Source organism: Siccibacter turicensis LMG 23730, from assembly GCF_000463155.2.
GTDB classification, from domain to species: domain Bacteria; phylum Pseudomonadota; class Gammaproteobacteria; order Enterobacterales; family Enterobacteriaceae; genus Siccibacter; species Siccibacter turicensis.
This window is the reverse complement of record NZ_AWFZ01000017.1, coordinates 1-57,671: the sequence shown is the minus strand read 5'-3', so window position 1 is coordinate 57,671 and position 57,671 is coordinate 1. Positions and strand designations below refer to the sequence as shown.

The 57,671-nt window shown below is 58.1% G+C and carries 51 protein-coding genes (1 of these 51 running past the window's edge); 35 read left to right on the top strand and 16 right to left on the bottom strand.

Annotated elements, in window-relative coordinates:
• From mrcB to fhuB, 5 genes are all read left to right on the top strand, one after another.
• On the top strand, positions 1–1,136 hold the final stretch of the coding sequence (gene mrcB, locus DW58_RS02150; RefSeq protein WP_024549829.1) for a bifunctional glycosyl transferase/transpeptidase. The gene continues 1,408 nt to the left of window position 1, outside the view; only the last 1,136 of its 2,544 coding nucleotides appear in the window; its start codon lies beyond the left edge, outside the window; its stop codon occupies positions 1,134–1,136.
• Between the two features lie 257 nt (positions 1,137–1,393).
• Positions 1,394–3,586 (top strand): ferrichrome porin FhuA, encoded by a 2,193-nt coding sequence (gene fhuA / locus DW58_RS02145; RefSeq protein ID WP_035885494.1) that lies wholly within the window; start codon positions 1,394–1,396, stop codon positions 3,584–3,586.
• Between the two features lie 47 nt (positions 3,587–3,633).
• Positions 3,634–4,431 (top strand): Fe3+-hydroxamate ABC transporter ATP-binding protein FhuC, encoded by a 798-nt coding sequence (gene fhuC / locus DW58_RS02140; protein ID WP_024551109.1) that lies wholly within the window; start codon positions 3,634–3,636, stop codon positions 4,429–4,431.
• Positions 4,431–5,327, top strand: coding sequence for a Fe(3+)-hydroxamate ABC transporter substrate-binding protein FhuD (gene fhuD, locus DW58_RS02135; RefSeq protein WP_024551108.1), 897 nt, complete (start codon positions 4,431–4,433; stop codon positions 5,325–5,327). The genes fhuC and fhuD overlap by 1 nt, the downstream gene beginning before the upstream one ends.
• Positions 5,324–7,309 (top strand): Fe(3+)-hydroxamate ABC transporter permease FhuB, encoded by a 1,986-nt coding sequence (gene fhuB / locus DW58_RS02130; RefSeq protein ID WP_024551107.1) that lies wholly within the window; start codon positions 5,324–5,326, stop codon positions 7,307–7,309. Before fhuD ends, fhuB begins: the two co-directional genes overlap by 4 nt.
• Before the next feature lie 73 nt (positions 7,310–7,382).
• Here fhuB and hemL read toward each other — a convergent pair whose 3' ends face one another.
• Positions 7,383–8,663, bottom strand: a complete 1,281-nt coding sequence (hemL, locus tag DW58_RS02125) for a glutamate-1-semialdehyde 2,1-aminomutase (RefSeq protein ID WP_024551106.1) — start codon at positions 8,661–8,663, stop codon at positions 7,383–7,385.
• A gap of 168 nt (positions 8,664–8,831) precedes the next feature.
• Here hemL and clcA point away from each other — a divergent pair, with 168 nt between their 5' ends.
• Together clcA and erpA are read left to right on the top strand one after the other, a co-directional pair.
• The gene (gene clcA, locus DW58_RS02120; RefSeq protein WP_024551105.1) at positions 8,832–10,238 is read left to right on the top strand and encodes a H(+)/Cl(-) exchange transporter ClcA; all 1,407 of its coding nucleotides are present in this window, start codon (positions 8,832–8,834) and stop codon (positions 10,236–10,238) included.
• 80 nt (positions 10,239–10,318) lie between these two features.
• Positions 10,319–10,663: an iron-sulfur cluster insertion protein ErpA gene (gene erpA, locus DW58_RS02115; RefSeq protein ID WP_024551104.1), complete on the top strand. Its 345-nt coding sequence runs from the start codon at positions 10,319–10,321 to the stop codon at positions 10,661–10,663.
• Between the two features lie 47 nt (positions 10,664–10,710).
• Here the strand turns inward: erpA and DW58_RS02110 are convergent, their stop codons facing one another.
• From DW58_RS02110 to mtnN, 3 genes are read right to left on the bottom strand one after another with little or no spacing between them, the layout of a single operon-like run.
• On the bottom strand, positions 10,711–11,331 hold the full coding sequence (locus DW58_RS02110; protein ID WP_024551103.1) for a TRIC cation channel family protein: 621 nt from the start codon (positions 11,329–11,331) through the stop codon (positions 10,711–10,713).
• A 17-nt stretch (positions 11,332–11,348) separates the two neighbouring features.
• Entirely contained in the window at positions 11,349–12,152 is an 804-nt protein-coding gene (gene btuF, locus DW58_RS02105) for a vitamin B12 ABC transporter substrate-binding protein BtuF (RefSeq protein WP_024551102.1), read from the bottom strand.
• Entirely contained in the window at positions 12,145–12,843 is a 699-nt protein-coding gene (gene mtnN, locus DW58_RS02100) for a 5'-methylthioadenosine/S-adenosylhomocysteine nucleosidase (RefSeq protein WP_024551101.1), read from the bottom strand. The genes btuF and mtnN overlap by 8 nt, the downstream gene beginning before the upstream one ends.
• Before the next feature lie 108 nt (positions 12,844–12,951).
• On the opposite strand from mtnN, the gene dgt reads away from it, so the two are divergent.
• The 3 genes from dgt (at position 12,952) to cdaR (ending at position 17,422) form a co-directional block, all read left to right on the top strand.
• A complete protein-coding gene (dgt, locus tag DW58_RS02095; RefSeq protein WP_029592341.1) occupies positions 12,952–14,466 on the top strand; it encodes a dGTPase in 1,515 nt (504 codons plus the stop codon).
• A 216-nt stretch (positions 14,467–14,682) separates the two neighbouring features.
• Positions 14,683–16,110, top strand: a complete 1,428-nt coding sequence (gene degP, locus DW58_RS02090) for a serine endoprotease DegP (RefSeq protein WP_024549704.1) — start codon at positions 14,683–14,685, stop codon at positions 16,108–16,110.
• A gap of 151 nt (positions 16,111–16,261) precedes the next feature.
• Entirely contained in the window at positions 16,262–17,422 is a 1,161-nt protein-coding gene (cdaR, locus tag DW58_RS02085) for a DNA-binding transcriptional regulator CdaR (RefSeq protein WP_029696490.1), read from the top strand.
• An 84-nt stretch (positions 17,423–17,506) separates the two neighbouring features.
• On the opposite strand, the gene DW58_RS02080 is transcribed toward cdaR, so the two are convergent.
• The 4 genes from DW58_RS02080 to map form a co-directional block, all read right to left on the bottom strand.
• Complete coding sequence (locus DW58_RS02080) at positions 17,507–17,896, bottom strand: DUF3461 family protein (protein ID WP_024549703.1); 390 nt, start codon at positions 17,894–17,896, stop codon at positions 17,507–17,509.
• Positions 17,897–18,006: 110 nt separating this feature from the next.
• On the bottom strand, positions 18,007–18,831 hold the full coding sequence (dapD, locus tag DW58_RS02075; RefSeq protein ID WP_024549702.1) for a 2,3,4,5-tetrahydropyridine-2,6-dicarboxylate N-succinyltransferase: 825 nt from the start codon (positions 18,829–18,831) through the stop codon (positions 18,007–18,009).
• A 39-nt stretch (positions 18,832–18,870) separates the two neighbouring features.
• Positions 18,871–21,549 (bottom strand): bifunctional uridylyltransferase/uridylyl-removing protein GlnD, encoded by a 2,679-nt coding sequence (gene glnD, locus DW58_RS02070; protein WP_024562480.1) that lies wholly within the window; start codon positions 21,547–21,549, stop codon positions 18,871–18,873.
• A gap of 44 nt (positions 21,550–21,593) precedes the next feature.
• A complete protein-coding gene (map, locus tag DW58_RS02065; protein WP_024549341.1) occupies positions 21,594–22,388 on the bottom strand; it encodes a type I methionyl aminopeptidase in 795 nt (264 codons plus the stop codon).
• 309 nt (positions 22,389–22,697) lie between these two features.
• Here map and rpsB point away from each other — a divergent pair, with 309 nt between their 5' ends.
• From rpsB to tilS, 21 genes are all read left to right on the top strand, one after another.
• Positions 22,698–23,423, top strand: a complete 726-nt coding sequence (rpsB, locus tag DW58_RS02060) for a 30S ribosomal protein S2 (protein WP_024549340.1) — start codon at positions 22,698–22,700, stop codon at positions 23,421–23,423.
• Positions 23,424–23,636: 213 nt separating this feature from the next.
• A complete protein-coding gene (gene tsf, locus DW58_RS02055; RefSeq protein ID WP_024549339.1) occupies positions 23,637–24,488 on the top strand; it encodes a translation elongation factor Ts in 852 nt (283 codons plus the stop codon).
• Between the two features lie 267 nt (positions 24,489–24,755).
• Positions 24,756–25,481 (top strand): UMP kinase, encoded by a 726-nt coding sequence (pyrH, locus tag DW58_RS02050; RefSeq protein WP_024549338.1) that lies wholly within the window; start codon positions 24,756–24,758, stop codon positions 25,479–25,481.
• 161 nt (positions 25,482–25,642) lie between these two features.
• Positions 25,643–26,200, top strand: coding sequence for a ribosome recycling factor (frr, locus tag DW58_RS02045; RefSeq protein ID WP_024549337.1), 558 nt, complete (start codon positions 25,643–25,645; stop codon positions 26,198–26,200).
• Between the two features lie 114 nt (positions 26,201–26,314).
• Complete coding sequence (gene ispC / locus DW58_RS02040; protein WP_024549336.1) at positions 26,315–27,511, top strand: 1-deoxy-D-xylulose-5-phosphate reductoisomerase; 1,197 nt, start codon at positions 26,315–26,317, stop codon at positions 27,509–27,511.
• Positions 27,512–27,701: 190 nt separating this feature from the next.
• A complete protein-coding gene (gene ispU / locus DW58_RS02035; RefSeq protein ID WP_024549335.1) occupies positions 27,702–28,460 on the top strand; it encodes a (2E,6E)-farnesyl-diphosphate-specific ditrans,polycis-undecaprenyl-diphosphate synthase in 759 nt (252 codons plus the stop codon).
• 12 nt (positions 28,461–28,472) lie between these two features.
• Positions 28,473–29,330, top strand: coding sequence for a phosphatidate cytidylyltransferase (gene cdsA / locus DW58_RS02030; RefSeq protein ID WP_024549334.1), 858 nt, complete (start codon positions 28,473–28,475; stop codon positions 29,328–29,330).
• An 11-nt stretch (positions 29,331–29,341) separates the two neighbouring features.
• Positions 29,342–30,697, top strand: a complete 1,356-nt coding sequence (gene rseP / locus DW58_RS02025) for a sigma E protease regulator RseP (protein ID WP_024549333.1) — start codon at positions 29,342–29,344, stop codon at positions 30,695–30,697.
• A 30-nt stretch (positions 30,698–30,727) separates the two neighbouring features.
• The gene (gene bamA / locus DW58_RS02020; RefSeq protein ID WP_024549332.1) at positions 30,728–33,133 is read left to right on the top strand and encodes an outer membrane protein assembly factor BamA; all 2,406 of its coding nucleotides are present in this window, start codon (positions 30,728–30,730) and stop codon (positions 33,131–33,133) included.
• A 124-nt stretch (positions 33,134–33,257) separates the two neighbouring features.
• On the top strand, positions 33,258–33,752 hold the full coding sequence (gene skp / locus DW58_RS02015) for a molecular chaperone Skp (RefSeq protein ID WP_024549331.1): 495 nt from the start codon (positions 33,258–33,260) through the stop codon (positions 33,750–33,752).
• Between the two features lie 3 nt (positions 33,753–33,755).
• The gene (lpxD, locus tag DW58_RS02010; RefSeq protein ID WP_024549330.1) at positions 33,756–34,781 is read left to right on the top strand and encodes a UDP-3-O-(3-hydroxymyristoyl)glucosamine N-acyltransferase; all 1,026 of its coding nucleotides are present in this window, start codon (positions 33,756–33,758) and stop codon (positions 34,779–34,781) included.
• 118 nt (positions 34,782–34,899) lie between these two features.
• Entirely contained in the window at positions 34,900–35,355 is a 456-nt protein-coding gene (fabZ, locus tag DW58_RS02005; protein WP_024549329.1) for a 3-hydroxyacyl-ACP dehydratase FabZ, read from the top strand.
• A gap of 3 nt (positions 35,356–35,358) precedes the next feature.
• Entirely contained in the window at positions 35,359–36,147 is a 789-nt protein-coding gene (gene lpxA, locus DW58_RS02000; protein WP_024549328.1) for an acyl-ACP--UDP-N-acetylglucosamine O-acyltransferase, read from the top strand.
• Positions 36,148–37,299 (top strand): lipid-A-disaccharide synthase, encoded by a 1,152-nt coding sequence (gene lpxB, locus DW58_RS01995; protein ID WP_024549327.1) that lies wholly within the window; start codon positions 36,148–36,150, stop codon positions 37,297–37,299.
• Entirely contained in the window at positions 37,296–37,892 is a 597-nt protein-coding gene (gene rnhB / locus DW58_RS01990) for a ribonuclease HII (RefSeq protein WP_024549326.1), read from the top strand. Before lpxB ends, rnhB begins: the two co-directional genes overlap by 4 nt.
• Positions 37,893–37,927: 35 nt before the next feature.
• Positions 37,928–41,410: a DNA polymerase III subunit alpha gene (dnaE, locus tag DW58_RS01985; protein ID WP_024549325.1), complete on the top strand. Its 3,483-nt coding sequence runs from the start codon at positions 37,928–37,930 to the stop codon at positions 41,408–41,410.
• Between the two features lie 103 nt (positions 41,411–41,513).
• On the top strand, positions 41,514–42,473 hold the full coding sequence (gene accA / locus DW58_RS01980; RefSeq protein WP_024562481.1) for an acetyl-CoA carboxylase carboxyl transferase subunit alpha: 960 nt from the start codon (positions 41,514–41,516) through the stop codon (positions 42,471–42,473).
• Positions 42,474–42,643: 170 nt separating this feature from the next.
• Complete coding sequence (locus DW58_RS01975; RefSeq protein ID WP_024551043.1) at positions 42,644–44,404, top strand: glycoside hydrolase family 19 protein; 1,761 nt, start codon at positions 42,644–42,646, stop codon at positions 44,402–44,404.
• 131 nt (positions 44,405–44,535) lie between these two features.
• Positions 44,536–46,674, top strand: a complete 2,139-nt coding sequence (locus tag DW58_RS01970; RefSeq protein WP_024551044.1) for a lysine decarboxylase LdcC — start codon at positions 44,536–44,538, stop codon at positions 46,672–46,674.
• 59 nt (positions 46,675–46,733) lie between these two features.
• Complete coding sequence (locus DW58_RS01965; RefSeq protein ID WP_024551045.1) at positions 46,734–47,123, top strand: VOC family protein; 390 nt, start codon at positions 46,734–46,736, stop codon at positions 47,121–47,123.
• Between the two features lie 64 nt (positions 47,124–47,187).
• Positions 47,188–48,489, top strand: coding sequence for a tRNA lysidine(34) synthetase TilS (gene tilS, locus DW58_RS01960; RefSeq protein ID WP_024551046.1), 1,302 nt, complete (start codon positions 47,188–47,190; stop codon positions 48,487–48,489).
• Positions 48,490–48,537: 48 nt separating this feature from the next.
• Here tilS and rof read toward each other — a convergent pair whose 3' ends face one another.
• Together rof and DW58_RS01950 are read right to left on the bottom strand one after the other, a co-directional pair.
• Positions 48,538–48,798: a Rho-binding antiterminator gene (gene rof / locus DW58_RS01955; protein WP_024551047.1), complete on the bottom strand. Its 261-nt coding sequence runs from the start codon at positions 48,796–48,798 to the stop codon at positions 48,538–48,540.
• On the bottom strand, positions 48,785–48,985 hold the full coding sequence (locus DW58_RS01950; protein WP_024551048.1) for a YaeP family protein: 201 nt from the start codon (positions 48,983–48,985) through the stop codon (positions 48,785–48,787). The genes rof and DW58_RS01950 overlap by 14 nt, the downstream gene beginning before the upstream one ends.
• Positions 48,986–49,188: 203 nt before the next feature.
• On the opposite strand from DW58_RS01950, the gene DW58_RS01945 reads away from it, so the two are divergent.
• From DW58_RS01945 to nlpE, 3 genes are read left to right on the top strand one after another with little or no spacing between them, the layout of a single operon-like run.
• A complete protein-coding gene (locus DW58_RS01945; protein ID WP_024551049.1) occupies positions 49,189–49,734 on the top strand; it encodes a YaeQ family protein in 546 nt (181 codons plus the stop codon).
• Entirely contained in the window at positions 49,731–50,147 is a 417-nt protein-coding gene (gene arfB, locus DW58_RS01940) for an alternative ribosome rescue aminoacyl-tRNA hydrolase ArfB (protein ID WP_024551050.1), read from the top strand. The genes DW58_RS01945 and arfB overlap by 4 nt, the downstream gene beginning before the upstream one ends.
• A gap of 27 nt (positions 50,148–50,174) precedes the next feature.
• Positions 50,175–50,894: an envelope stress response activation lipoprotein NlpE gene (gene nlpE, locus DW58_RS01935; RefSeq protein ID WP_029592336.1), complete on the top strand. Its 720-nt coding sequence runs from the start codon at positions 50,175–50,177 to the stop codon at positions 50,892–50,894.
• A gap of 48 nt (positions 50,895–50,942) precedes the next feature.
• Here the strand turns inward: nlpE and proS are convergent, their stop codons facing one another.
• The 6 genes from proS to metN form a co-directional block, all read right to left on the bottom strand.
• Entirely contained in the window at positions 50,943–52,661 is a 1,719-nt protein-coding gene (proS, locus tag DW58_RS01930; protein WP_024551052.1) for a proline--tRNA ligase, read from the bottom strand.
• 106 nt (positions 52,662–52,767) lie between these two features.
• Complete coding sequence (gene tsaA / locus DW58_RS01925) at positions 52,768–53,475, bottom strand: tRNA (N6-threonylcarbamoyladenosine(37)-N6)-methyltransferase TrmO (RefSeq protein ID WP_024551053.1); 708 nt, start codon at positions 53,473–53,475, stop codon at positions 52,768–52,770.
• Entirely contained in the window at positions 53,472–53,876 is a 405-nt protein-coding gene (rcsF, locus tag DW58_RS01920; protein WP_024551054.1) for an Rcs stress response system protein RcsF, read from the bottom strand. Before rcsF ends, tsaA begins: the two co-directional genes overlap by 4 nt.
• Before the next feature lie 291 nt (positions 53,877–54,167).
• Positions 54,168–54,983, bottom strand: coding sequence for a MetQ/NlpA family lipoprotein (locus DW58_RS01915; RefSeq protein WP_024551055.1), 816 nt, complete (start codon positions 54,981–54,983; stop codon positions 54,168–54,170).
• A 42-nt stretch (positions 54,984–55,025) separates the two neighbouring features.
• The gene (locus DW58_RS01910; protein WP_024551056.1) at positions 55,026–55,679 is read right to left on the bottom strand and encodes a methionine ABC transporter permease MetI; all 654 of its coding nucleotides are present in this window, start codon (positions 55,677–55,679) and stop codon (positions 55,026–55,028) included.
• Positions 55,672–56,706 carry a methionine ABC transporter ATP-binding protein MetN gene (gene metN / locus DW58_RS01905; RefSeq protein ID WP_024551057.1) on the bottom strand — a complete coding sequence of 345 codons (1,035 nt, stop codon included), beginning with the start codon at positions 56,704–56,706 and terminating at the stop codon, positions 55,672–55,674. The genes DW58_RS01910 and metN overlap by 8 nt, the downstream gene beginning before the upstream one ends.
• Positions 56,707–56,813: 107 nt before the next feature.
• On the opposite strand from metN, the gene gmhB reads away from it, so the two are divergent.
• A complete protein-coding gene (gmhB, locus tag DW58_RS01900; protein ID WP_328585915.1) occupies positions 56,814–57,467 on the top strand; it encodes a D-glycero-beta-D-manno-heptose 1,7-bisphosphate 7-phosphatase in 654 nt (217 codons plus the stop codon).
• Positions 57,468–57,671: the final 204 nt, after the last annotated feature.

Here is a 57,671-nt window from a genome sequence, read left to right as displayed (position 1 = left end):
AGGATCTGGAAACCGCGATGGTGGTCGTGGACCGCTTTACCGGCGAAGTACGTGCCATGGTCGGCGGGGCGAACCCGCAGTTTGCCGGCTACAACCGCGCCATGCAGGCGCGCCGCTCGATTGGCTCGCTGGCGAAACCGGCGACCTATCTCACGGCGCTGAGCCAGCCTAACCAGTATCGCCTGAACACCTGGATCGCCGATGCGCCGCTGTCGCTGCGTCAGCCGAACGGCCAGGTCTGGTCCCCGCAGAACGACGATCGTCGTTTCAGCGGCCAGGTGATGCTGGTGGATGCGCTGGCCCGCTCCATGAACGTGCCGACCGTTAACCTCGGTCTGGCGCTGGGGCTGCCTGCCGTCACCGACACCTGGGTTAAACTCGGCGTGCCGAAAGAGCAGCTGCGTCCGGTTCCGGCGATGCTGCTTGGGGCGCTTAACCTGACGCCGGTGGAAGTGGCGCAGGCGTTCCAGACCATCGCCAGCGGCGGTAACCGCGCGCCGATGTCGGTGCTGCGTTCGGTAATTGCCGAAGATGGCGCGGTACTGTTCCAGAGCTTCCCGCAGGCGGAGCGTGCGGTACCGGCGCAGGCGGCGTACCTGACGCTCTATACCATGCAGCAGGTGATCCAGCGCGGTACCGGTCGTCAGCTCGGAGCGAAGTTCCCGCAGCTGCATCTGGCCGGGAAAACCGGGACAACCAACAATCAGGTCGATACCTGGTTTGCCGGTATCGACGGGCGTGAAGTGGTGATCACCTGGGTAGGACGCGACAACAACCAGCCGACCAAACTTTATGGGGCGAGCGGGGCGATGTCTATCTACCAGCGTTATCTGACCAACCAGTCGCCGATCCCGCTGGATCTGACCCCGCCGGAAGATATTGTCGATATGTCGGTGGATGACGCCGGGTACTTCCAGTGCATGGGCGGCGGTACCCGCGTCCTGCCGGTGTGGACCAGCAATCCGGATGCGCTGTGCCAGCAGAGCCAGCAGTATCAACAGCAGCAGTCTAACAACCCGTTTGCCGAGACGCCGCAAGAGCAGCAGGCGCCTGCGCAGCAGCAGCAGCAGCCGCAGCAGGAAGAGAAAAGCGACGGCGTGGCTGGCTGGATTAAGGATATGTTCGGCAGCAACTGAGGTTGCATCACGCGACCCGAAAAGGCGGCCTCTGGCCGCCTTTTTTATTTCTGTCCGTCCGGCGCGCCTTGGCGCAAATTCTTTGCGCCCTTATTCTCGATAATTACCCTGCGCGTTGTCTGGTTATTTCTTACGCCCTTAGCGCCATCAGGCCGCGTACTGCTTGCTAAGCGTACAGCGTTTCGAATATTATCCCCCCGCATAATAATAATTCTCGTTTACGTTATCGTTCGTTACTTTCACTCAGAGAAACTACAATGGCACGTTCTGACGCTTCTCAGCCACTCAACACCTCCCTGTGCAAGCTTGCGGTGCTCGTTGCTGCCGCAGCAGGTAGCCTGTCCATGACCGCCTCCGCGGCGCAGACGGCACAAAAAGAAGACACCATCATCGTTTCTGCGGCAGCCCCGCAGGAAAGCGCGTGGGGCCCGGCCCCAACCATCGCCGCGAAGCGCACGGCCACCGCCACCAAAACCGACACCCCGATTGAAAAAACACCGCAGTCGGTGTCGGTAGTGACGCGTGAAGAGCTGGATACCCGACAACCGCAGACGGTGAAAAGCGCACTGGCCTACACGCCGGGCGTATTCTCCACCCGCGGCAGCTCAACGACCCTGGATGTGATTTCGATTCGCGGCTTCTCCGCTTCGACCGGGGCGAATACCAACCAGTATCTGGATGGCATGAAGCTTCAGGGCGATAACTATTCTGAAGTGTCCATGGATCCTTACTTCCTGGAGCGTGTAGAACTGCTGCGCGGCCCGGTCTCCGTCCTGTATGGTAAAAGCCATCCGGGTGGGGTAGTGAGCATGGTCAGCAAGCGCCCGACCACTGAGCCGCTCAAAGAAGTGCAGTTCAAAATGGGCACCAATAATCTGTGGCAGACCGGTTTCGACTTCAGCGATGCGCTGGATGACAACGGTGAGTTTTCCTACCGTCTGACCGGCCTCGGTCGTAGCGAAGACGCACAGCAGAAAATGGCGAAATCCAGCCGTTACGCCATCGCGCCGTCCTTTAGCTGGCGTCCGAGCGATAAAACGGACTTCACGTTCCTGAGCAACTTCCAGAGCGATCCGGATGCGGGCTTCTACGGCTGGCTGCCGCGCGAAGGCACCGTGGTGCCATACATTGACGCCAACGGCAACGCGCATAAGCTCCCGGTCGATTTCAATGAAGGTGAGAAAGACAATAAATATTCTCGTCGTCAGCAGATGGTCGGCTACAGCTTCGCCCACGCGTTCAACGATACCTGGACCGTGCGTCAGAACCTGCGCTATACGCGTATTCACACCCTGTATGACGCCGTTTACGGTAATGGTTATATTGCCCCTGCGCAGATTAGCCGGGCCTATGTCCGCTCTGATGAAGATCTGAATAACTTCAGCGTGGATACCCAGGCGCAAACCACCTTCGCCACTGGCGATGTCGATCACATCCTGCTGACCGGCGTTGACTATATGCGTATGCGTAACGATATTGATGCGGATTATGGTTCTGCCAGCCCGCTGAATATGCAGAATCCGCAGTACGGCAATCCGAACGTGGTGCTCAACGGTTATCCGTATGAAATCGTTAACCGCCAGGAGCAGACTGGCCTGTATGTCCAGGATCAGGCGGAGTGGAATAAGTTTGTCCTGACGCTGGGCGGCCGCTACGACTTCGCGAAGACCTCTACCTTCACGCGCTCAAGCAGCAGCACCGCCGAAATTAACGATGAGCAGTTTACCTGGCGCGGCGGCCTGAACTATCTGTTCGACAACGGTATTTCTCCGTACTTCAGCTACAGCGAGTCCTTCGAGCCGGTTTCCGGTGCGTCACAGCAGGGCAAGCCTTTCGATCCGTCCACCGGCAAGCAGTATGAAGCGGGTGTGAAATACGTACCGAAAGATATGCCGGTTGTGCTGACCGCCGCTGTCTTCCAGCTGACCAAAGATAAAAACCTGACGGCCGATCCGACAAACGCATTGTTTAGCGTCCAGAGCGGCGAAATTCGCTCTCGCGGTGTGGAACTGGAAGCGAAGGCTGCGGTTAACGCCAACATCAACCTGACCGCGGCGTACAGCTACACGGATGCAAAATATACGCATGACACCAACTTTGAAGGTAAGCGTCCTGCCGAAGTGCCGCGCAATATGGCCTCGCTGTGGATGGATTACACCTTCAACGAAACGGCGTTGAGCGGCTTCACCTTCGGTGCAGGCACGCGTTATGTCGGCGATACCTCCAGCTTCTACGCTGCGAACAACGATACCTTTAAGGTTGGCAGCTACACCCTGGTGGATGCGATGGTCAAATATGACCTTGGCCGGGTTGGCTTACCGGACTCCTCAATCGCGGTGAACGTGAACAACCTGTTTGATCGTGAGTATGTCTCAAGCTGCTACCGTGACACGGCGTGTTACTGGGGCGCAGAGCGTCAGGTTGTGGCAACCGCCACCTTCCGTTTCTAATTCGTTTTCGGGCACGGTTCGCCGTGCCCTTTTACAAGTTGGCTTTTATGCAGGATAACAAAACGCATCCCGATTCAACCTTCACGCTGTCTGACGTCTCCTTTCGCGTGCCCGGTCGCACGCTGCTGCACTCTCTCTCCCTGACTTTCCCCGCCGGGCGCGTAACGGGCCTGATTGGTCATAACGGCTCCGGAAAATCGACGCTTATCAAAATGCTGGGTCGCCACCAGAGTCCGAGCGAGGGCACCATTTTGTTAAACGGCACCCCGCTCGACGACTGGAAAAGTAAGGCGTTTGCCCGGGAAGTGGCCTATCTGCCGCAGCAGCTGCCGCAGGCGGAAGGCATGACCGTGCGTGAACTGGTCGCCATTGGCCGCTACCCGTGGCACGGCGCACTGGGACGTTTTGGCGCGGAGGATCGCGAGCGCGTTGATGACGCCATTGCGCAGGTCGGGCTCAAACCCTTTGCCCAGCGGCTGGTGGACAGCCTCTCCGGCGGCGAACGTCAGCGGGCGTGGATTGCGATGCTGGTCGCTCAGAACAGCCGCTGCCTGCTGCTCGACGAGCCCACCTCGGCGCTGGATATCGCGCACCAGATGGACGTGCTCTCCCTGATCCAGCGGCTGAGCGTCTCGCGCGGTCTGACGGTGATTGCCGTCCTGCACGACATCAACATGGCGGCGCGCTTCTGCGATCGGCTGGTGGCGCTGCGCGGCGGGGAGATGATTGCCCAGGGCACCCCGCAGGAGATCATGTGCAGCGAAACGCTGGAGCAGATCTACGGTATTCCGATGGGCATCCTGCCGCATCCGGGCGGTAACGCCCCCGTGAGCTTCGTCTACTGATGCGCGAACCGATCATTCCCTCTCTGACGCGACGCCGGCTGCTCACCGCCATGGCGCTCTCGCCGCTGCTGTGGCATGCCGCGAAAAGCAAGGCGGCAAGCGTCGATCCGCACCGCATCGTGGCCCTTGAATGGCTGCCGGTGGAGTTGCTGCTGGCGCTGGGCGTAACGCCCTACGGCGTTGCCGATGTGCCCAACTATAAGCTGTGGGTCAATGAACCCGTGCTGCCGGACGGCGTAATCGACGTTGGCCTGCGCACCGAGCCGAACCTCGAACTGCTGATCCAGATGAAGCCCTCGATGATTATCTGGTCGACAGGCTATGGTCCGTCAGCGGAAACCCTGGCCCGTATCGCACCGGGACGCGGATTTAATTTCAGTGATGGTAAGCACCCACTAACGCTTGCGAAGCGCTCTCTGGTTGAGCTGGCTGACCTGCTGGATCTGGGGCCGCAGGCGCAGCGCCACCTGGCGCACTTTGATGAGACCCTTGAGCGCTACGCCCCCCGCTTTAAGGCACGCGGCGACCGTCCGGTACTGATGATGTGTACCATGGACGAGCGGCATGTGCTGGTGCTCGGTGACAACAGCCTGTTTCAGCAGGTGTTTGACCACTGGGGCGTGAAAAACGCCTGGCACGGCGAAACCAACTTCTGGGGCAGCATGGTGGTTGGCATCGAACGGCTGGCCACGATCAAAGATGCCGACGTCATCTGCTTTGAACACGGGGACGACGCGCTCTATCAGCGTGTGGCCGCCACCCCGCTGTGGCAGGCGATGCCGTTTATACGTCAGCACCGTTTCCAGCGCGTGCCTGCGGCCTGGTTCTACGGCGGCACGCTCGCGGCTATGCACTTCTGCCGTATCGCTGATCGCGCGCTGGGAGGCAAAGCATGATCCCGCGTCGTATCGTCTTCCCGTCGGTGCTGCTGGCCCTGCTGTTTCTGTTTGCCGCCTGGCTGAGCTGGTTCAACCTCAACGTTCAGCTGGTGCGCAGCCAATGGTGGCAGGCCCTGACGGCCCCGGACGTGAATCTTATCGATCAGATGCTGTTCCACTACAGCGCGCTGCCGCGGCTGGCGGTCTCCCTGCTGGTGGGCGCCGGGCTGGGGCTGGTGGGCGTGCTGTTCCAGCAGGTGTTGCGTAACCCGCTGGCGGAGCCGACCACGCTTGGCGTCGCTACCGGTGCGCAGCTCGGCATTACGGTAAGCACCCTGTGGGCGCTGCCCGATGGGTATCTGATCACGCAGTTCGCGGCCCTGGCCGGGGCCTGCGTGGTCGGGCTGTTGGTGTTTGGCGTGGCGTGGGGCAAGCGCCTCTCGCCGGTGACGCTGATCCTGGCGGGCCTGGTAGTGAGCCTTTACTGCGGCGCGGTGAATCAGCTGTTGGCGCTTTTCCATCACGACCAGCTGCAAAGCATGTTCCTCTGGAGCACCGGGGCGCTCAACCAGACCGACTGGAGCATTGCTCAGCGCCTGTGGCCGCAGCTGCTGGTCGGCGCGGTGCTGACGCTGCTGCTGCTGCGTCCGCTGACCCTGATGGGGCTGGACGACGGCGTCGCGCGTAATCTGGGGCTGGCGCTGTCGCTGGCGCGCTTTGCGGTGCTGACGCTGGCGATTGTCATCAGCGCCCTGCTGGTGAACGCGGTGGGGATCGTCGGCTTTATCGGGCTGTTCGCACCGCTGCTGGCGAAGATGCTGGGGGCGCGTCGGTTACTTTCCCGGCTGCTGCTGTCGGCGCTGCTCGGCGCGCTGATCCTGTGGATGGCAGACCAGCTTGTGGTCTGGCTGACCCGCGTATGGATGGAAGTGTCGACCGGGTCGATAACGGCGCTGATCGGTGCGCCGCTGCTGCTGTGGCTGCTGCCGCGGTTACGCACCATGACCCCGCCGGCGATGAACGCCGGGGATCGCGTCCCTGGCGAGCGCCAGCACCGGCTGGCCTGGAGCCTCGCCGGGCTTATTGTGCTGGCGGTAGTGACCGTTGCGGCGCTGAGCCTCGGGCGCGATGCCCACAGCTGGGTGTGGGCCAGCGGCGATACGCTGGCGCAGCTGATGCCGTGGCGCTGGCCGCGCGTCACGGCGGCGCTGATCGCCGGGGCCATGCTGGCGGTGGCGGGGTGCATTATCCAGCGTCTGACCGGCAACCCGATGGCCAGCCCGGAAGTGCTGGGTATCAGCTCCGGGGCGGCGTTTGGCGTGGTGCTGATGCTGTTCTTCGTGCCGGGCAACGCCTTTGGCTGGCTGCTGCCGGCGGGCAGCCTCGGCGCGGCGGCTACGCTGCTCATCATTATGATTGCCGCCGGACGGGGCGGATTCTCGCCGCACCGCATGCTGCTGGCCGGGATGGCGCTCAGCACGGCGTTTACCATGCTGCTGATGATGCTTCAGGCAAGCGGCGACCCGCGTATGGCGCAGGTGCTGACCTGGATCTCAGGATCGACCTATAACGTCACGGTGCAGCAGGTAGGGTTCGGGGCAGGGGTGATGGTGCTGTTGCTGGCCGCCACCGCGCTGTGCCGTCGCTGGCTGACCGTACTGCCGCTCGGCGGAGAGACGGCGCGCTCGGTGGGCATCGCCCTGACGCCGTCTCGCGCGCTGTTACTGCTGCTGGCCGCAGGCCTCACCGCCTGCGCCACGCTGATTATCGGGCCGCTGAGCTTTATCGGTCTGATGGCGCCGCATATCGCCCGCATGATGGGGTTCCGCCGCACGATGCCGCACATGGTGATGTCCACGCTGACGGGTGCCGTGTTGATGGTGATCGCCGACTGGGCCGGACGTATGGTGCTGTTTCCGTATCAGATCCCGGCCGGGCTGCTGGCATCGTTCATCGGCGCGCCGTACTTTATCTATCTGTTAAGAAAGCAGAGTCGTTAAGCGGGTAGAGGGTAGAGCGTTGAGTCGGTGAGTGCAGGGCGGGTACGCGAAACGTACCCGCCGCTGACGGAGATTACAGTTTGGCAAACACGCGGCGGGCGGCATCGATGGTGTTATCAATATCCGCTTCGCTGTGTGCCACGGACATAAAGCCCGCCTCGAATGCGGACGGCGCGAGATAAACGCCCTCTTCCAGCATCAGATGGAAGAAGCGCTTAAAGCGCGCCACATCGCAACCCAGCACATCCTGATAGCAGGTCACGCTCCCGGCATCGGTAAAGAACAGACCAAACATGCCGCCTACGTGGTTCACCACCAGCGGAATGCCGGTCTCCTCCGCCGCACGCAGCAGGCCGTCTGCCAGACGGGTGGTGAGATCGGTCAGGGTCTCATGGATACCCGGCTGGGCGACTTCGGTCAGACAGGCATAGCCGGCAGCCATGGCAATCGGGTTGCCCGACAGGGTGCCTGCCTGGTAGACCGGCCCGGTCGGCGCCAGCGCCGCCATCACATCGCGACGGCCCCCGAACGCCCCTACCGGCATCCCTCCACCGATGATTTTGCCCAGACAGGTCAGGTCAGGCACCACGTTGTAGTACGCCTGCGCACCCGCCAGCGCCACGCGGAAACCGGTCATCACCTCGTCGATAATCAGCAGCGCGCCAAACTCGTCGCACAGCGCGCGCAGGCCCGGCAGGAAGTCCGGCTGCGGCGGAATACAGTTCATGTTGCCCGCCACCGGCTCGACGATGATGCAGGCGATATCCTGCGGGTACTGCTCGAAGGCGCTACGCACCGACGCCAGATCGTTATAGGTGCAGGTCAGGGTATGCTTCGCGAAATCTGCCGGTACGCCTGGGGAGTTCGGCTGGCCGAGGGTCAGCGCACCGGAGCCAGCTTTCACCAGCAGGCAGTCGGCGTGGCCGTGGTAGCAGCCTTCGAACTTGATGATTTTGTCGCGCCCGGTAAAGCCGCGCGCCAGACGAATGGCGCTCATGGTCGCTTCGGTCCCGGAGTTCACCATGCGCACCATGTCCATCGTCGGCACCAGTTCGGTCACCAGATCCGCCATCTTCACTTCCATTTCGGTCGGCGCGCCGAAGCTCAGACCGCGCGTTGCCGCCTCGATGACCGCGTTGCGGATCGCCGGGTGGTTGTGGCCCAGCACCATCGGACCCCAGGATCCGACGTAATCGATATAGGCTTTGCCATCAACGTCATAGAGGTAAGCTCCATCGGCACGTTCGATAAACAGCGGCGTACCGCCCACGCCGGTAAACGCGCGGACCGGCGAGTTTACACCGCCGGGAATAACGTTCTGCGCAGCGGTATAAAGGGTTTCGGACTTACTCATGAAGCGGCTCCTGATTCGTAGGAAAGATAACTGGGGGCTATTCTAGGGATAATCGCGCCGTTGTTCTACCCGCGCACCCGGATGACGGCGTATTGCTGCATGACGTCGCCGTTTTCCCTCGCTAAAATAGCGCCACCAGTTTGTATGACAAATAAGGTGAGACCTGATATGGAGTCCGTAACGCCGTCAAAGAGTGCGGAACGTATTATTCATAAACGACGCGGCGATCTGATTCGTCAGCTGCTGCAGCGCGATAAAACCCCGCTGGTGATCCTGCTGATGGCCGCCGTGGTCGGTGCCCTTACCGGTCTGATGGGCGTGATGTTCGATCAGGCGGTAGACTGGGTGGTGCAGCACCGGCTCGGCATGCTGGCCCAGGTGGCGGACAGCGCGCTGCTGGTGTGGCCGCTGGCCTTTGTGCTCTCTGCGCTGCTGGCGATGTTGGGTTACTGGCTGGTGCGCCGCTTCGCGCCGGAAGCGGGCGGGTCGGGCATCCCGGAAATTGAGGGCGCGCTGGAGGAGATGCGTCCGGTCCGCTGGTGGCGCGTCCTGCCGGTGAAGTTCTTCGGTGGTATGGGCACCCTCGGCGCCGGAATGGTGCTGGGGCGCGAGGGACCGACGGTCCAGATGGGTGGCAACATCGGACGCATGGTGTTGGATATGTGCCGCCAGCGCGGCGCGGAGGCGCGGCATACGCTGCTGGCCACCGGTGCGGCGGCGGGGCTGGCGGCGGCCTTTAACGCGCCGCTGGCGGGCATCCTGTTTATCATCGAAGAGATGCGCCCGCAGTTTCGCTACAGCCTTATCTCTATCAAAGCGGTGTTTATCGGCGTGATCATGTCGAGCATCGTGTTTCGCGTGTTTAACGGCGACGCCGCGGTGATTGAGGTGGGCCACCTCTCTAATGCGCCGCTGAATACGCTCTGGCTCTACCTGCTGCTGGGGATGATCTTCGGGGCCGTGGGGACGCTGTTTAATAGCCTGGTGCTAATGATGCAGGATGTGTTTCAGCGCCTTCACGGCGGCAATATCACCAAATGGGTGCTGATTGGTGGGGCGATTGGCGGCCTGTGCGGCATCCTCGGGCTGATGGCGCCCGGCGCGGTAGGCGGCGGTTTTAACCTGATCCCCATCGCCACCGCCGGGAATTTCCCGGTGGAGATGCTGCTGTTTATTTTTATCGCCCGGGTTGTCACCACGCTGCTGTGCTTCTCCTCAGGGGCGCCGGGCGGGATCTTTGCCCCGATGCTGGCGCTGGGCACGCTGCTCGGCACGGCGTTTGGCATGGTGTGCGCCGCCTGGATGCCGGCCATGGGGCTGGATGTCGGCACCTTCGCCATCGCCGGCATGGGCGCGCTGTTCGCCGCCTCGGTGCGCGCGCCGCTGACCGGGATCGTGCTGGTGCTGGAGATGACCAATAATTACCAGCTCATTTTGCCGATGATTATTACCTGTCTCGGTGCCACACTGCTGGCGCAATTCCTTGGCGGCAAGCCGCTCTATTCCACCATACTCGCCAGAACGCTGGCGCGTCAGGAAGCGGAACAGCGCGATCGTAGCGGGGGGAACACTTGAACGATTCGACCGCGTAACGGATAATGGCGTAAAGAATTGGGTATTATTTACCCGATTGACGGTTTTAACGGGAGTAAAAAATGAGTGATGACGTAGCGCTGCCCCTTCAGTTTACTGAGGCCGCGGCCATGAAAGTAAAAAGCCTGATTGCCGACGAAGAGAACCCGGAACTGAAACTGCGCGTCTACATCACCGGTGGTGGTTGCAGCGGCTTCCAGTACGGTTTCACCTTTGATGACCAGATCAACGACGGCGACATGACCATTGAGAAACAGGGCGTGGCGCTGGTGGTTGACCCGATGAGCCTGCAATACCTGGTGGGCGGTGCGGTAGACTACACCGAAGGCCTGGAAGGGTCGCGCTTTGTAGTGACCAACCCGAATGCCAAAAGCACCTGCGGGTGCGGTTCCTCCTTCAGCGTCTGACAGCAGATTGCCGATAAAAAAAGCCGTGCTCAGCACGGCTTTTTTGTTTATGACTTTTCGTCGAGCGCGAAGGTGGGCAGCTTCAGGTGCCAGCGAATCGCGGCCAGACGTATCGCCAGCGTCACCACCATCCCCATCATGCTCGCCTGCTCCAGCGGCACCGCAAAGGTGTAATACGCCGTAGCATGGACGATACCGCCGACGATGCAGGCGGTGGCGTAGATTTCCGTACGCAGGATCATCGGGATTTCGCGCGCCAGCACGTCGCGAATAATCCCGCCGCCCACGCCGGTGAGCACGCCCATGCAGATCGCCACCAGCGGCCCGGTGCCGGCCATAAAGGCCTTGTTCACCCCAATCCCTACGAACACTGCCAGCCCGACGGCGTCGAGCACCGGCAGCACCCATTTGGGCATCCGGCGCGGCTGGCGCACCACCAGAATGGTAATCATGCAGGTCACCATCGCGACCACCAGGTCGGTGGGATCTTTTACCCAGAACACCGGCCCGTAAGCCAGCGCCATATCGCGTATTGTTCCGCCGCCGACGGCGGTAACCACGCCGAGTACCAGCACCCCGAAGGGGTCCATGCGCAGTTTACCCGCCAGCAAAACGCCGGATATCGCAAACACCGCCGTACCGATGATATCCAGCCAATAGATAAGCATGCGTTAATTCTCTCCGGTTACCTGACCTGCTTTAGCGCCGCACACAGCTGCTGCGCGGCGAGAATAATACGCGGGCCGGCGCGTTCAAACCAGTCACCGTTGAGGGCGATAACCGGCACCTGAAGCTGGCTGCCCCAGAACTGCTGCACGCGGGCGACGGCGCTGGCATCGCCGGGGATGGTAATCGCATCGGGACGACGGGCCAGCACCTGTTCGCGGCTCACCTGGGGCCAGGGAACGCGGCTGTCGGCAAAGATGTTTTTCCCGCCGCAGGTTTCCAGCAGTTGGTTCTGCAGCGAGCCGGGGCCGGAGGTAAACAGCGGGGCATTGCCGAACTGCATAAAGATCTTTTTCGGCATGGTGGTGGCGTACGCTGTCTGGAGCGCCTGAAAACGTTGCTCCAGCGAGGCGGCGGCGGCCGTGGCCTGCTCCGGCGTCGGGCTCCAGCGGGCCAGCGCGCGCAGGGCATTTGCCACCTCTGCCACCGAGGCGGGGTCGAGCCACATCACCTTTATGCCAAGCCCTTCCAGTTGTTTGACCTGACGCTCGGCGTTGCCTGCGCGCCAGGCCACCACCAGATCCGGCTTGAGCGCCACGATGCGTTCGAGGTTCATGCCCTGCCAGTTGGCGACCTGCTCAAGGTGGCGAGCAGCGGGAGGATAGTCGGACCAGGCGCTGACGGCGACCGGGGTGATACCGGCGGCGAAGGCCAGTTCGGTATTAGCGGGAGAGAGGGTAATGACGCGCGGCGCGGCGAGAAGCCACGCGGGAAGCAGGAGCAGCAGGGCGCAGAGCGCCCTGCCTGAGAAGACCTTAGCCACGAGCCAGATTCTGAACGAGGGTTTCCACCATCAGACTGGACTGCTTCGCCGCCACCGCCAGGAACTCGTCAAAGCTCAGGTGCGAGGTCTGGTCCGCCACGTCGGAGATCGCGCGCACCACCACGAACGGCACGCCGAAGTTATGGCAGACGTGCGCGATAGCGGTTGCTTCCATTTCTACGGCCACCGCCTGCGGGAAGTTGTGACGGATTTTCGCCAGGCCTTCGGCACCGTTGATAAACGCGTCGCCGCTGACGATAAGCCCGCGCACCGCGTGCAGATCCAGCTGACGAATGCAGGCTTCCGCCGCGTTCACCAGCTTTTCATCGGCAACGAAAGCCGCCGGGCAGCCCGCCATCTGACCGATTTCATACCCAAACGCGGTAACGTCGGCGTCGTGATAACGCGTCTCGTCAGAGACCACGATGTCGCCCACGTTCAGCCCCGGCGCAAGCCCGCCCGCGGAACCGGTATTGATGATCAGATCCGGTTTGCAGTGCTCCAGCAGCAGCGCGGCGCCCATCGCGGCGGAGACTTTACCAATGCCCGATTTCAGCAGGGCGACGTCGGTGCCGTTCAGCGTGCCGGTATACATTTCCAGGCCCGCCACGGTGATGGTCTGGCGGTTCTCGATTTTGTCACGCAGCAGCGTAACTTCTTCTTCCATAGCACCAATAATGCCTGCTTTCATAGGTCAACTCGCAATAGTTAGGGGACATAAACGCCTTTTCGCGGCATAGTCTATCATGGCAAGGTAGCAGGGTTTACCCCGCATCTCATTCCACTTCAGGGAGAGCGTATGGCAGAGATAGATTTCACCAAAAAGATCAACTGGCATCGCCGGTATCGCTCCCCCGAAGGGGTGAAAAGCGAACACGATATTCTGCGCATCTTCGAAAGCGATCGCGGGCGCATCATCAACTCCCCGGCGATCCGCCGCCTGCAACAGAAAACCCAGGTCTTTCCGCTGGAGCGCAACGCCGCAGTGCGTACTCGTCTTACCCACTCGATGGAAGTGCAGCAGGTCGGGCGCTACATTGCCAAAGAGGTGCTGAGCCGCCTTAAGCAGCAGAATTTGCTGGAGGCCTACGGGCTGAGCGAGCTGACCGGGCCGTTCGAAAGCGTGGTTGAGATGGCCTGCCTGATGCACGACATCGGCAACCCGCCGTTTGGGCACTTTGGCGAAGCGGCCATTAACGACTGGTTCCGCCAGCGCCTGTTCCCCGGCGATGCCGCCAGCCAGCCGCGCAGCGATGACCGCTGTCACAACGTCGACCTGCGCCTGAAAGAGGGCGAGGAGTCGCTTAACGCGCTGCGCCGCCAGGTGCGACAGGATCTCTGCCAGTTCGAAGGCAACGCTCAGGCGATACGGCTGGTGCATACCCTGCTGCGGATGAACCTCACCTGGGCGCAGGTGGGCTGCATTCTGAAGTACACCCGCCCGGCGTGGCGCATGGAGCCGCCGCCGGCCAGCCACAGCTACCTGATGAAAAAGCCGGGCTACTACCTCTCCGAGGAGGAGTACATCGGACGGCTACGCAACGAGCTGGCGCTCGAACCGTTCAGCCGCTTTCCGCTCACCTGGATCATGGAGGCGGCAGATGATATCTCCTACTGCGTGGCCGATCTCGAAGACGCGGTGGAGAAGCGCATCTTTAGCGTCGACCAGCTCTACCAGCATCTGCACGATGCCTGGGGCTGCCACGCGCCGGGGGACCTGTTTGCCCTGGTGGTGAATAACGCCTGGGAAAAATCGCGCGCCAACGCTATTCGCCGCAGCGCGGAAGATCAGTTCTTTATGTATTTGCGCGTCAATACGCTCAATAAACTGGTGCCCTACGCGGCGCAGCGTTTTATTGAGAACCTGCCCGTTATCTTCGACGGCTCCTTTAATCAGGCTCTGCTGGAAGATGAAAGCGCATTCAGTCGGCTGCTCGACGTTTATAAACGTGTGGCAATCAGCCACGTATTTAGCCACCCGGACGTTGAACAGCTGGAACTTCAGGGATACCGGGTTATTGACGGGCTGCTGAATATTTATCGTCCGCTACTGGAATTACCTCTGGTGGATTTTCAGGAGCTGGCCGAAAAAGAGAGCGTGCGCCGCCTGCCGATCGAGACGCGGCTGTTCCATAAGCTGTCCGGCAAACACCGTCTGGCGTACGTGGAAGCGGTAAGCAAACTGCACCCGGCAGCGCAGGATTACCCGGTATGGGAATATTATTATCGCTGCCGGCTTATCCAGGATTATATCAGCGGCATGACCGACCTCTATGCCTGGGATGAATACCGCAAACTGATGGCCGTGGAATAAATGAATATAAATCGATTCCTTATCCTGCCTTTTTTTGGCGTGTGATAAGGCATCGTTTTTTTATAAAATGGCGTGCGACGGCGTTTCGGAAAGATTTGTAAAGACGCCCAATAAATTTTTACTTTTTACAAAACGGTGTTCCTGGAACTTCGCGCTATAAAATGACTCTTAATCCGGTACACAGCCTTGTCTGAACTGTAATTGAGAATAGAAAAGATGAAAAAAAACGTTTTAGCGATGAGTGCACTTGCACTGAGTCTTAGCCTTGCGCTTTCTCCACTGTCAGTCAGCGCTGCCGAAACGGCTTCTTCTGCCACCACGGCGCAAACCATGCCTAGCCTTGCGCCGATGCTGGAAACGGTAATGCCGTCGGTAGTCAGTATTAACGTGGAAGGGAGTACCAAAGTAAACACCCCGCGTATGTCGCGTGATTTCCAACAGTTCTTCGGTGACAACTCACCGTTCTGCCAGGAGGGTTCGCCCTTCCAGAGCTCACCGTTCTGCCAGGGCGGTGGGGGAGCCGGTCCTGACGGCGGCCAGCAGAAATTTATGGCGCTGGGTTCCGGCGTGGTCATTGATGCCGCCAAAGGCTACGTGGTCACCAATAACCACGTGGTGAACAACGCCACCAGCATTAAGGTTCAGCTCAGCGACGGGCGTCGCTTCGATGCAAAAATGGTCGGCAGCGATCCGCGCTCTGACATCGCGCTGATTCAGATCCAGAACCCGAAAAACCTGACGGCGATTAAGCTTGCCGACTCTGACAAGCTGCGCGTCGGGGACTATACCGTGGCTATCGGTAACCCATTTGGCCTCGGTGAGACCGTCACCTCGGGTATCGTGTCGGCGCTGGGTCGTAGCGGCCTGAACGCCGAAAACTACGAAAACTTTATCCAGACCGATGCGGCGATTAACCGCGGTAACTCCGGCGGTGCGCTGGTTAACCTGAACGGCGAGCTTATCGGTATCAACACCGCGATCCTTGCCCCGGACGGCGGTAACATCGGTATCGGCTTTGCCATCCCGAGCAACATGGTGAAAAACCTCACCAGCCAGATGGTGCAGTACGGTCAGGTGCGTCGCGGTGAGCTGGGCATTATGGGTACCGAGCTGAATTCTGAACTGGCGAAAGCGATGAAGGTCGATGCCCAGCGTGGGGCGTTCGTCAGCCAGGTGATGCCGAACTCCTCCGCGGCGAAAGCGGGTATCAAACCGGGTGACGTGATTGTCTCGCTGAACGATAAGCCGATCAGCAGCTTCGCCGCGCTGCGTGCTGAAGTAGGCACCATGCCGGTTGGCAGCAAGCTGAAACTGGGTCTGCTGCGCGATGGCAAACAGGTTACGGTGAATATCGAACTGCAGCAGAGCAGCCAGAACCAAGTGGACTCCTCCTCGATCTTTAGCGGTATCGAAGGGGCGGAAATCAGCAACCGCGGTGCGGACAAAGGTGTGGTGGTCAACAGCGTGAAGGCCAACTCGCCGGCCGCGGCCATCGGGCTGAAGAAAGGTGACGTGATTGTCGGCGCTAATCAGCAGCCGGTGAAAAACATCGCGGAACTGCGCAAAATCCTTGATGCGAAGCCGTCAGTGCTGGCGCTGAACGTGCAGCGCGGCGACAGCTCGCTCTACCTGCTGATGCAATAAGTTACTGATTCCTTCCCCAAAGGGCCGCGTATGCGGCCCTTTTTTGTGAGCCTTTCCACAACTCCACACTCCATCCCGGCGCTTTGTGCATACGCACAATGGCCGAGGCTAATATCTGGCATATGCTGGGTCACTGCACAGGGGAGGGGTTATGGCGGGCTGGCATCTTGATACCAAAATGGCGCAGGACATCGTGGCGCGCACCATGCGCATTATCGATACCAACATTAACGTCATGGACGCGCGCGGGCGCATTATCGGCAGTGGCGATCGGGAGCGTATTGGCGAGCTGCACGAGGGGGCGCTGCTGGTGCTCTCCCAGGGCCGGGTAGTGGACATTGACGACGCGGTGGCGCGACATCTGCACGGGGTGCGTCAGGGGATCAACCTGCCGCTGCGGCTGGAAGGGGAGATCGTCGGGGTTATCGGCCTGACGGGCGACCCGGAAACGCTGCGTAAATATGGCGAGCTGGTGTGCATGACGGCGGAGATGATGCTCGAACAATCGCGCCTGATGCACCTGCTGGCCCAGGACAGCCGGCTGCGTGAAGAGCTGGTGATGAACCTGATTCAGGCGGATGAGCACACCCCGGCGCTTATCGAGTGGGCGCAGCGGTTGGGCATCGATCTCAATCAGCCGCGCGTGGTGGCGGTAGTGGAGGTGGACAGCGGCCAGCTTGGCGTGGATTCAGCGATGGCCGAGCTGCAGCAGTTGCAAAACGCCCTCACCACTCCGGATCGCAATAACCTGGTGGCGATTGTCTCTCTTACTGAAATGGTGGTGCTCAAACCGGCGCTCAACGCCTTTGGCCGCTGGGACGCGGATGACCACCGTAAACGCGTGGAGCAGCTTATCTCCCGCATGAAGGAGCAGGGCCATCTGCGTTTTCGCGTGGCGCTCGGCAACTACTTTACCGGGCCGGGCAGCATCGCCCGCTCGTGGCGCACGGCGCGTACCACCATGATGGTGGGCAAACAGCGTATGCCGGACAGCCGCAGCTATTTTTATCAGGACCTGATGCTGCCGGTACTGCTCGACAGCCTGCGCGGCGGCTGGCAGGCCAACGAACTGGCGCGCCCGCTGGCGCGGCTTAAGGCGATGGACAACAACGGCTTGCTGCGTCGCACGCTCTCGGCGTGGTTCCGCCATAACGTGCAGCCGCTGGCGACATCAAAGGCGCTGTTTATCCACCGTAATACCCTGGAGTACCGGCTTAATCGTATCTCGGAGCTGACGGGGCTGGATTTAGGAAACTTCGACGACCGGCTGCTGCTTTATATTGCGCTGCAGCTTGATGAGCAGCCCGGCTAAACGTAAAAATGGCAACCTGAGGTTGCCATTGTCGTCTTTGCTGTCGCTCCCGCGGGAGGGAGGCATCAGGGTGCGCCTGACCGCTTATTTATTGCGGGTGAGCTTTTCCAGATCGGATTCAATTTCAGCGATCTTATTTGCCACCACGCTTTCAAGGTGATGCAGATCGTCGAGGATCTTACGTTTCAGATCCACTTCGCTGCGATCGCGCTGGCAGATCTGATCCAGCTCATCAATCACGTAACGCAGGTTGGGGCTGATCTCCTGCACCTCTTTATAGCCCTGGCCCACGCCGTCCGCGACCACGGTTTTACGCTGGCGCGGGTACTTAAACTTCACGCTCTTGGCAAAGAATTCGCCTTTATCCTTCTGAAAGTAGATTTTCAGGATATCGTTGTTGGCTTCCTGCCGGAGGCTGTAACGATCGATTTCATCAGGATTAGTAATGCCCAGACTTTTCAGATTGTCGTACATAGCGGTACCCTTAATCGAATCATAACCTGTGAATAATCAACGAAAACATCCCTTTCCGCCACTGTTGGATATAAAAAAGGCGGGTTACCCCGCCTTTTTTGTGGTTACTCTCAGTCGATGGTGCGGAGCAGCTCGTTAATGCCGACCTTACCGCGGGTCTTGGCGTCGACCTTCTTCACGATAACCGCGCAGTAAAGGCTGTACGCGCCATCTTTCGACGGCAGGTTGCCTGAAACCACCACCGAACCGGCCGGTACGCGACCGTAGAACACTTCACCGGTTTCGCGATCGTAGATTTTGGTGCTCTGGCCGATGTAAACGCCCATGGAGATCACCGACCCCTCTTCAACGATCACCCCTTCAACCACTTCGGAGCGTGCGCCGATGAAGCAGTTGTCTTCGATGATGGTCGGGTTCGCCTGCAGCGGTTCGAGAACGCCGCCGATGCCCACGCCGCCGGACAGGTGCACATTTTTACCGATCTGCGCACAGGAGCCAACGGTGGCCCAGGTATCCACCATGGTGCCTTCATCAACGTAGGCGCCGATGTTGACGTAGGACGGCATCAGCACGGTGTTACGGGCGATAAACGCGCCCTGACGTACGGCCGCCGGCGGCACGACGCGGAAGCCTTCTTTCTGGAAGCGCGCTTCATCGTAGTCGGCAAACTTCATCGGCACTTTGTCGAAGTAGCGGCTCTCGGCACCGTCGATAACCTGGTTATCGTTGATGCGGAAGGAGAGCAGCACCGCTTTTTTCAGCCACTGGTGGGTGACCCACTGACCCTCAATCTTTTCAGCAACGCGCAGCACGCCGCTGTCGAGTAGCGCAATAACCTGATTTACCGCTTCGCGGGTCACGGTATCAACATTCGCCGGGGTGATGTCGGCACGGCGCTCGAAAGCGGACTCAATAACGTTCTGTAACTGCTGCATTGTTAACTCTTTCCTGATGTTTACGTAGGTTCAATAAATTCATTGACCTTTATCGTTTGGATTGAGGGCCGCTGTCAACCGTTGTTGTACTTCCTGCTGGAGCACATTATTAAGGGCACGCCGGTCGGCCGTCGCGATTATAAATAAATCTTCTACTCGCTCGCCAATTGTCGAAATTCTCGCCCCGTGGAGCGAAATGCCGAGGTCGGCAAACACCTGACCGACCCGCGCCAGCAGCCCTGGCTGATCGAGGGCGATAAGCTCGAGGAAGGTGCGGCGATCGGTATGGGTCGGCAGGAAATTGACCTCGGTATCCACATTAAAGTGGCGCAGTTTGGCCGGCTGGCGACGCGGCTGCGGCGGCTGCCAGGTGCGCTGGGAGATCGCCTGCTCCAGCCCGTGGCGAATTGCCTCGTGACGGTCGGCCGAAAGCGGGCTGCCGTCCGGCTCCAGCACGATAAAGGAGTCCATCGCCATGCCGTCGCGGGTAGTAAAGATCTGCGCATCGTGGACGCTGAGGTTACGTCGATCCAGCTCGGCGCACACCGCCGCGAACAGATAGGGGCGATCCGGGCTCCAGATAAAGATCTCGGTGCCGCCGCGCGTGGCCTGGGGGCTGAGCAGGATCAGCGGCTGGTTCAGGTCGTGGTTGAGCAGATTGCGGGCATGCCACGCGAGCTGATGTGGGCTGTGGCGCACGAAATAGTTGGCGCGACAGCGCGCCCAGATGTGGTGCAGCGCCTCTTCATTAATATTGTCCATGCGCAGCAGCGCCAGCGCCTGGACCTGATGATGCCGCACGCGCTCGCGCATATCCGGCGTGTGCTGCATCCCACGACGCAGCTGTTTTTCAGTAGCGAAATAGAGCTCGCGCAGCAGGCTTTGCTTCCAGCTGTTCCACAGCGTTTCATTGGTGGCGCAGATGTCGGCCACCGTCAGGCAGAGCAGGTAGCGCAGCCGATTTTCGGTCTGCATCTCTTCGGCAAACTGCTTGATGACTTCCGGATCCTGTATATCGCGGCGCTGGGCGGTGACGGACATCAACAGGTGCTGGCGTACCAGCCAGGCAATGAGCTGGGTTTCGCGCGAGTTCAGACCGTGCAATTCGGCAAAGGCGAGGACATCCTGCGCGCCGAGAATCGAGTGATCGCCGCCGCGCCCTTTGGCGATATCGTGGAACAGGGCGGCGATAAGAATCAGCTCAGGATGGGACAGCCGCGGCCAGAGATCGACGCACAGCGGGTGTCGGGCGCGGGTCTCCTCGCTGGCGAAGCTCTCCAGCTTCAGCAGCACGCGCAGGGTATGCTCATCCACCGTATAGGCGTGGAACAGATCGAACTGCATCTGACCGACAATGTGCGACCACTGCGGCATATAGGCGCCCAGCACGCTGTGGCGATGCATTGGCAGCAGGCCGCGCTTTACCGCGCCCGGATGGCGCAGCAGCGACATAAACAGCGCCCGCGCTTCCGGGATATAGCACAGCGGTTGGGCCAGATGACGACGCGCATGGCGCAGATGGCGCAGGGTCGCCGAATAGATACCGGTGATGTCGCGGTTGCGCACCATGGTGTAAAACAGGCGCAGGATCGCCTGCGGCTCGCGGATAAACAGCGTTTCGTCGCGCAGGTCGATAAGGCTGCCGCGCAGCTGGAAATCGTCGTCAATCGGCCGCGGTTTTTCATCGGCGGGCAGGGCGAGGATCGCCTCATCAAACAGCTGGAGCAGCATCTGGTTAAGCTCGCCGATACGGCGCGTGACGCGGAAGAAATCCTTCATCATTCGCTCAACCGGCTCGTTGCCTTCGCCGCGGTAGTTCAGACGCTGGGCCACGCTCAGCTGGCGGTCGAACAGCAGGCGGTTGTCGTAGCGGGTCAGCTCCAGATGCAGGGCGAAACGGATGCGCCACAGCGCGTGCTGGCACTCATCCAGCTCGCTGCGCTCGGCGCTGGTCAGGAAGCCAAAGTTGACCATCTCCCGCAGTGAAGTGGCGCCGAAATGGCGGCGCGCCACCCACTGCAGGGTATGAATATCACGCAGGCCGCCGGGGCTGCTTTTGATATCCGGCTCCAGATTGTAGCTGGTGCCGTGATAGCGCTGGTGACGCTCGTTCTGCTCGTCGACTTTGGCGGCGAAGAACTTCTCCGAGGGCCAGAAGCCGTCGCTGAAAATGTGCTTGTGCAGTTCGAGAAACAGGGCAACGTCGCCGATCAGCAGCCGGGACTCAATCAGGTTGGTGGCAACGGTGAGATCGCCCAGCCCCTCCAGCAGACACTCTTCGAGGGTGCGCACGCTGTGGCCGACTTCGAGTTTGATGTCCCACAGTAAGGTGAGCAGCTCGCCCACTTTCTGCGCGTCCTCATCGGAGAGCCGTTTACGGCTCAGGATCAGCAGATCGATATCCGAGAGCGGATGCAGTTCGCCGCGGCCATAGCCGCCCACCGCCACCAGCGCCAGGTCGCTGCGATCGGCGAAGCCGGCGTCAATCCACAGGCGCTGTAGCAGCTGGTCGATAAACTCGGTGCGCGCCTCGACCAGCTCGGTGACGTCCACGCCGTGGTCAAAGGCAGAGCCCAGCCAGCGCTGAAAATTGTCGATGCGGGTTTTGGTTTGCGCACAGCAGAGCGCCTGCTGAGGCCATGAGGTAGGGTTATCCGGCTGGCCGGGAAGCGTCGGCAGCGCGGTGTTAGCATACTGTTCGGGTAAACTGTGACTCATTGGTGCGCCGCCCATAAAAAAAGCCGGCATCTGCCGGCTTCTTATTAGTCGTTATGCGAAATAATGTTGGGGATGGTGTCATCCTTGCGCAACGTGAGAATTTCGCAGCCGTTATCGGTCACCACAATAGTATGCTCGTACTGCGCAGACAAGCTGCGATCTTTGGTTTTCACCGTCCAGCCATCTTTCATGGTACGGATACGGTAGTCACCGGAGTTGACCATCGGCTCAATGGTGAAGGTCATGCCCGGCTGCAGCACCACGCCGCCGTCGTCCGCGTCATAGTGCAGGACCTGCGGCTCTTCATGGAACACGCGGCCAATACCGTGACCACAGTATTCACGCACCACGGAAAAACCTTCCGCTTCAACGAACTTCTGAATCGCTGCACCGAGGGTACGCAGACGAATGCCCGGCTTAACCATACGCAGCGCCAGGTAGAGGCTCTCCTGGGTGATGCGGCACAGGCGCTCGCCCAGAATGGTCGGTTTGCCGACGATGAACATTTTTGAGGTGTCGCCGTGGTACTCGTCTTTAATGACGGTCACGTCGATGTTGACGATATCGCCATCTTTCAACAGCTTGGCGTCGTCAGGGATACCGTGACATACCACTTCGTTGATCGAGATGCACACCGATTTCGGGAAGCCGTGGTAGCCGAGGCACGCGGAAACGGCGTGCTGGGTATTAACGATATAGTCATTACAGATGCGATCCAGTTCACCGGTGCTGACGCCGGGTTTCACGTGGGGTTCGATCATCTCCAGCACCTCAGCGGCAAGCCTGCCCGCGACGCGCATTTTTTCGATTTCTTCAGGGGATTTAATTGAGATAGTCATGAATCAAGTCCGCAGTTGCCGGGATTTCGACAATAATAATAAGTCAGATAGTCATGGTATCAGGGCCGCCGGGGCGTGCCAAATTGAGAATCCCTGCGGGCCGAACCTGGCAACAACTATTGGTGTCCCGGGCTCTTTTATGATATAAAGCGCGCCGGACTTCTGTACCATTATCTGGCACAGAGACGATTAATCTCACTTTGTGTAATTACACACACGTATCGGCACATATTCCGGGGTGCCCTCCGGGGTCGGTAATATGGGATACGTGGAGGCATAACCCCACACTTTTATATAGAGGTTTTAAACATGGCAACTGTTTCCATGCGCGACATGCTCAAGGCTGGTGTTCACTTTGGTCACCAGACCCGTTACTGGAACCCGAAAATGAAGCCTTTCATCTTCGGCGCACGTAACAAAGTTCACATCATCAACCTTGAGCAGACCGTACCGATGTTCAACGAAGCCCTGGCTGAGCTGAACAAGATCTCCTCTCGCAAAGGTAAAATCCTTTTCGTTGGTACCAAGCGCGCTGCAAGCGAAGCGGTAAAAGACGCTGCGAACAGCTGCGATCAGTTCTTCGTGAACCATCGCTGGCTGGGCGGTATGCTGACTAACTGGAAAACCGTTCGTCAGTCCATCAAGCGTCTGAAAGACCTGGAAACTCAGTCCCAGGACGGCACTTTCGACAAGCTGACCAAAAAAGAAGCGCTGATGCGTACTCGTGAGCTGGAAAAGCTTGAGAACAGCCTGGGCGGTATCAAAGACATGGGCGGTCTGCCAGACGCTCTGTTTGTTATCGACGCCGATCACGAACACATCGCTATCAAAGAAGCAAACAACCTGGGTATCCCGGTATTTGCGATCGTTGATACCAACTCCGATCCAGACGGCGTTGACTTCGTTATCCCGGGTAACGACGATGCAATCCGTGCTGTTAGCCTGTATCTGAACGCTGTTGCTGCTACCGTGCGCGAAGGCCGTTCTCAGGATCTGGCTTCCCAGGCGGAAGAGAGCTTCGTAGAAGCTGAATAATAAGGCTTGCTCGTATTGAGCCCTTATTAACCAGGTAGTAACAAGTTTGGTTAGGGGGCCTGTCTCAGGCTCCCTTTTTTTTGAGTCTGACGTGTCAGACAACTGCTCAGACAAGTCAGAACTATACCCACTCGCATTCACGTTGCGGCACATCACTGTAACCTGAGGCCGGTAGGGTATATCTCCCTGTACGAGATAACCGAGGATTATAGAATGGCTGAAATTACCGCTTCCCTGGTAAAAGAGCTGCGCGAACGTACTGGCGCCGGCATGATGGATTGCAAAAAAGCCCTGACTGAAGCTAACGGCGACATCGAGCTGGCAATCGAAAATATGCGTAAATCCGGCGCGATCAAAGCGGCGAAAAAAGCAGGCAACGTCGCTGCTGACGGCGTTATCAAAACCAAAATCGACGGCAACTATGGCGTGATTCTGGAAGTTAACTGCCAGACTGACTTCGTTGCTAAAGACGGCGGTTTCCAGGCATTCGCTGACAAAGTACTGGACGCGGCTGTTGCAGGCAAAATCACCGACGTTGACGTTCTGAAAGCACAGTTCGAAGAAGAGCGTGTTGCCCTGGTTGCTAAAATCGGTGAGAACATCAACATCCGTCGCGTTGCTTCCCTGGAAGGCGATATGCTGGGCAGCTACCTGCACGGCGCGCGTATCGGCGTTCTGATCGCGGCAACTGGCGCTGATGAAGAGCTGGTTAAACAGCTGGCAATGCACGTTGCAGCAAGCAAGCCGGAATTCGTTAAGCCGGAAGACGTGTCTGCTGACGTTGTTGAGAAAGAGTACCAGGTTCAGCTGGACATCGCCATGCAGTCCGGTAAGCCGAAAGAAATCGCAGAGAAGATGGTTGAAGGCCGCATGAAGAAATTCACCGGCGAAGTCTCTCTGACCGGTCAGCCTTTCGTTATCGATCCGAGCAAAACCGTTGCTCAGCTGCTCAAAGAGCACAACGCTGACGTAACTAACTTCATCCGCTTCGAAGTGGGTGAAGGCATCGAGAAAGTTGAGACTGACTTCGCAGCAGAAGTTGCTGCAATGTCCAAGCAGTCTTAATGAAGTGAAGGAGCCGCCTGAGGGCGGCTCCTTTTTATGCCCGTGTCGTGCAGACAGCAGGTGCGTTGATGACGCTCGCTTCCGGTCAGTTACACAGGTAAACGTCCGGTTCTCGTCAGCACATCACCCTCCGCACCCGTCGGGTATAAAACCGTGGTATTCGCAGTAAATTCAGTCTGCTCTTATTCGTTCAGGCTGAGCAAGAGACGCATTATGTGTCGTCCGATTTGACCATCCCCCATTCATAGACTGTTCCAGGAAAGAAACATGGCTACCAATGCAAAACCCGTCTATAAACGCATTCTGCTCAAGCTCAGTGGTGAAGCACTGCAGGGCGCCGAAGGCTTCGGTATTGATGCGAGCATACTGGATCGTATGGCGCAGGAGATTAAAGAGCTGGTTGAACTGGGTATTCAGGTTGGGGTGGTAATCGGCGGCGGCAACCTGTTCCGCGGTGCGGGCCTCGCTAAAGCGGGGATGAACCGCGTTGTGGGCGACCACATGGGCATGCTGGCAACGGTAATGAACGGCCTGGCGATGCGCGATGCGCTCCACCGCGCCTATGTGAACGCCCGCCTGATGTCCGCCATTCCATTGAACGGCGTGTGTGATAACTACAGCTGGGCAGAAGCCATCAGCCTGCTGCGCAACAACCGCGTGGTGATCCTGTCAGCCGGTACCGGTAACCCGTTCTTCACCACTGACTCCGCAGCCTGCCTGCGCGGCATCGAAATCGAAGCCGACGTGGTGCTGAAAGCGACCAAGGTTGATGGTGTGTACTCTGCCGATCCGATGCAAGATCCTGGCGCCACGCTGTACGAACAGCTGACCTATCAGGACGTGCTGGAGCGCGAGCTGAAAGTCATGGATCTGGCGGCCTTTACCCTGGCGCGCGACCACAAGCTGCCAATCCGCGTGTTCAATATGAATAAGCCGGGTGCGCTGCGTCGCGTTGTGATGGGTGAAAAAGAAGGCACATTAATTACGGAATAATTTCCGTACGCCGCAAATACGGGTAATATTCGGCTTCATTTGCAGGGCCTTATGCCTGGTTGCCGAAGGTACCATGAATTAAACGGGCTATACTTAGCACACCCCTTTGGCGGTGCCGCCGGTATGGTCTGCCGAAAAGCAAGTTTTCAAGGATTCGTAACGTGATTAGCGATATCAGAAAAGATGCCGAAGTACGCATGGAAAAATGCGTTGAGGCCTTCAAAACCCAAATCAGCAAAGTCCGTACTGGTCGCGCGTCCCCGAGCCTGCTCGATGGGATTGTTGTGGAATATTACGGCACGCCGACCCCGCTGCGTCAGCTGGCGAGCGTCACCGTGGAAGACACCCGCACCCTGAAGATCAACGTGTTCGATCGTTCTCTGGGCCCGGCTGTTGAGAAAGCGATCATGGCATCCGACCTTGGGCTGAACCCAAGCTCCGCGGGTACCGATATCCGCGTTCCGCTGCCGCCGCTGACCGAAGAGCGTCGTAAAGACCTCATCAAAGTGGTACGTGGTGAAGCAGAGCAGGCGCGTGTTGCGGTACGTAACGTGCGTCGCGACGCGAATGACAAAGTAAAAGCGCTGCTGAAAGATAAAGAGATCGGTGAAGATGAAGATCGTCGTTCCCAGGACGACATTCAAAAAATGACCGATGCTGCCATTAAGAAAGTGGATGCGGCCCTGGCCGATAAAGAAGCTGAGCTGATGCAGTTTTAATTAGCCGCATCATGGCAGACGAAACGCCGTACAGAAGAGTCGACCCGCGCGGCTTTTGCTGACGGCGTTTTTTATTTTCCGGGCCCGGCGCCCGTTTTCCTGATGAGTACCTCCATGAAGCAATTGACCATACTTGGCTCTACCGGTTCTATCGGTTGCAGCACCCTAGATGTCGTTCGTCGTAATCCGGAACAGTTTGCGGTCACCGCGCTGGTGGCGGGAAAGAATGTTACCCGTATGGTCGAGCAGTGCCTGGAGTTTCAGCCCCGCTTTGCGGTGATGGACGACGAAGCCAGTGCGGCCGCGCTGCGTCAGCAGCTGCGTGACGCCGGGTGTGCAACCGAGGTGCTTGCCGGGCGCGATGCCGCGTGTGAGATGGCGGCGCTGGACGACGTCGATCAGGTGATGGCGGCGATCGTTGGCGCGGCGGGGCTGCTGCCTACGCTTTCCGCCATCGGGGCCGGGAAGCAGATTTTGCTGGCGAATAAAGAGTCGCTGGTCACCTGTGGTCGCCTGTTTATGGAGGCGGTAAAGCGCAGCGGTGCCCGGCTGATGCCGGTGGACAGCGAGCACAACGCCATTTTTCAGAGTATGCCCGAAACAATTCAACGTAACCTGGGATACGCTGATCTCGAGAAAAACGGCGTTTCGTCGATTATTCTCACCGGATCTGGTGGCCCGTTTCGCGAAACGGCAATTGACGCTCTGGCGGGGATGACGCCCGAGCAAGCGTGCCGGCACCCGAACTGGTCGATGGGACGTAAGATCTCCGTCGACTCGGCTACCATGATGAATAAAGGTCTCGAATATATTGAAGCCCGCTGGCTGTTTAATGCGTCAGCACGTCAGATGGAAGTATTAATTCATCCGCAGTCCATGATTCACTCAATGGTACGTTACCTTGACGGCAGCGTGCTGGCGCAGCTGGGCGAGCCGGATATGCGCACCCCCATCGCGCATACCATGGCGTGGCCTGAGCGTGTACCGTCCGGCGTCCCGCCGCTTGATTTCTGTAAGGCGGGTCCGCTTAGCTTCTGCGCTCCGGATTTTCAGCGTTATCCCTGCCTCAAGCTGGCGATGAGCGCCTTCGATCAGGGACAGGCCGCCACGACGGCGCTGAATGCCGCTAACGAAATCGCCGTTGCCGCATTTTTGAATAATCGTATCCGCTTTACGGATATCGCTAAAGTGAATGAAGATACGCTCAACATCATGGACTTACGCGAGCCGGAGAGCGTAGAGCAAGTACTGGCGGTGGATGAGAATGCGCGCGTGGTTGCACAGCGCGAAGTGACACGTCTCGCAGGGTGATGATTATTCATTCGGCGGTCGCTGTGCCATTTGTTCGCTATGTGCTTCAGTGATATAGTCTGCGCCACCTGAATACGGGCGATCATTCGTTTATGTTCAGGTGAGCCGTGAGTTTGCACGGCTTTTTTATACTGAGGGCTTCAGTATTCCAGAGTACCGCTTAATCCTTATCAGGGAATAAAAACGCGTTATGTTGTCTGCTAACCAACCATTAAGCGAACACTTACCCGCACATGGCTGTCGCCATGTGGCCATCATTATGGATGGCAATGGCCGTTGGGCGAAAAGACAGGGAAAAATAAGAGCGTTTGGACATAAAGCGGGAGCTAAATCGGTTCGCCGTGCAGTTTCTTTTGCGGCAAATAATGGCATTGACGCGCTTACGCTTTATGCTTTTAGCAGCGAGAACTGGAATCGTCCCGCGCAGGAAGTCAGCGCGCTGATGGAGCTGTTCGTCTGGGCGCTCGACAGCGAAGTGAAAAGCCTGCACCGCCACAATGTACGTTTACGCATTATCGGCGATACCAGCCGGTTCAATGCCCGCCTACAGGAGCGCATCGTCAAAGCGGAAGCGTTGACGAGTCAGAATACCGGCCTGACGCTCAACATTGCGGCAAACTACGGTGGACGTTGGGATATTATTCAGGGAGTGAGGCAACTTGCGACGCAGGTTCAGGAAGGGCAGTTACGCCCCGAAAGCATTGATGAAGAGCTGCTGAACAAGCAACTCTGTATGAATGAGCTGGCTCCCGTAGACCTGGTAATTAGGACAGGCGGAGAGCATCGCATCAGTAACTTTCTGCTCTGGCAGATAGCCTATGCGGAACTCTATTTTACAGATGTTCTCTGGCCTGATTTTGATGAACAAGACTTTGAGGGGGCGCTTGATGCGTTCGCAAATCGAGAGCGTCGTTTCGGCGGCACAGAGCCCGGCGGTGACGTTGCCTGATGGGGGTAGCTTTTGCTGAAGTATCGCCTGATTTCCGCATTCATAATGATTCCGGTGGTTATTGCAGCGTTGTTCCTGCTGCCGCCGGTAGGCTTTGCTATCACCACGCTGCTGGTCTGTATGCTTGCCGCCTGGGAGTGGGGGCAGTTCTGCGGGTTTGCCGCACGCGCGCAGCGCGTATGGCTCGCCGTATTGTGCGGTTTGCTGCTGGCGGTGATGCTATTCACGCTGCCGGAGTACCATCAAACGGTACGACTACCGATCATTGAATTTTCGCTCTGGGCGTCGCTGGGCTGGTGGATAGCGGCGCTTCTGCTGGTGTTGTCCTATCCGGGCTCTGCCTCGCTGTGGCGGAATTCGAAAGCGCTGCGCCTGCTGTTCGGTTTGCTGACCATCGTGCCGTTCTTCTGGGGCATGGTGACGCTGCGCGCGTGGCATTACGATACCAACCACTACAGCGGCGCGGTCTGGCTGCTGTATGTGATGTTCCTGGTGTGGGGTGCGGATTCCGGTGCCTACATCTTCGGAAAGCGCTTCGGAAAACATAAGCTCGCCCCGAAAGTTTCACCGGGTAAAACCTGGCAGGGCTTTTTCGGCGGCCTGTTTACCGCCGCAGTGATTTCGGCCCTTTACGGCGCCTTTGCCGATCTGGCCGTTGCGCCGTCGGTGCTGTTTGTTTGCTCCGTCGCCGCCGCGCTGGCATCGGTGCTGGGCGATCTGACCGAGAGCATGTTTAAGCGCGAAGCAGGCATTAAAGACAGCGGAAATCTGATCCCCGGCCACGGCGGCATTCTGGATCGTATCGACAGCCTGACGGCGGCGGTACCGGTCTTTGCCTGCCTGCTGCTGCTGGTCTTCGGAACGGTCTAACGGAAGGTACTATGCTGAGCATACTCTGGAATTTAATGGCGTTTATCGTTGCGCTGGGTGTTCTGATTACCGTGCACGAATTTGGCCATTTTTGGGTTGCTCGCCGTTGCGGCGTCCGGGTAGAACGTTTCTCTATCGGCTTTGGTAAAGCGCTTTGGCGACGTACCGATCGCCACGGCACCGAGTTTGTCGTGGCGCTGATCCCCCTCGGCGGCTACGTCAAAATGCTCGACGAACGCGTCGAGCCGGTTATTCCAGAGCTGCGCCATAGCGCGTTCAATAACAAAACCGTTTCCCAACGCGCGGCAATTATTGCCGCGGGCCCCATCGCAAACTTCATTTTTGCTATTTTTGCTTACTGGCTGGTGTTCATCATTGGCGTGCCCAGCGTCAAGCCGGTGATTGGTGAAATAGCGCCCAATTCCATTGCCGCGCAGGCACAAATTCAGCCGGGCGCGGAACTAAAAGCCGTGGACGGCATCGAAACGCCTGACTGGGATGCTGTGCGTCTCGCGCTGGTGGCGAAGATCGGCGATGAGAGCACCACGGTTTCGGTTGCGCCATCGGGAAGTAATGCAAGCAGCGACAAGACGCTGGATTTACGCAACTGGCATTTCGAGCCAGACCGTGAAGATCCAGTGGCATCGCTGGGCATTCGCCCGAAAGGGCCGCAAATCGAGCCGGTGCTTGCTGAGGTACAGGCGAGCTCCGCGGCGAATAAAGCAGGTTTGCAAGCGGGCGACAGGATCGTTAAAGTCGATGGTCAACCGTTGACGTCGTGGATGGCTTTTGTCACCCTGGTACGTGATAACCCGGGTAAACCGCTGGCGTTAGAGGTCGAGAGACAGGGAAGCCCCTTGTCTTTGTCGCTGATACCGGATACAAAGCCCGGTAGCAATGGTCAGGCAGAGGGTTTTGCGGGCGTCGTGCCCACCATCATCCCGCTGGCTGACGAGTACAAAATTTTGCGCCAGTATGGGCCGTTTGACGCAGTTATCGAAGCCACGGCAAAGACGTGGCAGTTGATGAAGCTGACGGTTAACATGCTGGGGAAATTACTAACCGGTGACGTTAAGCTTAACAACCTTAGTGGACCCATCTCCATTGCTCAGGGAGCAGGCGTTTCCGCAGAGTATGGGCTGGTTTACTTCCTGATGTTCCTCGCGCTTATCAGCGTGAACCTTGGGATTATTAACCTGTTCCCTCTGCCGGTACTGGATGGGGGTCACTTGCTGTTTCTGGCGGTTGAAAAGCTGAAAGGCGCACCGGTTTCCGAGCGAGTTCAAGACTTTAGTTATCGCATTGGCTCAATACTGCTGGTGATGTTAATGGGGCTTGCACTTTTCAATGATTTCTCTCGGTTATGAGAGTTTGGTTAGGAAGAACGCATAACAACGATGGCGATGAAAAAGTTGCTCATAGCGTCGCTGCTGTTTAGCAGCGCCACCGTATACGGTGCTGACGGATTCGTAGTGAAAGACATTCATTTCGAAGGCCTTCAGCGAGTCGCCGTTGGTGCGGCCCTCCTCAGCATGCCTGTTCGCCCTGGCGATACGGTCACTGACGAGGATATCGGAAATACCATTCGTGCACTGTTTGCTACCGGCAACTTTGAAGATGTACGAGTTCTGCGCGATGGCCAAAACCTGCTGGTTCAGGTTAAAGAACGCCCGACCATCGCCAGCATCACTTTCTCCGGCAACAAGTCGGTTAAAGATGACATGCTGAAGCAGAACCTCGAAGCATCCAACGTGCGCGTGGGAGAATCCCTCGACCGAACCACCCTTTCTGATATCGAAAAGGGTCTGGAAGACTTCTACTACAGCGTCGGTAAATACAGCGCCAGCGTAAAAGCTGTCGTGACGCCGCTGCCGCGTAACCGCGTCGACCTTAAGCTGGTATTCCAGGAAGGCGTCTCGGCGACTATTCAGCAGATCAATATCGTGGGCAACCATGCCTTTAGCACAGAAGAGCTGATTTCTCAGTTCCAGCTGCGCGACGAAGTGCCGTGGTGGAACGTGGTAGGCGATCGTAAATACCAGAAACAGAAACTGGCGGGCGACCTTGAAACCCTGCGCAGCTACTATCTGGATCGCGGCTATGCACGCTTCAACATTGACTCTACTCAGGTCAGCCTGACGCCGGACAAAAAAGGTATCTACATCACGGTTAACGTGACCGAAGGCGATCAGTACAAAATCTCTGGCGTTGAAGTCAGCGGTAACCTGGCCGGTCATTCGGCGGAAATTGAAAGCCTGACCAAAATGGAGCCGGGCGAGCTGTACAACGGCACCAAAGTGACCAAAATGGAAGACGACATCAAGAAACTGCTCGGTCGTTACGGTTACGCCTATCCGCGCGTGCAGAGTCAGCCTGAGATTAACGATAAAGACAAAACCGTTAAGCTTCGCGTCAACGTCGACTCGGGTAACCGCTTCTACGTGCGTAATATCCGCTTCGAAGGCAACAGCACGTCGAAAGACACCGTGCTGCGTCGTGAGATGCGCCAGATGGAAGGGGCGTGGCTTGGCAGCGACCTCGTCGATCAGGGTAAAGAGCGTCTGAACCGTCTGGGCTATTTCGAAACGGTTGACGTTGATACTCAGCGCGTACCGGGTAGCCCGGATCAGGTTGATGTCGTTTATAAAGTTAAAGAGCGTAACACCGGTAGCTTCAACTTCGGTGTTGGCTACGGTACGGAAAGCGGCGTCAGCTTCCAGGTTGGCGTGCAGCAGGATAACTGGTTAGGTACCGGCTATTCCGTTGGCATCAACGGGACCAAAAACGACTACCAGACCTACTCTGAATTCTCCGTGACTAACCCGTACTTCACCGTGGACGGCGTCAGCCTCGGTGGTCGTATCTTCTATAACGACTTTAAAGCGGACGATGCGGATCTCTCCTCCTATACCAATAAAAGCTATGGTGTAGATGGAACGCTTGGCTTCCCGGTTAACGAATACAACACATTGCGTGTGGGTCTGGGCTACGTGCATAACGATCTGTCCAACATGCAGCCGCAGGTGGCGATGTGGCGTTATCTGGATTCCGTGGGGCAAAGCAGCCCGACGACCTCCGATGAGAACGGCTTCTCCGCGGATGACTTCACGCTGAACTACGGCTGGACGTATAACAAGCTTGACCGTGGTTACTTCCCGACCGAAGGTTCTCGCGTCAACCTGAATGGTAAAGTGACCATGCCAGGTTCCGACAACGAGTTCTACAAGATCACGCTGGATACCGCCTCATACTTCCCGATCGATGACGATCATAAATGGGTTGTACTGGGTCGTACCCGTTGGGGCTATGGTGACGGTCTGGGCAGTAAAGAACTGCCGTTCTACGAGAACTTCTATGCCGGTGGTTCAAGCACCGTGCGTGGTTTCCAGTCGAACAACATCGGTCCGAAAGCGGTCTACTTTGGTCCGAACAACGAGAACTGCGAATCCGGCAACCTGTGTAGCTCTGATGATGCGGTGGGCGGTAACGCCATGGGTGTGGCCAGCCTCGAGTTCATCACTCCGACGCCGTTCCTGAGCGAAAAATATGCGAACTCAGTCCGTACCTCGCTGTTTGTCGATGCGGGTAGCGTCTGGGATACCAACTGGGACAATACGGCGGCGCTGCGTGCAGCGGGCGTGCCTGACTACAGCGACCCGAGCAATATCCGTATGTCTGCCGGTCTGGCATTACAATGGATGTCTCCATTAGGACCACTGGTGTTCTCGTATTCTCAGCCGTTTAAGAAATACGATGGAGACAAGGCGGAACAGTTCCAGTTTAACATTGGTAAAACCTGGTAACGGTTCGTCGCGAAGGAATGCAAAAGCAGTGTAGCGATGATTCCAGGCGGTTGCTTAGTCGCACCGCCTGAACCACGCGCAAATCGGTACCCTCGGGTACTCATGGGATGGTAAGGAGTTGATTGTGAAAAAGTGGTTATTAGCTGCAGGTCTCGGTTTGGCAATGGCAGCGTCTGCACAAGCTGCTGATAAAATTGCCGTTGTGAACATGGGTAACCTGTTCCAGCAGGTCGCTCAGACTACCGGTGTATCTAAAACGCTGGAAAATGAGTTTAAAGGCCGTGCTGGCGAACTGCAGCGCATGGAATCCGATCTGCAATCTAAAATGCAGCGTCTTCAGCGTGATGGTTCAACGATGAAAGCAAGCGATCGCAGCAAGCTGGAAAAAGACGTTATGGCTCAGCGCCAGGACTTCTCCGGCAAAGCGCAGTCCTTTGAACAGGATCGCGCGCGTCGTTCTAATGAAGAGCGTGGCAAGCTGGTCACCCGTATTCAGGCTGCTGTGAAGAAAGTCGCTGCCGATCAGAATATCGATCTGGTTCTGGACGCGAACACCGTTGCTTACACCAGCAGCGATGTGAAAGACATCACTGCCGATGTGCTGAAACAGGTTAAATAAGTAATGCCTTCAATTCGACTGGCTGACTTAGCCCGGCAGTTGGATGCAGAAGTGCACGGAGATGGCGATATCGTCATCTCCGGCGTTGCATCAATGCAATCTGCCAAAGAAGGTCATATCACGTTCATGGTAAACCCGCGTTACCGTGAGCAGCTGGCGTTATGCCAGGCGTCTGCCGTTGTGATGACGCAGGACGATCTTCCTTTTGCCAAAAGCGCCGCACTGGTCGTAAAGAATCCGTATCTGACCTATGCCCGTATGGCCCAAATTCTTGATACCACGCCGCAGCCTGCCGCTGACATCGCGCCGAGCGCCGTTATCGACCCGTCTGCCCGGCTGGGTAAAAACGTCGCGATCGGCGCTAATGCCGTTATTGAATCTGGTGTCGAGCTGGGTGATAACGTTATTATCGGCGCCGGCTGCTTCGTGGGTAAAAACACAACCCTCGGCGCCAACACCCGCCTGTGGGCCAATGTCTCGGTGTACCACGAGATTGAGATTGGCGAAAACTGCCTGATCCAGTCCGGTACCGTAATTGGCTCTGACGGCTTTGGTTATGCCAACGATCGCGGAAACTGGGTGAAAATTCCTCAGCTTGGCCGCGTGATTATCGGCAACAATGTTGAAATCGGCGCGTGTACCACCATTGACCGTGGTGCGCTGGATGACACTGTTATCGGTAACGGTGTTATCATAGATAACCAGTGTCAGATTGCACATAACGTTGTGATTGGCGACAATACCGCGGTTGCCGGTGGCGTTATCATGGCAGGCAGCCTGAAAATTGGCCGCTACTGCATGATTGGCGGCGCCAGCGTGATCAACGGACACATGGAAATCTGTGATAAAGTAACGGTAACAGGGATGGGTATGGTAATGCGCCCCATTACTGAACCTGGGGTATACTCTTCAGGCATTCCGCTGCAACCAAATAAAGTATGGCGAAAAACCGCAGCGCTAGTGATGAACATCGATGACATGAGCAAACGCCTCAAGGCTATCGAACGTAAGGTCAATTCACAGGACTGAATCACACCGGCTTGACGCCTACGCGCTTACCAGATTCGCGGCCTGCTGGCATTCTAAGGATTGCCGCGGGCCGTGTTATTATTATTGCCATTCAGTACATTAAGACAGGAAGAGTATTTTGACTACCGACACTCATACTCTGCATATTGAAGAGATTTTAGAGCTTCTGCCGCACCGTTACCCGTTTTTGCTGGTAGATCGCGTGTTGGACTTTGAAGAAGGTCGTTTTCTACGCGCAGTTAAAAATGTCTCAGTAAACGAGCCGTTTTTCCAGGGCCATTTCCCTGGCAAACCGATTTTCCCGGGCGTTCTGATCCTTGAAGCAATGGCTCAGGCAACCGGTATTCTGGCGTTCAAAAGCGTTGGTAAGCTTGAACCAGGCGAACTTTACTACTTCGCCGGTATCGACGACGCGCGCTTTAAGCGTCCGGTCGTACCAGGAGACCAGATGATCATGGAAGTCACGTTTGAGAAGACACGCCGTGGCGTAACGCGCTTTAAAGGCGTCGCGCTGGTTGACGGTAAAGTCGTTTGTGAAGCAACCATGATGTGTGCACGTAGCCGGGAGGCCTGATACGTGATTGATAAATCTGCCTTTATTCATCCAACTGCCATTGTGGAAGAGGGCGCCGTTATCGGTGCCAACGCCCATATTGGCCCGTTTTGTATTGTGGGTCCGGACGTCACCATTGGTGAAGGTACCGTGCTGAAATCTCACGTCGTGGTAAATGGTCATACGACTATCGGCCGCGATAACGTGATCTATCAGTTCGCCTCCATCGGTGAAGTTAACCAGGATCTTAAATACGCTGGGGAACCTACCCGCGTGGAAATTGGCGATCGCAACCGCATTCGCGAAAGCGTAACTATCCACCGTGGCACGGTACAGGGCGGTGGATTGACGAAGGTAGGTAGCGATAACCTGCTGATGGTTAACGCGCACGTCGCACACGACTGTACCCTCGGCAGCCGCATTATTCTTGCGAATAACGCGACGCTGGCGGGTCACGTCTCGGTGGACGACCACGCTATCATCGGCGGCATGACCGCGGTTCATCAGTTCTGCATCATTGGTGCACACGTGATGGTCGGCGGCTGCTCCGGTGTGGCGCAGGACGTCCCGCCGTATGTGATTGCTCAGGGTAACCATGCCACGCCGTATGGCGTGAACATCGAAGGCCTGAAACGCCGTGGATTCAGCAAAGAAGCGCTGCACGCTATTCGCAACGCCTACAAACTGCTGTACCGCAGCGGCAAAACCTTTGACGAAGCTAAACCGGAAATCGCCGAGCTGGCCGAACGCCATCCGGAAGTGAAAGCCTTCAGCGATTTCTTCGCCCGTTCGACCCGCGGTTTGATTCGTTAAATGCAGGTGAAGCGTCCCCTTACGATTGCCCTGGTCGCCGGAGAAACCTCCGGCGATATTCTTGGTGCAGGCCTCATCCGCGCGCTGAAAGCGCGCCATCCCGACGCCCGCTTTGTTGGCGTTGCCGGTCCGCGTATGCAGGCCGAAGGCTGCGAAGCCTGGTATGAAATGGAAGAACTGGCGGTGATGGGCATCGTTGAAGTGCTGGGCAGGCTGCGTCGCCTGCTGCATATTCGCGCCGATCTGACCCGTCGTTTCAGCGAGCTCAAGCCGGACGTATTCGTCGGCATTGACGCTCCCGATTTCAACATTACCCTTGAAGGCAATCTGAAGCAGCGTGGGATCCGCACGATCCATTACGTCAGCCCGTCAGTGTGGGCGTGGCGACAGAAACGCGTTTTCAAAATCGGCAGAGCCACCGATCTGGTGCTCGCTTTTCTGCCTTTCGAAAAAGCGTTTTACGACAGGTACAACGTGCCGTGCCGCTTTATCGGCCATACCATGGCGGATGCCATGCCGTTGGATCCGGATAAAAATGCGGCGCGCGACACGCTGGGTATTCCTCATGACGCGCACTGTCTGGCGCTGCTGCCGGGCAGCCGCGGCGCTGAAGTGGAGATGCTCAGCGCCGATTTTCTCAAGACCGCCATGCTGCTCCGCGAGCGCTGGCCGGATCTGGAAGTCGTGGTACCGCTGGTGAACGCGAAGCGGCGCGAGCAGTTTGAACGCATCAAAGCGGACGTTGCGCCGGATTTGCACATCCATCTGCTGGATGGCATGGCGCGTGAGGCGATGATCGCCAGCGATGCCGCGCTGCTGGCCTCCGGCACCGCTGCGCTGGAGTGTATGCTGGCGAAGTGCCCGATGGTTGTTGGCTATCGCATGAAGCCCTTTACCTTCTGGCTGGCGAAGCGACTGGTTAAAACCGACTACGTCTCGCTGCCCAACCTGCTTGCCGGACGCGAATTAGTGAAAGAGCTGCTGCAGGAAGAGTGCGAGCCGGTCCGTCTGGCCGCAGCCCTGACGCCGCTGCTTGATCGCGGCGCGAAGAGTCACGAAATGCACGATATTTTCCGCCATCTTCATCAACAGATCCGCTGCAATGCCGATGAGCAGGCGGCCGATGCGGTGCTGGAGCTGGCGCAACAATGATGGAATTTATCTACCCCCATACAACTCTGGTGGCGGGCGTGGATGAGGTAGGGCGTGGCCCCCTCGTTGGCGCGGTCGTCACCGCTGCGGTCATCCTCGATCCGCTGCGCCCGATTGTCGGCCTTGCCGATTCGAAAAAGCTCTCTGAAAAACGCCGCCTTGCCCTTTACGATGAAATTCGTGAAAAGGCGCTGGCGTGGAGCATCGGACGCGCTGAGCCGGACGAGATTGACCAGCTCAACATCCTGCACGCCACCATGCTGGCGATGCAGCGCGCCGTCGCCGGGCTGCACATTGTGCCCGAGTACGTTCTTATTGACGGCAACCGCTGTCCGGCGCTGCCGATGCCGTCGCTGGCCGTCGTAAAAGGCGACAGCCGGGTGGCAGAAATCAGCGCGGCGTCAATACTTGCCAAAGTGACGCGAGATCAGGAAATGACCGAGCTGGATCTCAGCTTCCCGCAATACGGTTTTGCCCAGCACAAAGGGTATCCGACCGCTTTTCATCTCGAACGTCTGGCAGAGCACGGCGCCACCATTCACCACCGACGCAGCTTCGCGCCGGTTAAACGCGCACTGGGCCTTGTCTCCTGAGACACAGGCTTGTACATCGTTAATCGGAAACTGAGATGGCTGAACCACGTTTTGTACACCTGAGGGTGCACAGCGACTACTCCATGATTGATGGGCTTGCGAAGACGGGGCCGCTGGTTAAAAAGGCGGCTGCGCTCGGCATGCCCGCGCTGGCGATTACCGACTTTACCAACCTGTGTGGTCTGGTGAAGTTCTACGGCGGCTCGCACGGTGTCGGGATCAAACCGATTATCGGCGCAGATTTTATGATGCAGAGCGAGGTGCTGGGCGACGAGCTTAGCCAGATCACCGTGCTCGCCGCCAACAATACCGGCTATCAGAACCTGACGCTGCTTATCTCGCGCGCCTACCAGCGCGGCTACGGTGCTAACGGACCCTGGATCGACAGCGCCTGGCTGGCCGAGCTCAACGAAGGCTTGATCCTGCTCTCGGGTGGACGCCAGGGCGATCTCGGTAAATCCCTGCTGCGCGGCAACCGCGCGATGGTTGACGGCTGCGTAGCGTTTTATCAGCGCTGGTTTGCCGATCGCTACTACCTGGAACTGATCCGCACCGGTCGTCAGGACGAAGAGGCCTACCTGCATGCCGCCGTTGAGCTGGCCGAAGAGCAGGGCCTGCCGGTGGTGGCCACCAACGATGTGCGCTTTATTGACGCCTCAGACTTTGATGCCCACGAGATCCGTGTCGCGATCCATGACGGCTTTACGCTCGACGATCCTAAACGGCCGCGCAACTACTCAACGCAGCAGTACATGCGTACCGAGGAGGAGATGTGCGAGCTGTTCGCCGATCTGCCTGAGGCGCTGGAAAACAGCGTCGAGATCGCCCGTCGCTGCAACGTCACCGTGCGCCTCGGCGAATACTTCCTGCCGCAGTTCCCGACCGGTGATATGACCACCGAAGATTTTCTGGTGTTGAAATCGAAAGAGGGGCTGGAAGAACGTTTAGAATTCCTGTTCCCGGACCCGGCGGTGCGCGCCGAGAAACGGCCCGCCTACGACGAGCGCCTGGACATAGAGCTTCAGGTTATCAACCAGATGGGCTTCCCCGGCTACTTCCTGATCGTGATGGAGTTTATCCAGTGGTCGAAGGACAACGGCATTCCGGTCGGGCCGGGACGCGGCTCCGGTGCCGGTTCGCTGGTGGCTTACGCGCTGAAAATCACCGACCTCGACCCGCTGGAGTTTGACCTGCTGTTCGAACGCTTCCTGAACCCTGAACGTGTCTCGATGCCTGACTTTGACGTCGACTTCTGCATGGAGAAACGCGATCAGGTGATCGATCACGTCGCCGACATGTACGGACGCGACGCGGTATCGCAGATCATCACCTTCGGTACCATGGCCGCGAAAGCGGTGATCCGCGACGTGGGCCGCGTGCTCGGCCACCCCTATGGCTTTGTGGATCGCATCTCAAAGCTGGTGCCGCCCGATCCCGGCATGACGCTGGCGAAAGCGTTCGAAGCCGAACCGCAGCTGCCGGAAATTTATGAAGCCGATGAAGAGGTGCGCGCCCTCATCGATATGGCGCGTAAGCTCGAAGGGGTGACGCGTAACGCCGGTAAACACGCCGGGGGCGTGGTGATCGCGCCGACGAAAATTACCGATTTCGCCCCGCTCTACTGCGATGAAATGGGTAATCACCCGGTCACCCAGTTCGATAAAAACGACGTTGAGTATGCGGGGCTGGTGAAGTTCGACTTCCTCGGGCTGCGCACGCTGACGATCATCGACTGGGCGCTGAAGATGATCAACCCGCGCCGGGCGAAGCAGGGCCTGGAGCCGATCGACATCGCGGCTATTCCGCTGGATGACAAGAAAAGCTTCGACATGCTGCAACGCTCGGAAACCACCGCGGTGTTCCAGCTTGAATCCCGCGGCATGAAAGATCTGATCAAGCGTCTGCAGCCTGACTGCTTCGAAGATATGATCGCACTGGTGGCGCTGTTCCGTCCCGGCCCGCTGCAGTCCGGGATGGTGGATAACTTTATCGACCGTAAGCACGGCCGCGAAGCCATCTCCTACCCTGACATTCAGTGGCAGCACGAGTGTCTGAAACCTGTTCTGGAGCCGACCTACGGCATTATCCTTTACCAGGAACAGGTGATGCAGATAGCCCAGGTGCTCTCCGGGTATACCCTCGGCGGCGCGGACATGCTGCGTCGCGCCATGGGTAAAAAGAAACCCGAAGAGATGGCCAAGCAGCGCTCAAGCTTTGAAGACGGCGCGAAAAATAACGGCATCGACGGCGAGCTGGCGGTTAAAATCTTTGACCTGGTAGAGAAATTCGCCGGCTATGGATTTAACAAATCGCACTCTGCGGCTTATGCTTTGGTGTCGTACCAGACGCTCTGGCTGAAAGCGCACTACCCGGCGGAGTTTATGGCCGCGGTAATGACGGCGGATATGGACAACACCGAGAAGGTGGTGGGGCTGGTGGATGAGTGCTGGCGTATGGGCCTGAAAATCCTGCCGCCGGACATCAACTCCGGGCTGTACCATTTCCACGTCAACGACGACGGCGAGATCGTGTACGGTATCGGCGCCATTAAAGGCGTGGGCGAAGGCCCGATCGAGGCCATCCTCGAGGCGCGTAACGAGGGCGGCTACTTCCGGGAGCTGTTCGATCTCTGCGCCCGCACCGATACCAAAAAGCTAAACCGTCGGGTGCTGGAAAAACTGATTATGTCCGGGGCGTTTGACCGCCTCGGCCCGCACCGCGCGGCGCTGATGAACTCGCTGGGCGATGCCCTGAAGGCGGCGGATCAGCACGCGAAGGCGGAAGCCATCGGGCAGGCGGATATGTTTGGCGTACTGGCGGAAGAGCCGGAGCAGATCGAGCAGTCCTACGCCAACTGCCAGCCCTGGCCGGAACAGAAAGTACTGGATGGCGAGCGTGAAACCCTCGGGCTGTACCTGACGGGCCACCCCATCAACCAGTATCTGAAAGAAATCGAGCGCTATGTCGGTGGCATGCGTCTCAAAGAAATGCACCCGACCGAGCGCGGTAAAGTTATTACCGCCGCCGGTCTGGTCATTGCCGCGCGGGTTATGGTCACCAAGCGCGGTAACAGGATCGGCATCTGCACGCTGGATGACCGCTCAGGGCGTCTGGAGGTTATGCTCTTCACGGACGCGCTGGAAAAATACCAGCATTTGCTGGAACAGGACCGAATTCTGATTGTCAGCGGACAGGTCAGCTTTGATGACTTCAGCGGTGGGCTTAAAATGACCGCCCGCGAAGTGATGGACATCGCTGACGCCCGCGAAAAGTATGCTCGCGGGCTTGCTATCTCGCTGACGGACAGGCAAATTGATGACCAGCTTTTGAACCGTCTCCGTCAGTCTCTGGAACCCCACCGTTCGGGGACAATTCCAGTACATCTCTACTATCAGAGGGCGGATGCACGTGCGCGGTTGCGTTTCGGTGCAACCTGGCGTGTTTCCCCGAGCGATCGTCTCTTGAACGATCTGCGTGGCCTTATCGGTTCGGAGCAGGTGGAACTGGAGTTTGACTGATGCGTAGCATCAGCGTTTCCGGGTATTAACCCCGAATTGTAAGCCGCGTGGCCTGCCAGGTCCGGAGTAGGTGGAACTGGAGTTTGACTAAAACAGGAATACTATGAGTCTGAATTTCCTTGATTTCGAACAGCCAATTGCTGAGCTGGAAGCGAAAATCGATTCCCTGACGTCAGTTAGCCGTCAGGATGAAAAACTGGATATTAACATCGATGAAGAGGTGCTGCGCCTGCGCGAGAAAAGCGTAGAGCTGACCCGCAAGATCTTCGCCGATCTGGGTGCATGGCAGATTGCGCAGCTGGCGCGTCATCCGCAGCGTCCTTATACCCTGGACTACGTTCGTCTGGCATTCGACGAGTTTGATGAACTGGCTGGCGACCGCGCATACGCGGACGACAAAGCCATCGTCGGCGGCACGGCACGTCTCGACGGTCGCCCGGTGATGATCATTGGTCATCAGAAAGGTCGCGAAACCAAAGAGAAAATCCGCCGTAACTTCGGGATGCCGGCACCAGAGGGGTATCGTAAAGCGCTGCGCCTGATGGAGATGGCTGAACGCTTTAATATGCCGATCATTACCTTCATCGACACCCCGGGCGCCTATCCGGGCGTGGGTGCCGAAGAGCGCGGTCAGTCCGAGGCCATTGCCCGCAACCTGCGTGAAATGTCACGTCTGCGCGTGCCGGTGATCTGCACCGTGATTGGCGAAGGCGGTTCCGGCGGCGCGCTGGCAATCGGCGTTGGCGATAAAGTCAACATGCTGCAGTACAGCACCTATTCGGTTATCTCCCCGGAAGGCTGTGCCTCCATCCTGTGGAAAAGCGCGGATAAAGCCCCGCTCGCCGCAGAAGCGATGGGCATCATCGCCCCGCGTCTGAAAGAGCTGAAGCTTATCGACTCCGTGATCCCGGAGCCGCTGGGCGGTGCGCACCGCAATCCGGAAACCATGGCCGCGTCCCTGAAAGCGCAGCTGCTGGCGGATCTGGCGGACCTCGATGTACTGAGCAAAGACGACCTGCTCAACCGTCGCTATCAGCGTCTGATGAGCTACGGCTACGCCTGATCATCTCCCTCTTTTTATCAAAAGGGCCGCGATTGCGGCCCTTTTTTCGTTATGGCGCGCGGTGATGTTATGTGAGGCGCGGCGTGAGAGCTTGTTAGCATCGACAGCATTGCCTTTCCATACACTCCCTCCAGTACGTATGGCCTGTTCATTAACGGAAGGGGAAGGGTATGAAAGCACCAACATTTATGGCGCTGAGCGCCGCGGGTTTACTGATTGGCGCCCAGGCGAGCGCCGCACCGCTGCTCTCCAGCAGCGCGCCTTACACGATAAAGGCGAGCGATCTGGAGAAAAAAGAGCAGGAGCTGGCGAATTTTCCGCTGATGCAGTCGGTGAAAAATTCGATTCGCACTCTCGATAACGCCCAGGTCGAACAGATTGTTCCCGGACGCAGCGCCAACCCGGAAAACGTGAAGCGGGTAGAGCGGATCCTCCAGGCAAAAGACTGGGCGTTCCTGTTTCCGCTGCGCGCCAAAGAGTACACCTATGACAATTTCCTCAAGGCCGTAGGCAAATTTCCGGCGGTGTGCGGAAGCTATACCGATGGCCGTGACGCGGATGCCATTTGCCGCAAATCACTGGCCACGATGTTTGCGCACTTCGCCCAGGAGACCGGCGGGCATGAGAGCTGGCGCGAAGAGCCCGAGTGGCGACAGGCGCTGGTGTATCTGCGCGAGATGGGCTGGGAGGAGGGCCAGAAGGGCGGCTACAACGGCGAGTGCAATCCCGACGTGTGGCAGGGGCAGACCTGGCCGTGCGGAAAAGATAAGGACGGGGATTTCGTCAGCTACTTCGGGCGCGGCGCCAAGCAGCTCTCCTACAACTACAACTACGGGCCGTTCTCCGATGCGATGTACGGCGACGTTCGCCCGCTGCTGGATAAACCCGAGCTGGTGGCCGACACCTGGATGAACCTGGCGAGCGCCATCTTCTTCTTTGTTTATCCCCAGCCGCCAAAACCCAGCATGCTGCATGTTATCGATGGCACCTGGCAGCCTAACCAGCATGATAAAGAGAGCGGCCTGGTGCCGGGCTTCGGGGTCACCATCCAGATCATCAACGGCGGCGTGGAGTGCGGCGGCGAGGCGGAGAACGCCCAGTCGCTTAACCGCATCGCCTATTACAACGAGTTCGCCAAATACCTGAAGGTGCCTGTCGCGGCAGATGAAGTGCTGGGCTGTAAAAAGATGAAGCAGTTTGACGCGGGCGGTTCCGGCGCGCTGCCGATTTACTGGGAAATGGACTGGGGATGGAGCACCACCACGCCGGACGGTCTGACCTATGCCTGCCAGCTGGTGGGGTATCAGACGCCGTTCAGCGCCTTTAAAGACGGGGACTACACGCGCTGCGTGCAGCACAACTTTAACGTTAACATCGTCAGCGACACTTCGGACGGCGGTACGCCGACGCCTACCCCAACCCCGGAACCTGCGCCGACCCCGACACCGGACAACACCAACCTCGCCCCGGTGGCGCAGATCAGCGGGCCTGTAGGCGCGGTGGAGGCGGGTAGCAAAGTCTCCCTCAGCGCCAGTGGTTCAAGCGATGCTAACGGCGATGCCTTGACCTACACCTGGATGGCGCAAAATGGGCAGACGGTCACCGGCAAAGACAAATCGGTGGTGACCTTCAACGTCCCGGCCACGTCAGCGGACTCGCAGCATATTATCAGCCTGAAAGTGGACGACGGTAAGCTGAGTGATACCACCACCTATACGCTGAACGTAAAAGCGAAAGCGGCGGATGACAAACCCGTGAGCTATCCCGCCTGGTCTGCGGCAACCTCCTGGAAATCCGGGGATATCGTGATTAACCGCGGCGCGCTCTATCAGTGCAAACCTTTCCCGGCGGGCGGATGGTGCAGCGTTGCCCCGGCCTATTACGAACCGGGGGCCGGCATCGCCTGGTCCGATGCCTGGACCGCGCTGTAACACGCCAACGCCAGCCTGCGGGCTGGCGTTTTATTGCCATGTCCCCGGTACCGGCCTTTTTTGGCGCATCGACTGCCGATCCGCTTCACTCAACTATGCTTACCAGACGCGTTTTTGCCAGGAGGTAAGCATTGAATACCATTGCCATCATGGGCCCGCACGGGGCGTTTTATAAAGATGAGCCGATTAGAGAGCTGCAGCAGGCGTTAATCCAGCAGGGTTTTCAGCCGGTCTGGCCGGATAACAGTAACGATCTGTTGAAGCTGATTGAGCATAATCCGCGCGTCTGCGGCGTCATTTTTGACTGGGACGAATACAGCATCGACCTGTGCTGTGAAATCAATCAGCTGAATGAGTATCTGCCGCTCTACGCCTTTATCAATACCCACTCCACCATGGACGTCACCGCCAACGACATGCGCATGGCGCTGTGGTTCTTTGAGTATGGACTGGGCCAGGCTGAGGATATCGCCGCGCGTATCCGCCAGTACACCAATGAATATCTGGATAACATCACGCCTCCGCTGACTAAAGCGCTGTTTACCTACGTGAAGGAGGGGAAATACACCTTCTGTACGCCGGGCCACATGGCGGGAACCGCCTATCAGAAAAGCCCGGTTGGCTGCCTGTTCTACGATTTTTTCGGCGGCAACACGCTGAAAGCGGACGTCTCGATTTCGGTAACCGAGCTGGGCTCGCTGCTCGACCACACCGGCCCCCATCTTGAGGCGGAGGAGTACATCGCCCGCACCTTCGGGGCCGAGCAAAGCTATATGGTGACGAACGGCACCTCCACCTCCAATAAAATTATCGGCATGTACGCCGCCCCGGCGGGCAGTACGCTGCTGGTGGATCGTAACTGCCACAAGTCCCTGACCCACCTGCTGATGATGAGCGACATCGTGCCGATCTGGCTGAAGCCTACGCGCAACGCGCTGGGCATTCTTGGCGGCATTCCGCGGCGGGAGTTTCTGCGCGCGACCATCGAAGAGAAGGTCGCGGCCACCGTCGGGGCGAGCTGGCCGGTGCATGCGGTGATCACCAACTCCACCTATGACGGCCTGCTCTATAACACCAACTGGATCAAGCAGACCCTCGATGTGCCGTCGATCCACTTTGATTCGGCCTGGGTGCCCTATACCCACTTTCACCCCATCTACAACGGCAAGAGCGGCATGAGCGGTGAGCGCGTGCCGGGTAAAGTATTCTATGAAACGCAGTCCACCCATAAGATGCTGGCGGCGCTATCCCAGGCCTCGCTGATTCATATCAAAGGGGACTACGACGAAGAGACCTTCAACGAAGCCTACATGATGCATACCACCACATCGCCGAGCTATCCGCTGGTGGCGTCCATCGAAACGGCGGCGGCAATGCTGCGCGGTAATCCGGGACGGCGGCTGATCAACCGCTCGGTGGAGCGGGCGCTCCATTTTCGTAAGGAAGTGCAGCGGCTTCGCGAAGAATCTGATGGATGGTTTTTTGATATCTGGCAACCTGAGGATATCGACGAGGCCGACTGCTGGCCGATTGAGCCGGGCCGGTCGTGGCACGGCTTTAATAACGCCGATGACGATCACATGTTTCTCGATCCGGTAAAAGTCACGATCCTGACGCCGGGGATGAATCAGCAGGGTGAGATGAGCGAAGAGGGGATCCCGGCCGCGCTGGTGGCGAAGTTCCTTGATGAGCGTGGGGTGGTGGTGGAAAAAACCGGCCCCTATAATCTGCTGTTTCTGTTCAGCATCGGGATCGATAAAACCCGCGCCATGAGCCTGCTGCGTGGCCTGACCGAGTTCAAGCGCGCCTGGGATCTCAACCTGCGGGTTAAAAATATGCTGCCGGATCTCTATGCTGAGGACCCCGACTTCTACCGCAACATGCGGATTCAGACGCTGGGGCAGGGGATCCACGATCTGATTCGCCAGCATCGTCTGCCGGATCTGATGCTGCGGGCCTTTGATACGCTGCCGGAAATGCGCATGACTCCGCATCAGGCCTATCAGCAGCAGGTGAAGGGCAACGTGGAAACCGTGGAAATTGACGCGCTGCTGAACCGCGTATCGGCCAATATGATCCTGCCGTATCCACCGGGCGTGCCGCTGGTGATGCCGGGGGAAACCATTACCGAAGAGAGCCGGGCAGTGCTCGATTTTATGCTGATGCTGTGCTCCATTGGCCGCCACTATCCGGGATTTGAAACGGATATTCACGGTGCGAAGCTGGGTGAGGACGGCGTATACCGGGTTCGGGTATTAAAAGCGCACTAATCGCGTGCGGCACGGCAGCATGAGGCGCCGGGGCCGCGCGTACTATTAAGGAGAAAGGAATGCTGGGTTTAAAGCAGGTGCACCATATCGCTATCATTGCGTCCGACTACCAGACCAGTAAATCATTTTACTGCGATGTGCTGGGCTTCAACCTGTTGTCGGAAGTCTACCGCGAGGCGCGGGACTCATGGAAAGGCGATCTTGGCCTCGGGGAGCAGTACGTGATTGAGCTGTTTTCGTTCCCCTTCCCGCCAGCGCGTCCCAGCCATCCTGAAGCATGCGGCCTGCGCCATCTGGCCTTCAGCGTGGATGACATCGATCAGGCGATCACCCACCTGGAATCCCACGGCGTGAAATGCGAACCGATCCGTATCGATCCGCTGACCAATAAACGCTTTACCTTCTTTGCCGATCCGGACGGCCTGCCGCTGGAGCTTTACCAGCAGTAACGCTTGCAAGCACCCATCAAGCCCGGTAACGTTCCGGGCTTAATCGCCCGGTCTGTGATGCTCTATGAATCCCGATACGCTTCTTGCTTCGCTCTCCCCTTCACGCCAGTTGCTGGTGGCCTACAGCGGCGGCCTCGACTCAACGGTACTGCTGCATCAGCTGGTGCTGCTGCGGCGCGCGCATCCCGACCTGACGCTGCGGGCTATTCATATCCATCACGGTCTGAGCCAGAACGCTGACGCCTGGGCCGCGCACTGTCGCGCGCAGTGTGAGGCCTGGCAGGTGCCGCTTGAGGTGGTCAACGTGACCCTTGCGCAAGAGGGCGGTGGGATTGAAGCCCGGGCGCGCGAGGCGCGTTATCAGGCGCTGGCGGCGCGGCTGCAGGCGGATGAAGCGCTGGTCACCGCGCAGCATCTGGACGATCAGTGTGAAACGTTTTTGCTGGCGCTTAAGCGCGGCAGCGGCCCGGCGGGTCTGGCCGCGATGCCCGCTGCCATGCCGTTTGCCGCCGGCAGGCTGGTGCGCCCCTTGCTCGATGTCCCGCGCCAGACGCTGGCCGAGTGGGCACAGGCGCATGCCCTGACGTGGATCGAGGATGAAAGCAACCAGAGCCGCCGCTTCGACCGTAACTTTTTACGGCTGGACGTGCTGCCGCTGCTGGAGGCGCGCTGGCCGCATTTTGCCGATATGGTTGCGCGCAGCGCTGCGCTGTGCGCTGAGCAGGAGCAGCTGCTGGATGAGCTGCTTGATGACGAACTGCGTACGCTGATCGGCGAGCATGGCACCCTGGCCATTGCGCCGATGACAGGCATGAGCGATGCCAGACGCGGGGCGTTGCTGCGCCGCTGGTTCGCCTGGCATCACGCGCCCATGCCTTCGCGCGCAGCGCTGGCGCGGCTATGGCAGGAGGTGGCCCTGAGCCGCAAGGACGCCGCCCCGTCGTTGCAGTTTGGCGACTACCGGGTTCGTCGCTATAAAGCGGCGCTGTGGTGGGTAAAAAACCTGCCGCCGGTTGAGCGCGACAGCATCCCGTGGCCGGCACCCTATGCACCGCTTACCCTACCGGGGGGCGTGCTGGTGTTCGGCGAGGGGCCGCAGCGCGTACGCGCACCGCGCGCCGATGAAGCAGTATCCATTCGCTACCGGGCGACGGGTACGCTGCACATTGTTGGTCGGGAGCGCGGGCGCAGCCTGAAGAAGCTGTGGCAGGAGTGTGGCGTGCCGCCCTGGGAGCGGGAGGTGACACCGCTGCTTTACTATGGCGAACAGCCGATTGCGGCGGTGGGCGTCTTTGTTACGCGGGAAGGGCAGGCGGTAGATGAGCCGGGTTGGCTGATTGGCTGGCGACGCGGTGACGGGACATAAAAAAACGGACAGCTCAGGCTGCCCGTTCAGTGGATCTGAAGATCAGTATCAGGATTCGCTGACCACAACGGTGCCAATCTCAGGGTGGCTGAAACTGGCGATCTTATCGAGACGAACTTCGCGCGTGGAGCCGGCATCTTCAACGATCAGATATTCCACGTTTTTTCGTGAAACCAGATCGCTGGCCTTGGCCTTCAATACCTCACCGCTTTTTAGCTCCAGCGTCAGTAACAGATGATGCTGGCAGGCGAGTTCGAGATTGTCATAGTCATCACAATTGATGGGTTGATAGGCATCATTCATTGACATAATCGCTCACCAGTAAGTTCGCGGCAGCATACGCTGCCTTTTCCCTGATCGACTCCGAAAGCGTCCCGTCTTCGACGACCTCATTCAGAACCCGTAATACGCAGCCCAGCGCGTCGGGGATGTACCCCAGATCGCCGCTGGCAATTTCAGCATAGCGCTGGCGTATCAACTCACTATATTTTTCCACACGCCCTCCTGTCCAGAGCCCAGACTTCAGGCTTTTCGTGAGATGCACGTTAAGCCTACGAGGATAAACTCTGTTTAGCAAGGTGACTATACCATACTCATTTACCCATTATCAGCGTCGCGCCTGCACGTAAGGGCAAAGGCTAACAGCGCTTTACGGATGAATTCGTTACAATAGCGATTCTTATAAGAAGGAGTGGTGTGATGGCGTTAAAAGCAACAGTTTATAAAGCAACGGTCAACGTGGCCGACATGGATCGCAATCAGTACCTTGATGCCACGTTGACCCTGGCCCGCCATCCTTCGGAAACCCAGGAGCGCATGATGCTGCGCCTGCTGGCATGGATAAAGTTCGCCGACGAGCGTCTGCACTTTACCCGCGGACTGAGCGCGGAAGACGAGCCGGAGGCCTGGCTGCGTAACGATCATCTGGGCATCGATCTGTGGATTGAACTGGGCCTGCCGGATGAAAAGCGCATCAAGAAAGCCTGTACCCAGTCTGAAGCGGTGGCGCTGTTCACCTATAATAGTCGTGCCGCGCAGATCTGGTGGCAGCAGAACCAGACGAAGCTTGCCAGCTATGCGAACCTCAGCATCTGGTATCTCGATGACGACCAGCTGGCGAAGCTGAGCGCCTTTGCCGCCCGCACCATGGTGCTGCAGGCGACCATTCAGGAAGGGGCCATCTGGCTCTCCGATCGGGAGAACAACCTGGAAATTCATCTGACCACCTGGCAACAGCACGCATGATTGAACTGTCACGCAACGTTTCGATTCCCGACAGCGAGCTTGAGATTACCGCTATCCGCGCGCAGGGGGCGGGCGGGCAGCACGTGAACAAAGCCTCAACCGCCATCCACCTGCGCTTCGATATTCGCGCCTCAACGCTGCCGGAGTCATACAAAGCGCGCCTGCTGGCGGCGACGCACCACCTGATCACCGCGGAAGGTATTGTCATCATCAAGGCGCAGGAGCACCGGAGCCAGGAGATGAATCGCGAAGCGGCAATCGCGCGTCTGGTAAACCTGATTACGGAACTAACTACCGTGCAAAAAAGTCGAAGAGCAACGAAACCTACGCGCGCCTCGAAACTGCGCAGGCTTGATGCCAAATCGCAGAAATCGAGCACCAAAGCGCTGCGCGGCAAAGTCCGGGATAGGTAGGCAAGGAACCGAGCAAAAGGAACGTCTGTGAAAAAATACCTTATTGTTATCGCGGCGCTGAGCGCCCTGGCCGCGCTGCCGGGCTGCAATCACCGTAACGATGTGCACTCCGCCGCCGCTACCGGCCAGGCGGAGGAGCTGAAAGCCATGCAGCAGAGTTATCGCGGCGTGCTGCCCTGTGCCGACTGCAGCGGGATAGAAACCACGCTGTTTCTTGAAAAAGACGGAACATGGGTGATGAACGAACGCTATCAGGATGGAAAAGGCGACAGCGAATTTGCCTCCTGGGGCACCTGGGCGCGTACCGCCGATCGGCTGGTGCTGACCGACACCCAGGGCGAAAAGCGCTATTTTCGCCCGAAGGGGGAGGACATCGAGATGCTGGATCGCGAAGGTCATCCCATTACCTCCCAACTGGATTACACGCTGAAAGCCACCGACGCCACACTGCCCGCCACGCCGATGCCGATGAGAGGCATGTACTTCTATATGGCGGACGCCGCGGTCTTTACCGACTGCGCCACCGGCAAGCGCGTGAACGTCCAGAACAATGCTCAGCTGGAACGGGCTTACGCTCAGGCTAAAGGCGAAGCGACCGCGCCGGTGCTGCTGGAAGTGAAAGGGCATTTTGCACTGACGGCCAATGAAGATACCGGCGCGCCGGAGAAAACGCTGATCACTGACGGCAACGGCACCTTCCTCGCCGGCAAGCGCTGTGAAGATGACGCGTCACGCCCGTCACGCTGATAAAAAAAGCCCCGCAATGCGGGGCTTTGTTCGTTCTGGCGCAGGCTGTTAGCGAGGAATGTTCGCCAGCAGGTAATCCAGAATCTCGCCGGTTTTGATCATCTTCTTCTCGCCGCTACGACGATGCTTGTACTCAATCTCATCGCTGTCGAGATTGCGATCGCCGATGACCACGGTGTGCGGAATACCGATCAACTCCATATCGGCAAACATCACGCCCGGACGCTCTTTACGGTCGTCCATCAGCACGTCAATGCCGCGGGCGCGCAGTTCGCCATACAGCTTCTCGGCCAGCTCCTGCACGCGGAACGACTTGTGCATGTTCATCGGCAGGATAGCAACCTGGAACGGCGCGATGGCGTCCGGCCAGACAATACCGCGATCGTCGTAGTTCTGCTCAATCGCGGCGGCAACCACGCGGGTCACCCCAATGCCGTAGCAGCCCATGGTCAGCGTCTGGTTACGACCATCTTCACCCTGCACGGAGGCTTTCATGGCCTCAGAGTATTTGGTGCCGAGCTGGAAGATATGACCCACTTCGATACCGCGCTTGATAAGCAGGGTGCCCTGACCGTCCGGGCTGGCGTCGCCGGCGACCACGTTACGGATGTCGGCGACTTCCGGGGTGGCAACATCGCGATCCCAGTTGATGCCGAAGTAGTGCTTCCCATCCACGTTGGCACCGGCGGAGAAGTCGCTCATGGCCGCTACGCTGCGGTCAATGACGATCGGAAGCGGCAGGTTGACCGGGCCAAGAGAGCCAGGACCGGCGTTAACCGCGGCGCGGATCTCTTCTTCCGTTGCGAAGGTCAGCGGGCTGGCGACCTGCGGCAGCTTCTCCGCTTTCACTTCGTTCAGCTCGTGATCGCCGCGCACCAGCAGGGCAACCAACGGGTACGCGCTGCCTTCGGTCGCTTTCACCAGCAGCGTCTTCACGGTTTTTTCAATCGGCAGGCTGAACTGCTCAACCAGCTGCGCGATGGTTTTCGCGTTCGGCGTATCAACCAGCGTCATCTCCTGGGTCGCGGCGGCGCGCGGCGCGGCAGGGGCAACGGCTTCGGCCAGCTCAATGTTCGCGGCGTAGTCGGAGCCGGTAGAGAAGACGATATCGTCTTCACCGCTCTGGGCCAGCACCTGGAACTCGTGAGAGGCGCTACCGCCGATAGAGCCGGTATCCGCCTGCACCGCGCGGAAATCCAGGCCCATGCGGGAGAAGATTTTACTGTAGGCAGCGTACATCGCGTCGTATGTATCCTGCAGCGACTCCTGGGTCGTATGGAACGAGTAGGCGTCTTTCATCAGGAACTCACGAGAGCGCATCACGCCGAAGCGCGGGCGAACCTCATCGCGGAACTTGGTCTGGATCTGGAAGAAGTTGAGCGGCAGCTGCTTGTAGGAGCTGAGCTCGTTACGAATCAGATCGGTGATCACTTCTTCATGCGTCGGGCCAAGCACAAACGGGCGCTCGCCGCGATCGACAAAGCGCAGCAGCTCCGGACCGTACTGCTCCCAGCGTCCGCTCTCCTGCCACAGATCGGCTGGCTGAACCACAGGCATAGACACCTCGATAGCACCGGCGTTGTTCATCTCTTCACGCACGATGTTTTCGACTTTTTTCAGCACGCGCAGGCCGGTCGGGAGCCAGGTATACAACCCGGAGGCCAGCTTGCGGATCATCCCGGCGCGAAGCATCAGCTGGTGGCTGATCACTTCTGCATCGGCAGGTGTCTCCTTCAGAGTGGAGAGCAGATATTGGCTAGTACGCATGTTGTTACGGTTCCATTTGAGACATGCAGGCAGAGTGGCGCCTGACACAAAAAAAGTGGTTTAGTTTACCAGTGTGGCAGAGTTGCCAAAAGAGAGTGACATCAATTTAGCGCCGTTCAAGCGCAAACACTTCGGCACCGCGCTCGGTAACGCGCCAGCGCACGTTGAAATCCAGCAGCCAGACCGCGTAACACTTACCTTCCTCTTCGCCTTTCCGATAGGCCGGACGCGGATCCTGGGCCAGCACATCGTGAATGAAACGCTGAAGGTGAGGGTAGCGCTGCTCAAGCATCGGCAGCTGGGCGGCCACCTCATCGGTAAACACCACCGGCATTGCGGCCTCGGGTGCATGCTGGGCGTACCCGGCACGGGCGTCAGGCAGGGCTTCGGCGAACGGCAGATAGGGTTTGATATCGATAATCGGCGTGCCGTCGACCAGGTCAAGACTGCCAAGCTTCAGCACGACGCGCTCTTTATTGACGTCAATCCCCTGCAACTCGACCAGCGACATGCCGATCGGGTTCGGGCGAAACGTCGAGCGGGTCGCGAACACGCCCATACGCGCATTACCGCCGAGGCGGGGCGGTCGCACCGTGGGGCGCCAGCCGCCTTCCATCGTCTGATGAAACACAAACAGCAGCCACAGGTGGCTGAAGTTTTCCAGCCCGCGTAGCGCATCGGGCTGGTTGTAGGGCGGTAGAAGCTGAAGCTCGCCGCCACCGTCTTTTACCAGACCCGGCTGGCGCGGCACGGCGAATTTTTCTTTATAGGGGGAACGGATTACGCCAATTTGCTCAATGCTAAATGCGGTCATTTCGCAGAGACGTTAAGCGCAGAACCGATACAAATCGCCTGACGATAGCAGCCCGGCGTGCCGCTGGTCACTTCACAGCTGTGCAGCAGTACCGCGTTGGCTTTCATTTTTGATGCGTTGATCTGCATGCGTTTGCGCGCGGTTGGGATGTTTGGCGGAGAGTCCTGGTTACTGGCCTGGCAAGATTCACCGGTGACCTCACCCAGATCGCGGAACGGTTTACCCAGCAAATCTTCCGCATTGCTGTAGATTTTCACCGGCGCAGCGGCAGGAGCACGCGGACGGGTTTGTTCCGTTTTAGCGGGTGTTGCCGTGCTTTTTACGGGTTCAACGGGGGATCTGTCTAGCATGGAACAGCCGCTCACGGCGAGTGCTAACAAACAGATCGGTAAAGCACGCATAGTTTTTCCTCGATGTGTAGACAAGATGAGCAGAATTAAATCAGGTAGTGAATACTGACGGCAATGCCTTACGCGATGATTTCGTGCACTGCGTCCAGGTAAAAGCGGTTACGGCTACCTGGAAAAAGGTATCCACATAAAAATACCCGTCAATATCCTATAGCAACTTTAAAAGGATGTCTGTTCAGAATATGGGACAACGTGCGCCTTCTGCTGGCAGGCATGCAAAACCTGGCGGCATATAAAACAAAAAAACGGGCCGAAGCCCGTTTTGTTATTGCGAAGCTGGGATTACCAGCCCTTCACGGCGCCGCCGTTGAACACCTTGTTCGCTTCAGCGTTCACTTCTTCAGACTGATAGGCCTGAACGAATTTCTTCACGTTCTCGGCGTCTTTATTATCTTCGCGAGTCACCAGCAGGTTAACGTACGGAGAGTCTTTGTCTTCCACAAAGATGCCGTCTTTAGCCGGGGTCAGATCGATCTGACTGGCGTAGGTGGTGTTGATGACCGCCAGCGCAATCTGATCGTCATCCAGGGAGCGCGGCAGCTGCGGCGCTTCCAGTTCAACCAGCTTCAGGTTTTTCGGGTTCTCGGTCACGTCCAGCACGGTCGGCAGCAGGCCGATATCGTCTTTCAGTTTGATCAGGCCCACTTTCTGCAGCAGCAGCAGGGAGCGGCCCAGGTTAGTCGGATCGTTCGGAACCGCCACCTGTGAGCCCGGCTGCAGGTCGTCGAGGTTTTTGATTTTGCGCGAGTAGCCGGCAATCGGGTACACGAAGGTGTTACCCACGGAAACCAGCTTGTAGCCGCGATCTTTTATCTGCTGATCCAGGTATGGCTTATGCTGGAACGCGTTCAGGTCGATATCGCCTTTGCTCAGCGCTTCGTTCGGCAGCACGTAGTCGTTGAAGGTGACCAGCTCGACATCAAGACCATACTTATCTTTAGCGACTTTGGCTGCCACTTCGGCGACCTGCTGCTCGGCACCCACGATAACGCCGACTTTAATATGGTTAGGGTCTTTCTCTTCCTGACCACAACCCGCGAGGGCCAGAGTGCCGAGAAGGGCACCCACAACAGCCAGAGATTTTAATTTGAACGCCATGATCATTCCTTACTCAAGTGTCTTGATGTTGTGTGTAACTGCTTATTTATGGGTAACCGTACGGACGATACGATCCCCTGCAAACTGAATTAAGTAAACCAGAACAACCAGCAATACCAGCACCGTGTTCATTACGGTGGCGTTATAGCCAATGTAACCGTACTGATAACCAATCTGTCCCAGCCCGCCGGCACCAACTGCGCCGCCCATCGCCGAGTAGCCAACCAGCGTAATCAGCGTGATAGTCGCGGCATTCACCAGACCCGGCAGCGCTTCCGGCAGCAGCACCTTGCGGATAATCTGCAACGGCGTGGCGCCCATGGCGCGTGAGGCTTCGATAAGGCCTGACGGGATCTCCAGCAGAGCATTTTCCACCATACGTGCGATAAACGGCGCGGCACCGACCGTCAGCGGAACGATGGCCGCCTGCAGACCGATTGATGTCCCGACGATGGCGCGGGTAAAGGGAATCATCCACACCAGCAGAATAATGAACGGAATCGAGCGGAAGATGTTCACCACCGCAGAAATAGCGCGATAGAGCTTCGCGTTCTCGCTGATCTGCCCCGGGCGGGAAATATAGAGCAGCACGCCAACCGGCAGGCCGAGCACAAAGCCGAAGAAACCGGACACAAACGTCATCGCCAGCGTCTCCCAGACGCCTTTAATCATCAGCCACATCATTGCTTCAGACATAACCTAACACCTCAACCTTCACATGATGTTCCTGGAGATACGCGACGGCCGCTTTTGTATCCTCGGCGGTACCGTGCATTTCAGCGAGCATGATTCCGAACTTCACGCCACCGGCGTAGTCCATCTGCGCGCTGATAATATTGTTGTTCACGTTATAACGGCGGGCGGTTTCCGACAGCAGCGGCGCGTCCACCGACTTACCGGTGAACTCAAGACGCAGCAGCGGCACGCTCTGTTCTGTTTCCGGCGCGGGACGCAGGCGAACCGAATAGTCCTCCGGTACGTCAAGGTGCAGCGTCGACTGGATAAACTGTTGCGCCAGCGGCGTTTTCGGGTGGGAGAAGACTTCGCTCACCGTATCCTGCTCAATAAGCTCGCCGTTGCTGATCACCGCCACGCAGTCGCAGATGCGCTTCACGACATCCATCTCATGCGTAATAAGGAGGATGGTCAGGCCGAGACGACGGTTGATATCCTTGAGCAGTTCCAGAATGGAGCGCGTCGTCGCCGGGTCCAGCGCGCTGGTGGCTTCATCGCACAACAGCACTTTCGGATTGCTGGCCAGCGCACGGGCAATGGCGACGCGCTGTTTCTGCCCGCCGGAGAGGTTAGCAGCCCAGGCATCGCGCTTGTCGGATAAGCCAACTAACTCAAGCAGCTCGTTTACGCGGCGCTCAATCTCCTCGCGCGGCGTGTTGTCCAGCTCAAGCGGTAGCGCCACGTTACCAAATACGGTACGAGAGGAGAGCAGGTTGAAGTGCTGGAAGATCATGCCAATCTGACGGCGGGCCTGGGTAAGCTGGGATTCGCTGAGCGCGGTCAGATCCTGACCGTCAACCAGCACCGCGCCCTGAGTGGGACGCTCCAGCAGGTTGACGCAGCGAATGAGCGTACTCTTACCGGCGCCGGAGGCACCGATCACGCCATATATTTGCCCGGCCGGGACGTGCAGGCTGACGTTGTTGAGCGCCTGCACAACGCGATTGCCCTGCTGGAACACTTTGGTGATATTCGAAAGTTTTATCATCAGGCTACTAGTTATCGTAAACGAGAAATGGATGGCATTTTATTCTGCCAGACACGGACAACGCCGTAATTTGCATTGGATGGTAAGGCATCCAGACGTCTAAATCAATGCAAGCCGCACACGGGACGCTTTCTCTCTATGGGAAACATGCGATACTAGGCGGCATAACTTATCTCAGGAGTATTGTGGTGGCCAATTTAGTCCCGGCTATTTTCCTCGACCGTGACGGCACGATTAATGTCGATCACGGGTACGTGCATGAAATCGACAAATTCGAATTTATCGACGGCGTTATCGATGCGCTGCGTGAACTCAAAGCGATGGGGTTTGCGCTGGTGCTGGTAACGAACCAGTCAGGTATTGCGCGCGGCCTGTTTACCGAGGCGCAGTTTGAAACCTTAACCGAGTGGATGGACTGGTCGCTGGCCGACCGTGATGTCGATCTGGACGGTATCTATTATTGTCCGCACCATCCGGAAGCGAGCGTTGAGGAGTATCGTCAATCCTGTGACTGCCGTAAGCCGGCGCCGGGCATGTTGATCTCCGCCCGTGATTTTCTCCATATCGATATGAGCGCCTCCTATATGGTAGGGGACAAACTCGAAGATATGCAGGCGGCTACAGCGGCACAGGTCGGTACCCGTGTTCTGGTGCGTACCGGCAAACCGGTGACTGCCGAAGCAGAAGAAAGCGCAGACTGGGTGTTAAATAGCCTTGCAGAGCTGCCTCAGGCCATCAAAACGCGTCAAAAACAGGCGTAGTGGTCAAAATGCGAGCGGTCGTCATATTTTTATAGATTTCCGCTTGCCATCTTTTGCCGGCTCCCTATAATGCGCCTCCATCGACACGGCGCTAACGAATCACTTCGCAGCGACGAGTTGAAAGAGAAAGTCTCAAATAGAGGTTGACTCTGAAAGAGGAAAGCGTAATATACGCCACCTCGCGACAGCAGGCTGTAAGCCGCG

Bases quoted from the DNA above. Each gene is read 5' to 3' on its own strand.
- fhuA (WP_035885494.1), top strand. From the start codon at position 1,394: ATGGCACGTTCTGACGCTTCTCAGCCACTCAACACCTCCCTGTGCAAG.
- fhuC (WP_024551109.1), top strand. From the start codon at position 3,634: ATGCAGGATAACAAAACGCATCCCGATTCAACCTTCACGCTGTCTGAC.
- fhuD (WP_024551108.1), top strand. From the start codon at position 4,431: ATGCGCGAACCGATCATTCCCTCTCTGACGCGACGCCGGCTGCTCACC.
- fhuB (WP_024551107.1), top strand. From the start codon at position 5,324: ATGATCCCGCGTCGTATCGTCTTCCCGTCGGTGCTGCTGGCCCTGCTG.
- hemL (WP_024551106.1), bottom strand. From the start codon at position 8,663: ATGAGTAAGTCCGAAACCCTTTATACCGCTGCGCAGAACGTTATTCCC.
- clcA (WP_024551105.1), top strand. From the start codon at position 8,832: ATGGAGTCCGTAACGCCGTCAAAGAGTGCGGAACGTATTATTCATAAA.
- erpA (WP_024551104.1), top strand. From the start codon at position 10,319: ATGAGTGATGACGTAGCGCTGCCCCTTCAGTTTACTGAGGCCGCGGCC.
- DW58_RS02110 (WP_024551103.1), bottom strand. From the start codon at position 11,331: ATGCTTATCTATTGGCTGGATATCATCGGTACGGCGGTGTTTGCGATA.
- mtnN (WP_024551101.1), bottom strand. From the start codon at position 12,843: ATGAAAGCAGGCATTATTGGTGCTATGGAAGAAGAAGTTACGCTGCTG.
- dgt (WP_029592341.1), top strand. From the start codon at position 12,952: ATGGCAGAGATAGATTTCACCAAAAAGATCAACTGGCATCGCCGGTAT.
- degP (WP_024549704.1), top strand. From the start codon at position 14,683: ATGAAAAAAAACGTTTTAGCGATGAGTGCACTTGCACTGAGTCTTAGC.
- cdaR (WP_029696490.1), top strand. From the start codon at position 16,262: ATGGCGGGCTGGCATCTTGATACCAAAATGGCGCAGGACATCGTGGCG.
- DW58_RS02080 (WP_024549703.1), bottom strand. From the start codon at position 17,896: ATGTACGACAATCTGAAAAGTCTGGGCATTACTAATCCTGATGAAATC.
- dapD (WP_024549702.1), bottom strand. From the start codon at position 18,831: ATGCAGCAGTTACAGAACGTTATTGAGTCCGCTTTCGAGCGCCGTGCC.
- glnD (WP_024562480.1), bottom strand. From the start codon at position 21,549: ATGAGTCACAGTTTACCCGAACAGTATGCTAACACCGCGCTGCCGACG.
- map (WP_024549341.1), bottom strand. From the start codon at position 22,388: ATGACTATCTCAATTAAATCCCCTGAAGAAATCGAAAAAATGCGCGTC.
- rpsB (WP_024549340.1), top strand. From the start codon at position 22,698: ATGGCAACTGTTTCCATGCGCGACATGCTCAAGGCTGGTGTTCACTTT.
- tsf (WP_024549339.1), top strand. From the start codon at position 23,637: ATGGCTGAAATTACCGCTTCCCTGGTAAAAGAGCTGCGCGAACGTACT.
- pyrH (WP_024549338.1), top strand. From the start codon at position 24,756: ATGGCTACCAATGCAAAACCCGTCTATAAACGCATTCTGCTCAAGCTC.
- ispC (WP_024549336.1), top strand. From the start codon at position 26,315: ATGAAGCAATTGACCATACTTGGCTCTACCGGTTCTATCGGTTGCAGC.
- ispU (WP_024549335.1), top strand. From the start codon at position 27,702: ATGTTGTCTGCTAACCAACCATTAAGCGAACACTTACCCGCACATGGC.
- rseP (WP_024549333.1), top strand. From the start codon at position 29,342: ATGCTGAGCATACTCTGGAATTTAATGGCGTTTATCGTTGCGCTGGGT.
- bamA (WP_024549332.1), top strand. From the start codon at position 30,728: ATGGCGATGAAAAAGTTGCTCATAGCGTCGCTGCTGTTTAGCAGCGCC.
- lpxD (WP_024549330.1), top strand. From the start codon at position 33,756: ATGCCTTCAATTCGACTGGCTGACTTAGCCCGGCAGTTGGATGCAGAA.
- lpxB (WP_024549327.1), top strand. From the start codon at position 36,148: ATGCAGGTGAAGCGTCCCCTTACGATTGCCCTGGTCGCCGGAGAAACC.
- rnhB (WP_024549326.1), top strand. From the start codon at position 37,296: ATGATGGAATTTATCTACCCCCATACAACTCTGGTGGCGGGCGTGGAT.
- dnaE (WP_024549325.1), top strand. From the start codon at position 37,928: ATGGCTGAACCACGTTTTGTACACCTGAGGGTGCACAGCGACTACTCC.
- accA (WP_024562481.1), top strand. From the start codon at position 41,514: ATGAGTCTGAATTTCCTTGATTTCGAACAGCCAATTGCTGAGCTGGAA.
- DW58_RS01975 (WP_024551043.1), top strand. From the start codon at position 42,644: ATGAAAGCACCAACATTTATGGCGCTGAGCGCCGCGGGTTTACTGATT.
- DW58_RS01965 (WP_024551045.1), top strand. From the start codon at position 46,734: ATGCTGGGTTTAAAGCAGGTGCACCATATCGCTATCATTGCGTCCGAC.
- tilS (WP_024551046.1), top strand. From the start codon at position 47,188: ATGAATCCCGATACGCTTCTTGCTTCGCTCTCCCCTTCACGCCAGTTG.
- rof (WP_024551047.1), bottom strand. From the start codon at position 48,798: ATGTCAATGAATGATGCCTATCAACCCATCAATTGTGATGACTATGAC.
- DW58_RS01945 (WP_024551049.1), top strand. From the start codon at position 49,189: ATGGCGTTAAAAGCAACAGTTTATAAAGCAACGGTCAACGTGGCCGAC.
- arfB (WP_024551050.1), top strand. From the start codon at position 49,731: ATGATTGAACTGTCACGCAACGTTTCGATTCCCGACAGCGAGCTTGAG.
- proS (WP_024551052.1), bottom strand. From the start codon at position 52,661: ATGCGTACTAGCCAATATCTGCTCTCCACTCTGAAGGAGACACCTGCC.
- tsaA (WP_024551053.1), bottom strand. From the start codon at position 53,475: ATGACCGCATTTAGCATTGAGCAAATTGGCGTAATCCGTTCCCCCTAT.
- rcsF (WP_024551054.1), bottom strand. From the start codon at position 53,876: ATGCGTGCTTTACCGATCTGTTTGTTAGCACTCGCCGTGAGCGGCTGT.
- DW58_RS01915 (WP_024551055.1), bottom strand. From the start codon at position 54,983: ATGGCGTTCAAATTAAAATCTCTGGCTGTTGTGGGTGCCCTTCTCGGC.
- DW58_RS01910 (WP_024551056.1), bottom strand. From the start codon at position 55,679: ATGTCTGAAGCAATGATGTGGCTGATGATTAAAGGCGTCTGGGAGACG.
- metN (WP_024551057.1), bottom strand. From the start codon at position 56,706: ATGATAAAACTTTCGAATATCACCAAAGTGTTCCAGCAGGGCAATCGC.
- gmhB (WP_328585915.1), top strand. From the start codon at position 56,814: ATGCAAGCCGCACACGGGACGCTTTCTCTCTATGGGAAACATGCGATA.